Here is a 57,671-nt window from a genome sequence, read left to right on the forward strand (position 1 = left end):
GGCGGCGGCCAGAAGCGCTGAACGGCGGAGCGTAACTCGCAGGATCGGGGCGAATTCACCCCTCAATGCCAGCATCATCTTTGATTCCCTCCCGATAAGCGGCTCTATGATAAATACGGCCAGTGATGCGGAATTCGATCAAAAATTGACCTGTGTCAATGATCCGATTGCGAGGGGCCGGCCTGCCATACGCGCCGCGCCGCCACACGCGCGGGTCTCCCTTCGGAGGGTAGCGGCGCCGTCGGCATCATGTGCATGATGGATTTCGGCTCGATTCCCGGCGCTGCGGCGCAAGAGGCGTCGGACCGGCGAGCCTCCGGCCTCGCTGTCGCCCCAAACCGTCCCGCCCAAGCCCGGAGGGTCTCTTGTCGATCCGCGCCCTGCTCATCGCCAACCGCGGAGAGATCGCGATCCGCGTCGCCCGCGCCGCCGCCGACCTGGGAATCCGTACGGTCGCCGCCTGGTCCGAGGACGACGCCTCGGCCCTGCACCGTCGCCGCGCGGACAGCGACGTGGCGCTGAAGGGCGTCGGCCCGACCGCCTATCTGAACGCCGCCGCGCTCGTCGCGGCGGCCCAGGCGAGCGGATGCGATGCGATCCATCCCGGCTATGGCTTCCTGTCCGAAAGCGCGGACTTCCAGCGCGCGTGCGCGGCCGCGGGCATCGTCTTCGTCGGGCCGGACGCCGAGGCCCTCGACCTCTTCGGCGACAAGTCCCGCGCCCGCGCCTTCGCGGAGAGCCAGGGCGTGCCGGTGATCCCGGGCGCCGCCGGCGGGGCCACTCTGGACGAGATCCGGGCGTTCCAGGCCGGGCTTCCCTCTGAGCGGTGCATGATGATCAAGGCCGTTTCGGGCGGCGGCGGACGGGGCATGCGGCTGGTGGCGGCGGGCGAGGACCCGGCCGAGGCCTACGCCGCCTGCGAGACGGAGGCCCGGATCGCATTCGGCGACGCCCGCCTCTACGCCGAGGCCTATGTCGCCAGCGCCCGCCACATCGAGGTGCAGATCGCCGCCGACGGCGTCCGCGCCGTGGCGATCCACGACCGCGAGTGTTCCATCCAGCGGCGACGCCAGAAGCTGATCGAGTTCGCCCCGGCCATCGGGCTTCCCGCCACCGTCCGGGAACAGCTCCAGGCGTGGTCGGTACGGATGGCCGAGGCGGCGAAACTGCGCGGGCTGGCCACCTTCGAGTTCCTGCTCGACGCCGCCGATGGCCGCACCGCCGTCTTCATCGAGGCCAACGCCCGGCTGCAGGTCGAGCACACCGTCACCGAGGCCGTGACGGGGCTCGACCTCGTACAAGCCCAGCTCCGCCTGGCCGGCGGCGCCAGCCTGACCGAACTCGGTCTCGCCGATGGCCCGCCAGCGGTCCGGGGCCATGCGGTGCAGCTCCGGGTGAACCTGGAGCGGTTGGCGGCGGATGGCTCGGTCTCCCGCGCCGGCGCCGGGATCCGCCGCTACGAGCCGCCGGGCGGCCCCGGCGTGCGCGTGGACGACGCGGGTTTCGTCGGCTACCGGCCCAGCCCGGCCTTCGACAGCCTGATCGCCAAGGTCGTGGTCCACAGCCCGGCGGACGACATCGCCGTGACCCTGGCCAAGGCCGCGCGCGCCGCCACGGAGTTCCGGCTGGAGGGGGTGGAGAACAACCTGCCGCTCCTGCGCGCCATCCTGGAGGCGCCAGAGGTCGGGGCCGGCTCCGCCGACACCGGCTTCGTGGAGGCGCGGCTGCCCCAGCTTCTCGCCCGCGCGGCCGAACTCACGCCCGAGGACTCCGGCGTCGACGAGGGCGAACGCCAATGGGCCCACGCGCCCGAAGGCGGCCTGGGCGTCGAGGCGCCCCTGCGTGGCACGCTCGTGGCCTTCGAGGTCGCGGTGGGGGACGCCGTCCGCGCCGGCCAGACGGTGGCCGTGCTGGAATCCATGAAGATGCAGCATGTGGTGACCGCCGCGGCGTCAGGCGTGGTGCTGGAACTGCCGGTCGCCGTCGGCGCCACGGTGGACGAGCGCGAACCCCTGGCCTTCCTCGCCCCCGACGGCGCCGGCCACGCCGATGCGGTCGTGGAGACGATCGACCTGGACGCCCCGCGCCGCGATCTGGAGGAAGTGCGCGCCCGCCACGCGCTCATCTTCGACGCCGCCCGGCCCGACGCCGTCGAGCGGCGGCACAAGACCGGCGGGCGCACGGCGCGCGAGAACCTGGACGACCTGTTCGACCCGGGCACATTCCGCGAGTTCGCCGGCCTCGCCATCGCGGCCCAGCGCCGCCGGCGTACGATCGAGGACCTCCAGGCCCGCACGCCGGCCGACGGCATCGTCACCGGCGTCGGCGAGGTGAACGGCGCGGAATTCGGCCCCGAGACCGCCCGCTGCGCGGCCCTGGCCTACGACTATACCGTTCTGGCCGGCACCCAGGGGCACTTCGGCCACAAGAAGACCGATCAGATCCTGGAGTTCGCCGAGCACTGGAAGCTGCCGGTGATCTGGTACACCGAGGGCGGCGGCGGCCGGCCGGGCGACGTCGACGCCGGCGGCCTCTCGGCCTCGTCCCTGGACACCACCAGCTTCACCACCTGGGCCCGCATGTCGAGCGTGGCGCCTAGGATCGCCGTCAACTTCGGGCGCTGCTTCGCCGGCAACGCGGTCTTCTTCGGCTGCGCCGACATCACCATCGCCACCCGCAACTCCAGCATCGGCCTGGGCGGGCCGGCGATGATCGAGGGTGGCGGCCTGGGCGTCTTCGGGCCGGACGAGGTGGGGCCGGCCCGGGTCCACTGGGAGAACGGCGCCCTGGACCTGCTGGTCGAGGACGAAGCCGAGGCGACGGTCGCGGCCAAGGCCCTGCTGGGCATGTTCCAGGGCCGGACGAAGGACTGGACCTGCGCCGACCAGCGCCTCCTGCGCCACCTCGTGCCCGAGAACCGCGTGCGCGCCTATGACATCCGCCGGGTGATCGAGACCCTCGCCGACGCGGATACGTTCATCGAGCTGCGCGGCGGCTACGGCCGCGGCATGATCACCGGCTTCCTCCGGATCGAGGGCCGGCCCTTCGGACTGATCGCCAACGATCCGCATCACCTGGGCGGCGCCATCGACTCGGAAGGCGCGGAGAAAGGCGGCCGCTTCCTCCAGCTCTGCGACGGATTCGGCGTGCCGGTGGTGTCGCTCTGCGACACCCCGGGCTTCATGGTCGGCCCCGACAGCGAGAAGACCGGCGCCATCCGGCGCGGCTCGCGCCTGTTCGTCACCTCGGCCGCCCTCTCGGTTCCGCTGTTCGCGGTGGTCCTGCGCAAGGGCTACGGCCTGGGCGCCCAGGCCATGACCGGCGGCGACTTCTCGGCCGCGGCCTTCACGATCGCCTGGCCGACGGCCGAGTTCGGACCCATGGGACTCGAGGGCGCCGTCCGGCTGGGCTACCGCAAGGAACTGGAAGCCGAGGCCGATCCCACGGCGCGTCAGGCGCTGTTCGAGAAGCTAGTGGGGCGCATGTATCAGGCAGGCAAGGCGATTTCGGTGGCTCAGGTCTGCGAGATCAATGCGGTGATCGATCCGGCCGAGACACGCGACTGGCTGGTGAGGGGTCTGGCCGCGACGGGCGCGCCAAAGCGGTCCAGCCGCAACTTCATCGACGTCTGGTAGGCCTCACTCACCCCGCCCACGACGTTGGACATCGTCCGGAACCGGGGACGTCGGTGAGAACCGGGCGGCCGCGCCCCGGCCTTCAGGCCATGAAGTCCACCAGCCACTGGAGGACAAGCGCTATGCCGGCGAGACCCGCGAGGGCGCACGCGAAACAGACGGCGCTCTCCGCCAGAGTCTTGCGCGTATGGAGGACAGGTTCCCGAAAGGCCATGGCGTCTTCTCCCAGCGCCGGGCCGCTCTCGAGGGCGGCTCGTTCGCAGAACGGGGATCATGCGCCCTTCCCGGCAGCTTGGCCAGCGCTTCGAGCGGCCTCAGGCAGTCCAGCCTACAGAGGGCCCTCGAGAAGGCGGCGGACCACCGCCTCGAGGACCCGGGTGATCGCCTCGCGGTCGCCCTTGGGATTGCTGACGCCACGGATGGTCATGCCCTCGAACAGCATGTTGAGGATCTCGCCCCGGGCGCGGCGCTCGCAGTCCGAGCATCCCTCGGGGAGCGTGCGCCGCAGCAGGGCCTCGCCCAGCGCCCGCTTCTCGATATCCGCCGCCTCCACGATCCCCGCGACGGTCGTGTTGCGGGCCGCCTCGGCGACGACTTCCAGGTCCAGCGCGGCGCGCTCGCGATCGTAGTGCTCCTCCACGGCGGTCGAGCATTTGGCGACGATGGCGTCGGTCGGCCCACCGTCGCGCGTCTGGGCCTCGGTCATCCAGGCCTGCATCTCGGCGATGTCCCGGGCGACGATGGCCGAGATGATCGCCTCCTTGTTCTCGAAGTAGCGATAGATCTGACCCACGGAGAGTCCCGCCGCCTGGGCGATCTCGGCCATGCTCGCCCCATGGAATCCCGAGCGACGCGCGCAAGCCGCCGCGGCGTCCACGATGATCTGCCGGCGCGCCTCGGCGGCGGCGCGCTTCGCGCCTTCGCTCATGCAAAAATTCCTTGTGCGCTGCAAAAAAATGTCCGGCGACGGGTTGACTTCACGAGGTCATGAATCCACATATCTGGAATGAGAATGAACATTCATTCTCATCTAACAACGTCCTGTCAAGCGGAACGCGAGCGCGCGGTCCGCCGCATCCGGTGCTCGCATGCGCATTTCTCTCCTCAGCGGCCTCCTGGCCGCCGCTTTCCTGTCCGCTTGCAGCGCCCAGACGCCTTCAGGCCCCGACCCCAACGCCCCTGTCCCCGTGGGTGTCATCGCCGTACGCGCGGAACCGGTCAACCTCACCATGGAACTCAGCGGCCGGACGTCGGCGTCGCTGGTGTCCGAGGTTCGCCCTCAGGTGGACGGCGTCATCAAGGCGCGCCTGTTCCAGGAAGGCGCGATCGTGCGCGCCGGCCAGCCGCTCTATCAGATCGACCCCGCCACCTACCGCGCCAGCCTCGACAGCGCCGCCGCGGCGCTGGCGCAGGCCGAGGCGGCGGCCACCGCCGCCAGGCTCAAGGCCGAGCGGTTCGGCGAACTGGTCAAGGTCAACGCCGTCAGCCGGCAGGACAACGACGACGCCCAGGCCGCCGCCAAGTCCGCCACGGCGAATGTCCAGGCGCAGCGCGCCGCCGTGCAACAAGCCCGCATCAATGTGGACTACGCCCGCGTTCTCGCCCCGATCTCGGGCCGGATCAGCCGCTCGTCGGTGACGCCCGGCGCCCTCGTGACAGCGAACCAGGCCACGCCGCTGGCCACCATACAGAACCTCGAGACCATCTACGTGGACGTCACCCAGTCGGCCGCCGACCTGCTGAAGCTGCGCCAGCAGATGGCCGCCGGCGACCTCGCGGCTCCCGGGACGGCGCAGGTGCGGCTGATCCTCGAGGACGGCTCGACCTATCCGCATGCAGGACGCCTCGCCTTCTCGGACATCACCGTCGATCCCGGCACGGGCTCGATCGGCCTGCGCGCCGTCTTCCCGAACCCCGAGGGCGCGCTGCTCCCCGGACTCTATGTCCGGGCGCAGCTCGCGCAGGGCGTGGCGACCCAGGGGATCCTGGCGCCCCAGGCGGCGGTCAGCCGCGACCCGAAGGGCGGCGCGACCGTCTTCGTCGTGGACGCCGCGGGCAAGGCCCAGGTCCGGCCGATCACCGTCAGCCGCACCGTCGGCGACAAATGGCTGGTCACCGGCGGCCTGAAGCCCGGCGAGCGGATCATCGTCGAGGGCTTGCAGAGCGTACGCCCTGGCGCGGCCGTGAAGCCCGCCGCGGCGAACGCGGCCCCCGCCGCGACAGCGCGCTGAGGACCCCGTCATGCTGTCGCGCTTCTTCATCGACCGGCCGATCTTCGCCTGGGTGATCGCGATCGTGATCATGCTGGCGGGCGGCCTGGCGATCCGCACCCTGCCGATCGCCCAGTACCCCGACATCGCCCCGCCACAGGTGGAGGTCCTCGCGGTCTATCCGGGCGCCTCGGCCAAGACGGTCGAGGACAGCGTCACCCAGGTCATCGAACAGAAGATGAAGGGCCTGGACGGTCTGCAGTACATCACCTCGGCCAGCGACGGCTCGGGCGCGGCGACGGTCACCCTGACCTTCCGGTCCGGGACGGACATCGACATCGCGCAGGTGCAGGTCCAGAACAAGCTCCAGACCGCCGTCGCGCTCCTGCCCCAGGAGGTGCAGCAGCAGGGCCTGAGCGTGGTGAAGTCCACGCGCAACTTCCTGATGGTGGTGGGGCTCTACGCCACCGACAGCACGACGACGACCGCCGACCTTTCGGACTATCTCGCCTCCAACCTGCAGGACCAGCTCAGCCGCGTGGAGGGCGTCGGCGACGTGCAGCTGTTCGGCGCGCAGTACGCCATGCGGATCTGGCTCGACCCCGACAAGCTGGCCTCGCGCAACCTGACGCCGGCCGACGTGATCGCCGCGATCCGCGCCCAGAACGCCCAGGTCTCCGCCGGCCAGCTCGGGGCGACGCCGTCGCTCCCCGGCACGGTCCTGAACGCAACCATCAGCGCCCAGGCGCGGCTCGAGACGCCGGCACAGTTCGAGAACATCATCCTCAAGGACACCGGCGGCGGCACGCACGTCTACCTGCGCGACGTGGCGCGCGTGGAACTGGGCGCCGAGAACTACAACGCCCTGTCAAAGTACAACGGCAAGCCGGCCGCGGGCCTCGCGATCCGGCTGGCGCCCGGGGGCAACGCGCTCGAGACCGCCGACGCCGTGAAGGCGCGGATGGCGGAGCTGTCCGTGAACTTCCCGACCGGGATCGCCTACGTCATCCCGGTCGACACCACCCCCTTCGTGAAGCAGTCGATCCATGAGGTGGTGAAGACCCTGGGCGAGGCCGTCGTCCTGGTCTTCCTGGTGATGTTCCTGTTCCTCCAGAACTGGCGGGCCACGATCATCCCGACGATCGCGGTCCCGGTGGTGCTGCTCGGCACGTTCGGCGTGCTGGCCGTCTTCGGCTATTCGATCAACACGCTCACCATGTTCGGCCTCGTGCTGGCGATCGGCCTGCTGGTCGACGACGCCATCGTGGTCGTCGAGAACGTCGAACGCGTCATGCGGGAACAGGGCCTATCGCCAAAGGAGGCGGCCCGCCGCTCGATGGACGAGATCACGGGCGCGCTGATCGGCATCGCCCTGGTGCTGGCCGCCGTCTTCGTGCCCATGGCCTTCTTCGGGGGCTCGCAGGGGGTCATCTACCGGCAGTTCTCGATCACGCTGGTGTCGGCCATGGCGCTGTCGGTGGTGGTCGCGCTGGTCCTCACGCCGGCGCTCTGCGCCACCCTGCTGAAGCCGGTCGATGCGGCCCATGCGATGGAGAGGCGCGGCTTCTTCGGCTGGTTCAACCGCAACTTCGACCACGCCAGCCACCGCTACCAGGAACAGGTGGCCCGTATCCTGGGCAAGGGCGGGCGCTGGATGGCCGTCTACGGGGCCATCGTGGTGGTCCTGGCCCTGCTGTTCATGCGCCTGCCCGGCGCCTTCCTGCCCGAGGAGGACCAGGGGAACATGTTCGCCCTGGTCCAGCTCCCGCCCGGCGCCACCGAGGAACGGACCCAGGCGGTGCTCAAGAAGGTCGCCGACCACCTGCTGACCGAAGAGGCGGACGCCGTGAAGTCGGTGTTCACCGTCTCGGGCTTCAGCTTCGCGGGCGCGGGCCAGAACGCCGGCATCGCCTTCATAACCCTAAAGCCCTTCGAGGAACGCAAGGCCGCAACCCTGAAGGTCGGCGCGGTGGCTCAGCGCGCGCAGGCGGAATTCTCCAGGATCAACAACGCCATGGTCTTCGCCGTGGTCCCGCCCGCCGTGCCGGAACTGGGGAATTCCGCGGGCTTCGACTTCCAGCTCCAGGACGTCGGCGGCGTGGGTCACGAGGCGCTCATGGCCGCCCGCAACCAGCTCCTGGGCATCGCCGGCGGCGAACGTCGCCTGGTCGGCGTGCGCCCCAACGGGCAGGACGACACCGCCCAGTTCGCCATCGACGTCGATCATGCCAAGGCCGGCGCGATGGGCCTGAGCGTGGCCGACATCAACGCGACGCTCTCCACCGCCCTGGGAGGCGCCTACGTCAACGACTTCGTGGACCGCGGCCGGGTGAAGAAGGTGTTCGTCCAGGGGGACGCACAGTTCCGCATGGCGCCCGAGGACCTCGACCGATGGTACGTCCGGAACGGTGCGGGCCAGATGGCGCCCTTCTCGTCCTTCGCCTCGACGCACTGGACCGTCGGATCGCCGCGCCTCGAACGCTACAACGGCGTCCCCTCGGTCAACATCCAGGGCTCGCCCGCCCCCGGCGTCAGCTCAGGCCAGGCGATGAAGGCGATGGAGGAGCTCGCGACCAAGCTGCCCGCCGGCATCGGCTACGAATGGACCGGCCTGTCGCTTCAGGAACGCGAGGCGGGCGCCCAGGCGCCGGCGCTCTACGCCCTGTCGATCCTCGTCGTCTTCCTGCTGCTGGCCGCGCTCTATGAGAGCTGGACCATTCCTCTGGCGGTGATCCTGGTGATCCCCCTGGGCGTGCTGGGCGCGGTGCTGGCCACCAGCCTGCGCGGACTCTCGAACGACATCTATTTCCAGGTGGGCCTGCTCACCACGATGGGCCTCTCGGCCAAGAACGCCATCCTGATCGTGGAGTTCGCCAAGGACCGGTTCGAAGCGGGGGCGTCCCTGGTCGAGGCCACGCTTGAGGCCGTCCGCATCCGGCTGCGGCCGATCATCATGACCTCGCTCGCCTTCATCTTCGGCGTGCTGCCCCTGGCGATCTCCAACGGACCGGGCTCGGGCAGCCAGCACGCCATCGGCACAGGCGTCATCGGCGGCATGGTGTCGGCGGTGGTGCTGGCGATCTTCTTCGTGCCGCTGTTCTTCGTGCTGGTGCAGCGCCACCTCGGGCGCAAGACCGAACCGCGCGCCGCCGCGCCCGCCCCGCAGGAGGCGAACTGATGGCTTCCCGGTTCCGGCCCACGTCCCAGCGCCGGCGCGCATCCCTGGCGGCGATCCTCCTCGCCGCGACGGCGCTGGGCGGCTGCGCCACGATGGCGCCCCGCTACGAGCGCCCGGCCGCTCCGGTCCCGCAAGCCTGGCCGAGCCCTGCCGACACCGCCGTCTCCGGCGCCGACGCCCCGTGGCGCGAGGTCTTCCCCGACCCGCGCCTTCAGGGGGTCATCCAGCTTGCCCTGGAACAGAACCGCGACCTGCGGGCGGCGACGGCGAACATCGAGCGGGCGCGGGCCGCCTATCGCGTACAGCGCGCGGACCTGCTGCCGGGCATCGACGCCACGGGACAGCTCCAGCGCGGCCGTACGCCCGCCGGCGCGACAGGCCTGGGCCAGGCGACGGACACCGAACTCTACAGCGTGTCGGCCGGCTTCGCGGCCTATGAGCTCGACCTCTTCGGGCGGGTCCGCAGCCTCGGCGACGCCGCGCTCCAGTCGTTCTTCGCCGCCGAGGAGAACCGTCGCGCGGCGCAGGTCAGCCTGGTGGCCGAGGTGGCCGCCGCCTACCTCACCCTGGCCGCGGACCAGGACCTCGTGGGCCTCACCCGCGACACCCTGGCGAGCCGCGACGCCGCCTTCGACATCGCCCGCAAGCGGTTCGAGGCTGGAGCCGCCTCGGAGCTCGACCTGCGGCAGGCCCAGACCCTGGCCGACCAGGCGCGCAGCGACCTGGCCACCGCCGAGGCCCAGGTGGCGCGCGACCGCAACGCCCTGCGGTTGCTGCTGGGCGCCGAGCTTCCCGCCGACCTCGCGCCGCAGGGCGGACTGGCCGGCGTGGGAGTCGTGGCCGAAGCGCCGGCGGGCCTGCCGTCCGAGGTCCTGGTCCGCCGTCCCGACGTGCTCGCCGCCGAACATGCGCTCCGGGCCCGGAACGCCGACATCGGCGCCGCGCGCGCGGCCTTCTTCCCGCGCATCAGCCTGACCGGCGCCCTGGGCACGATCAGCCCCGAGCTGAACGGCCTGTTCGAAGGCGGGACCCGGACCTGGAGCTTCACGCCGCAGGTCACGCTTCCGATCTTCGCCGGCGGGGCCAACCTGGCCAACCTGCGCGGCGCCGAGGCCGGCCGCGACGCCGCGCTCGCCCAGTACGAGAAGGCGGTCCAGACCGCGTTCCGCGAGGTGGCCGACGCCTTGGCCACGCGCGCCACGATCGGCGAGCGGACGGCGGCCCAGGCGCGCCTCGTCGAGGCGGCCGAGACGGCGCAGCGGCTGAGCCAGGCCCGCTACGACAACGGCCTCGACAGCTACCTCGTGCTGCTGGACGCCCAGCGCACGCTCTACGCGGCCCGCCAGAGCCGGCTCGCCGCCGACCTCGCCCAGGCGACGAACCGCGTGGAGCTCTACCGCGCCCTGGGCGGCGGAGGCGGGCCGGCCCGCGCCCGGTAGGCCTTCAGGCCGCGTCGGGCAGGGTTTCGGGGCAGCGGCGGCGGACCAGGATCTCGGCGCCGGCGGGATCGAGCGCGGTCAGGGCCTGGCCGCCGTCGCCGAGGGCGAAGCGATGCTGCGCCGTCCGCGTCTCGCCCTCGCCGGTGAGCTCGACGGTGAAGATGGCCTCGCCAGGGGCGGACACGGCGACGGCCAGGATCGGCCCCGAGCTCTCATGGAACGTCAGGCGGTCCGCGGCGACCACGAGCCGCGTCTCCCGGCCCGGCGCGCAGTCGGTCGGGCGGGCGGCCCACACGCCACGGAACGCCTCGGGCGCTTCGGGCCGCGCGGGCGGCGCCGGCGCGGCCGGGGCCGCGACCTCGACGGGCGGCGTGGGCGTGGCCGCGGGCCGGGGCATCAGGAGCATCACCGCTCCCAGGACGACGATGGCCGCGGCGGCGGCGAGGATCAGATGCCGGCGCATCCTGCTTGAAGCCGCCGGCGCGCCCGGCGGTTCCCGCGCGCCGACGCCCCCGAAAAGGACCCACGAAAAAGGGCCCCGTTTCCGGAGCCCTCGTCGCTGGGACCTTGGGATCGGCGGCCGTTGGGGCGCGGCCGCCTCAGCCAGAACGGATCAGGCAGAATGGATCAGGCCGGCGCGCCCGACATCCCGAGCGTCGCGAAGCCCACGATCAGGGCCAGCATGGCGGTCATCAGGAGGGGCGGAGCGGCGGTGCGGATCAGGTTCATCATGGCGAGAGAGCGTTTCGATGCGTCTTGGGTTCCTGGGACCCCGTGGGGAGCGGGGGTGTCCGTGTGGACGACCGAGTGAATAGCACTGCTTCGGTTTATGAATGATCAGCGATTTCGCACTGTCGCTATGCGTTTTCCGTGCAGACCCCGCGCATCCGGGACCCCTGGCTGATCGTGGGGTGCGGAGCTTGTCCCAGCGGGAACGGTGGAAGCGCCGCGCCGGCACGCGTGGCGGGCGCGCGTGGCGGGCCGGGACCGCCTCAGTCGCCGCGGGCGGCGGCGATCCGGGCCTGGATCGCCTCGCGTTCGGCGTCGGTCTTGCCGGCCCACCAGTCACGGACCGCTTCGGCGGTCAGCGGGGTTATCCAGTCGCGATAGGCGTCCATCTGCGCCTGCGGGAAACCGTTGGCGAGTCCGCGCAGGTGACGGTCGAAAAAGCCCATGACGAAGTCGTTCTGCGCGCCGATCATCACTTCGGACGGCGTCGATCCGAACAACGCGTCGCGGGCCGGCCTTCGCACGAACAGCGAGAAATCCGACAGTCCCAGGTGCTTCGAGTCGCGGAGCTGAACCCGATACAGGTCGGCCCTGGCGCCCGCCCCGCCGAAGCTCTCATAGGAGAACTCGTTGAAGCTGTGCGCCGGACCTTCGACGTCGGCGCCGAGCTGTCGGGCGAGGCCCCTGAGGTCCGAGTGGAACATCAGGAACGGGACCGGCATGTCCCGGCCGAACGCCTGGAACGGGAAGTCGCCGCCGTCCAGGTTGACGCCCGCCGCGCAGCGCGGGTCGACGATGCAGACCGTGCCCGAGGTGGCGCCGCCGAACGACATGCCCATCTCGCCCACCCGATCCAGCCGGGCGGCGGCGGCGATCTCCCGGATCGCGGGCGGCACATCCCCGGCCTGGAGCCTGTCGTGGACGAGCATCCGGTCGGCGGCCCAGATCACCCCGCTCCTGAGCAGGCGGTCGCCCCGGCCCGCCAGCGCGGCCTCGCGAAGCCGCAGGTAGCCGTCCAGCCGGTCGTCCAGCGTGGCCCCGCCGATGGCCTGGCGTTGAAGCGCGGCGGTCGCCTTGGCGTCGGGACCTTCCTCCCGTGCAAGCCGGAACAGCTCGGGGTCGGCGGGCGCCACGTCGCCGTTCGGGAACACCGTGGTCGAGGAATCGTAGGTGTGCTGCACCGAGACGACCACGTAGCCGTGACTGGCCAGGTGCTCCATCAGCGCCGTGTTCTGGGCCAGGAACGAGGTGTAGCCGTGGCTGTAGAAGACGGTCGGCAGCCCCTTCGCGCCGGTCAGCAGCGGGGCGTCCTCGTAGCTGTGGGTCCGGACGTGCTTCACATAGGTGAAGAAGGGCGGGAAGCCGACGAGCGCACCCAGCGTGCGGGCCGTGCGCCGGGCTTCCAACTCGGTGAAATAGGACCTTGGCCGCGCGCCCCGCGCCGGCGCCGGCGCCGCCGGATACCACGCCCGCACCAACAGGCGGCGGGGCTCGTCGGGTCGCGCAGCGATCAACCCCGGACGACCGGGGTCGGTCACCTCGAAGCTGCGGACCCCCACCGGATGTGGCCCCGACGGCTTCGGCAGGGGCCAGACCGGGAAGAGCACGAGGGCCGTGACGGCTGCGGCCGCGAGCAGCACGACAAGCGGTCCCGATATCCACGGCAGGCCAGGTTTCGGAGGCGCCCGGCGAAGCCGGCTGACGAGCAGCGCCAGGAGTAGGATCGCCGCGGCGACCGCGCCCGCGCCCGCCTGCCACCGATCGTCCCAGATCCCCGCCAAGCCCAGGAGGAGGGCGGCGCCCGCCAGGACGGCCAGCCAGAGCCCGCGATGCGGCAACCGCCGGATCCACCAGGCCGCCACGAACGCCGCCAGTGCAGCGATGAGCAGGACATCCAGTACGGTCATGGGCCACTCCCCCCGACCGTATCCGACACGAGTTGCGAAAAGCCCGCAACCGTGCGTCGCGGGCATTCAGTCGCGCAGGCTTCGGAACGTGATGGAATACCGGTGAGCCTTGGCCTCGGGCAGGCTGTGTTCCCAGTCCAGGCGCGCCGATCCGGCCAGGACATAGGCGGATCGCGGCGCCAGCGGCGCCTGCATCCGCTCGAAGCCGCTGGCGACCCGACGGCGGAACCGCATCACCGCCGGCGCGAGCAGCGAGACGCCGACGATGCGGTCGAACATCGGCCGGTCGCGATGCCATCCGATCGGCGCGCCGGGCCGGTACTCGTTGATGAGGACGTGGACGATCTCGTCCGGCCGCAGGCCCGCAAGGGCGGCGGCGCGAGCGCGGACCGGCTCCAGCCAGCCCGGGATCGGCGCGGCGTCGGTGAGCCGCCCGGACGCGCCATCGTAGCGGCGGCCGTAGTTCAGCACCCGGCGGCGCGCCGAGACGCCCCGGAAAAGGAAGGGCGCGAACGGAAGCTCGGCGAACCGGACCGCGAGCGCCGCTTCCTCTGCCATCGAGATGAAGTCGGTCTGACAGGAGAATCCGTCAGGGCCTCGCGGCAGGTCGTCGAAAAGGTCCATGCCCTGCATGTGGATGCGCACCGGCCCGGCGGAAAGATCGCCCGTTCTGGTCGCGGACGACAGGTTCGACCGCTGCGCCGGAAAGCCTGCGCCAGAGGGTCACGCAGCCGTGATCGCCCCCCGGCCACGGGACGGCCGCTGCGGCGTTGACCTTCCGTGGCCCTCGGCCGCCAATCGGAACGGCGGCCTGTCCGCGAGCGAGGTAGCGTATGGACAAGGCCACACCGCCCGGTCCGGGGGCGGCGATGACGACGCCCGGCGCGACAGCCGGACCCTCGCCGGGCATGACGCTGGGCGCGCGTGACGCCATCGCCATCACCGTCGGGATCGTCGTGGGGGCCGGCATCTTCCGCACGCCGTCGCTCGTGGCGGGCGCGGCATCCAGCGAGGCGATGGTCTATCTGGCCTGGATCGCGGGCGGCCTGATCTCCATCGTCGGCGCGCTCTGCTACGCGGAACTGGCGTCGGCCTTTCCCAGCGCCGGCGGCGACTATCACTTCCTGAAGCGGGCGTTCGGCGGACGGCTGGCCTTCCTCTACGGATGGGCGCGGCTGTCGGTGATCCAGACCGGCTCGGTGGCGCTGCTGGCCTTCGTGTTCGGCGACTACGCCAGCCAGATCGTCTCGCTGGGTCCTTACTCTCCGGCGCTCTACGCCGCGGGCTGCGTGATCGCGATCACGGCCGTTCAGTGGATCGGCGTGCGCGCCGGCGCGGGGGTCCAGGTCTGGCTGACCCTGGCCGAGATCGCGGGGCTGACGGCGGTGATCGTCGCGGGCCTGCTGGTCGCGCCGGCGGCGGCGCCGCAGATCGTGACGAGCGACAGCGGCGCCTTCGGCCTGATGATGGTGTTCGTCCTCCTGACCTTCGGCGGCTGGAACGAGGCGGCCTACGTCTCGGCCGAACTCAAGGACGCCCGCCGCCGCATGGCGCCGGTGCTGCTGTTCAGCCTGGGCCTGATCACGGTCCTGTACCTGCTCGTCAACGCCGCCTATCTGCGGGCCCTCGGCCTGGCCGGAGTCGCGGGGTCGCAGGCCGTCGCCGCCGACGTGATGCAACTGGCGTTCGGCCCGCTGGGCGCAGGCCTGATCAGCGCCTTCGTGGCGGTCGCCGCCCTGACGTCGGCCAACGCCACCGTGTTCACCGGCGCGCGCACCGCCTGGGCGCTTGGGCGCGACCATCCCCGGCTGGCGATCTTCGGCCGCTGGGACGAGGCCTCGGGCTCGCCCCGAAACGGGCTGATCGTCCAGGGCGCCGCCGCCCTGGCGCTCGTGATCCTGGGCGCCTTCGCCCGCGACGGCTTCCAGCTCGCCGTCGACTATACGGCTCCCGTCTTCTGGAGCTTCTTCCTCCTGGTCGGCGTGGCCCTGTTCCGCCTGCGCCATACCGAGCCCGATGCCGAGCGGCCGTTCCGCGTGCCGCTGTATCCGGTCCTGCCGGCGCTGTTCGTGCTGACCAACGCCTACCTGCTCTATTCGAGCCTGGCCTACACCGGCCGGGGGGCCCTGCTGGGCCTTGCCATCCTGGCTCTGGGCGGGCTGCTCATGATCCCCCTGCAGAAAAAGGAGACGCCCCCGTGAAAGCGTATGCGCTCGCCGCCGCGGCCCTGACCCTCATCGCCTGCCAGGCGCCGCCCAGCACCGTGGAGGCGCAGGCCCAGACGCAGAACACCGCGCCGCTGCGGGCGCCGGACGTCATCTACGTTCCCACGCCGAACAACACCGTCGAGGCCATGCTGGCGCTAGGCGAGGTGAAAGCCGGCGACGTCCTCTATGACCTGGGTTCGGGCGACGGGCGCATTCCCATCGCGGCGGCCAGGAAGTTCGGGGTGAGGGGTGTCGGCATCGACATCAATCCCGAACGCATCGCTGAAGCCAACGAGAACGCCAAGGCCGCGGGCGTCACCCAACTCGTCCAGTTCCGCAACGAGGACCTGTTCACCGCCGACTTCAAGGAGGCGACGGTCATCACGCTCTACCTGCTCCCCAGCCTGAACGTGAAGCTGATGCCCAGGCTGCTGGAGCTGAAGCCCGGCACGCGGATCGTCAGCCACGCCTTCGACATGGGCGACTGGGAACCTGAGAAGACCGTCGATGTCGAGGACGGCGGCCGGATCTATCTGTGGCGCGTGCCGGAGAAGACGACCGACTGACGCCGTCGCGAGGCCTCTGCCCGCGCCGATAGTTGCGAACGGCTCGCATCGGTGCGCAGGATCGTTGCGAACAGTTCGCAACCAGAGGCGCGGCATGGCGGAGCAGCAGGCGAGCGAAGAAACGGAGCGTGAGGCCCCCGCGGCTGTCCGGCCCTACAGGCTGTTCGGCGTCGAGCTCGTCCGCCGGACGACGCTCTCGCCCCACATGGCCCGGCTGACGTTCGGCGGCGAGGCGGTGGGGGAGATGCGCACCTGCGCGCCCGACCAGCGCATCAAGCTGTTCTTTCCCGATCCCGCCGGCCGCGCCGCGGCGCTGGAGGACCGCGCGGACTGGTACGCCCGGTACAAGGTCCTTCCGGTCCAGGATCGGCCGCCGATGCGCACCTACACCATCCGCGCGCTGCGCCCGGCCGCGCGGGAGGTGGACATCGACTTCGTCCTGCACGGCCGCGCCGGGCCGGCCTCGCGCTGGGCGCTGGACGCGCAACCCGGAGACCGCCTGCAGATCACCGCGCCCAGCGCCGCCTATGCGGGCGATCCCGGCGGCTACGAGTGGCGCCCGCCCGCGGACGTGGAGCGCGTGCTGCTGATCGCCGACGAGACCGCCCTGCCCGCCGCCGCGGGGATCCTCGAGGAACTCGCGGCGCGGCCCGATCCGCCGGCCGCGCAGGCGTTCATCGAGGTCCCCGATCCCGAGGACGCCCTGCCGCTGCCGGACTGGCCGGGGCTGGACGTGCGCTGGCTGCCCCGGTCGGGCGCGCCGCACGGCGAGGGGATGACGCAGGCGCTGTCTCTCGCGCAGACGCCCGCGGCCGCCTCGGCCGACGGGCCGCTGGAGGCCATCGACATCGAGGCCGTGCTCCCGTGGGAGCGCGCCGCCGGCGCGGCGGACGGCTTCTACGCCTGGGTCGCCGGCGAGTCCGCGGCGGTGATGGCGATCCGCCGCGAGCTGGTCCAGGCCCGCGGCCTGGCGCGCAACGCCATCAACCTCATGGGCTACTGGCGGCTGGGGCGCGTGCTGGACTAGCGCCCTACCCCAGCCGCGCGATCGCCTCAGCCACCGCCTTCGTCTGTTCCAGCCCGACCATGTGGCCGGCCTCGGGGATCGAGACCAGCTCGGCGCCGGCGATCCCCTTCTTGAAGCCATGGGCGTAGACGGGCGGGATCAGCCGGTCGGAGTCGCCCCAGACGATCACCGTCTTCGCCCGGATGCGGTAGAGCCGCTGGCTCAGGCCCCGCTCGGGGATCGGGAACAGGATGCGGCCGGCCATGCCGAGCTGGCGCGCGTTCGTCACCAGATAGGTCTGGAGGAAGCCGGGATCGGTCACGTCACGCCCCGCGGTCAAAAGGGCCGCGCCGGCCTCGGCGTCGTGGAACAGCAGCGCCGGCATCTCGTAAGGCATCGTCGCGAAGAGGTCGGCGATGGGGTGCTCGTCGTCCCACAGGCCGGCGGGCGCGATCAGGCCCAGGCGCGAGACGTCGTTCGGCTGCACCGCCGCCATCTCGGCCGCGATCATGCCGCCCATGGAATGGCCGACGAGGATCGGGTCCTTCAGGCCGAGGGCGGCGACCACGTCCCAGGTGTGGAGCGTGAAGTCCAGCATGTCGCGGATTTCGGGCGCCTCCTCGGAGTCGCCGTAACCTGGGACGAGCGGGGCATGCACCCGATGGGATTTCGCCAGCTCGGCCAGCAGCGGGTCGTCCGCCGTGACGCCGCCCGCGCCGTGCAGGAACACGAGGTCGGGGCCGGAGCCGCCGACCAGGTAGCGGACCGGGACATGGTGCGTGGAGACGGTCTTGAGCTCGAACATCCTCGTCTCCTCACTCGGCCGGGATCGGGGCGCGGGCGGGCTCGGCCGGCAGCGAGCCGGCCTTGGCCAGCTTCGGCAACGGCTTGCACCAGAACCGGTCGTCGTCGGCATAGTCCGGGAACATGTTGCGCAGGTGCGGCATCACCTTCTCGGCGAACAGTCGGGTCGAATACATGCACTTGTCGGCGGGCATGTCGCCCACATGCATGAGACAGAAGATGTTGCCGACGTGCAGGCCCTTGATCAGGTCCTCCATCCGCTGGCGCACCGTCTCCGGAGAGCCCGCGATGACGTGGCCCTGTTCGGTCAGTTCCTCCCAGGTGAGCTGGGTGTATCCGCCCACCGGCGGCGCATACTGCGAGAGCGCCCCGGTCTGGATGGTCTTGATCGTGCGGTAGCCGGGGGCGTCGGCGAAGCCCGGATGGACGTGGAGGCAGCGGTTATAGAAGTAGCTGACGTGCTTCTCGTACAGCTTCTTGGCCTCGGCGTCGGTCTCGGCCACGCAGATCGTCTGGGCGAAGCCGGCGCGATAGGGGCTCTTGTCGGGGGCGCCCCGCTCCTCCACCCGGTCCCAGTACCCTTTCATGAGCGCCTTGGCCCGCAGGTAGCCCGAGAAGCTGAGGTAGGAATAGCTGTAGGTGTTGTCGATGCAGAAATCGTAGGTCTCGACCGAGCCGCCGCCGGGGATATGGATCGGCGGATGGGGCTGCTGGATGGGCCGGGGCCAGATGTTCACGTGGCGCAGCTTATTGTAGCGGCCGTTGAAGGCGAACGGGTCACGCTCGGTCCATGCCTTGATGATCAGGTCGTGGGCTTCCTGGTACTTCTCGCGCGTGAGGCTCGGAATCTGGCCGTAGCAGTAGTTGGTGTCCATCGAGGTGCCGACGGGGAAGCCCGCCACCAGCCGACCGCCCGAGATGCAGTCCAGCATCGCGAACTCCTCGGCCACGCGGACCGGCGGATTGTAGAGCGCGATGGAGTTGCCCAGCACGACGAGCGCCGCGTCGGTGGTACGCCGGGCGAGGCCCGCGGCGATGATGTTGGGGCTGGGCATGATGCCGTAGCCGTTCTGGTGGTGCTCGTTCACCCCGATGCCGTCGAACCCGAGGGTTCCGGCGTATTCGAGCAGGTCCATGTAGGTGTTGTAGACCTCGTGGCTCTTCGCCGGGTCGAACAGGCGCTGGTCGATGTCCACCCAGACCGAGCGGTTCTTCTCCCGGAAATCGTCCGGGAGGTAGGGCCACGGCATCAGGTTGAACCACGTGAACTTCATGGGCCGATCCTCCGTCCGCGTCCCGTCTGCTGCGGGATCGCTGAACAACGATAACCCATCTGGCCGCCGCGCCAAGCCGTCACCGCGCCGCCACGCAGACCATAGTAATTGTCGATATTATTTTCTGGAAAGATCGATTTGTTTTGTGGGCATGCGCATCCTACCTCTGGGTCCCCATCCGAGGAGGACGCCATGCAGATCGCCATGAAGACCGCGAGCTGGTCGGTGGTTCACATGACCGTCGCCATCGCCGTAGCGTATGCGCTCACGCGCAACTGGCAGGCCGCCCTGGCGGTGGGCCTCATCGAACCGATATTCCAGACCATCGCATTCGCCCTGCATGAGCGCGCCTGGAACCGCGCCCGGGCCCGCCGCACGCCGGCCGCGGTCCGGGCGCACGCCCATTGAACACGAAGGAGACGATCATGGCTGACGCCAAACAGGAGAAGGTGGCCGCAGGCCTCTCGAAGCTGCTCGCCGACACCTACGCGGTCTATCTGAAGACCCACGGCTATCACTGGAACGTCCGCGGCCCGAACTTCTCGTCGCTGCACAGCCTGTTCATGACCCACTACACCGAGATGTGGGGCGCGATCGACGTGATCGCCGAGCGCATCCGCGCGCTGGGCGCCCTGGCGCCCCAGGGCTACGCCGCGTTCGGCAAGCTGTCCGACATCAAGGACGGCGACCCGGCCAAGTCGGCCGAGGCGATGCTGAAGGAGCTGCTGGCCGACCACGAGGCGCTGATCGCCTCGGCCAAGGCCGCCCGCGAGGACGCCGACGACGTCACCGCCGCCGTCATCGACGACCGCATCGACGCCCACCAGAAGCACGCCTGGATGATCCGCGCGACGCTGGGATGAATAACCCTGGAGGGCCACGGCGAGCCGTGGCCCTCCAAAAAGGAGTCCAAGCTTGGCAGCAGCGCTCGAATATGAGTGCTATTTGATTGTATTTATAGAACTTTCATCGCGACTCACATCTAGTGGCCCCGAAGGGCGCGGCCGGGTTCTGGCCGCGCATCGGAACGAGAGGTCGCGCATGAAGGCATCGTCCCAATTCCGCAGGCAACTGGAAGGCTATGGGCTGACCACGGCCGAAATCCTATACTGGATGCCCGACCACCCCAGCCTGTTGCAGAGCTATGTCTGGCAGGACTACGACCTGTTTCCCGAGTTCCCCACGCTGCGGACGTTCCTGGACTTCTGGGCCCGTACGCTGGATGGGCCGCTGTTCCGGGTGACGGTGGGCCACAACCGCCTGATCCGGCCTGCCGAACTCAAGGCGATCGACGCCGAGTTCCGTCTCAGCTGAGCGCCGCGCTCGACAATCGCCGAATCCGCATGGAGTGATGGCGGCGTGAAGTTTCCCGTCGCCCTCGCGCCCGCCCTGGCCTCCGCAGCGCCCGTCCTCGCCGCGCTCGGCGCATTGTTGCTCGCCGGCTGCGACACCGCCCCCCAGCGGGCGGATTGTCCCGCCGCCAAGGTCTGCCTGGAGTACGGCAACAACTCCGAGCCCCAGACACTGGACCCCCACAAGGCCAACCTGGTGGACGAGGCGGCGATCATCAGCGACCTGATGATGGGCCTGACCACCGACGCGCCCGACGCCACGCCCATGCCGGGCGGCGCCACCCACTGGGAAACGACGCCCGACGGCCTGGTCTGGACGTTCCACCTGCGCGAGGCGAAGTGGTCGGACGGCGTTCCCGTGACGGCGGACGACTTCGTGTTCGGTCTCCAGCGGGCGCTCGACCCCAAGACCGCGTCGATCTACGCCTACCTGTTGTACCTCCTGAAGAACGGCCAGGCGGTGAACGAGGGCAAGGCGCCGCTCAGCGCGCTGGGCGTGCGCGCGCTCGATCCGCGCACCGTCGAGATCACCCTCGAACACCCCGCGCCCTACCTGCCCGAGATGCTCAAGCACCAGAGCTTCTATCCCGCGCCCAAGCACGTGGTGGAGAAATACGGCGACGACTGGGTGCGGCCGGGCCGCTATGTCTCCAACGGCCCGTATCGGCTGGTCGCCTGGCGCCTGGGCGACCACATCTCGGTCGAGAAGAACCCCCACTTTTGGGAAGCCGACAAGGTCTGCCTCGATCGGGTGAACTACTATCCCACGCCCGACGTCGTGACCGCCGAGCGGCGGGTCGCCCGCGGCGAACTGGACGTGAACACCCGCTTCCAGTCGAACCGCTATCCGCGGCTGCAACAGACCATGCCGGGGTACGCCCGCACCGGCGTGGCCCTGGCCGTCTCCTACCTCTCGTTCAACACGCGCGACGTGGCGGCCTTCAAGGACGTGCGCGTCCGCCGCGCGCTGTCGATGGCGGTGGACCGCGAGTTCATCACCGGGAAGCTGCTGCGCGCGGGCCAGGAACCGGCCTATTCGTTCGTGCCGCCGATCACCGCGGGCCACGTGCAGACGGACGGGCCGCGCCTGAAGTGGGCCGGGATGCCCTTCGACCAGCGGCAGGCCGAGGCGCGACGCCTGCTGGCCGAGGCCGGGTTCACGACGCGGCGTCCGCTGCGCATCACGATCACCTCGGCCAACAACACCGACACGCTTCTGCTGATGGAGGCCGTGCAGGCCGACTGGCGCGCGGTGGGCGTCGAGGTGAAGCTGGAGCAGAACGAGGCGGGCGTGGCCTTCGCCGCCTATCGCAACCGCGCCTTCCAGGTCGGCTCGATGAGCTGGTTCGCCGACTTCAACGATCCCACGACCTTCCTGGGGCTCTTCAAGTCGGACACGGGCGCCCAGAACTACGGCGACTACAAGAATCCGGCCTACGACGCCCTGCTCCTGGCCGCCGACAACGAGCCTGATCTCGAGCGGCGGGCCCGGATCCTCGCGGAGGCGGAGCAGCTCGTCCTGGACGACGAGGCCACCATCCCGATCTTCTTCGTGGTGAACCGCAACCTCGTAAGTCCCCGCGTGACCGGCTGGGTGGACAACCCGCCCAACTATCACCGCACACGCTGGCTGTGCCTCGACCGCTGAGGCTCGCCCCCACGGCCACAGGGTTTCCGCCCGGTCCTGCGTAATCCCGAAGGACGGATTGGGATGACGGATTGGGATGACAGGGGTCTGCGCGCCGACCATGGTGCGCACCGTCTGGGCCCAAGGGCTGAGCACAGGGGGCGTCGAGGTGGTGAAAGGGTCTGCGGCCGGCGCGAGCCTGGTCGTCTTCGTCTGTTTCCTGATCGCGGCCATCGAGGGCTACGACATCCAGGCCTTCGGCGTGGCCGCGCCGAAGATGGCGCCGGAGCTCGGGCTCGACCCGTCGCAGCTCGGGTGGGGCGGCAGCGCCGCCATGATCGGCCTCGTGATCGGCGCCTTCGCCGGCGGCTGGCTTGCCGACCGGTTCGGGCGCAAGCCGGTGCTCGTGGGCTCGGTCGCCCTGTTCGGCGTGTTCTCGATCGTCACCGCGACGGCCGGCTCGTACGAGGCCCTGCTGTGGGCTCGGCTGGCCACCGGCCTGGGATTCGGCGGCGCCATGCCCAACCTCATCGCCGTGGCGGTCGAGATCGCCCGGCCCGAGCGGCGCGCCGCGACGGTGGCGGCGATGTTCTGCGGCATGCCGGTCGGCGGCGCGACCGCCGCCCTGGTGGCGCGCCTCGCGGGCGACGGGCTGGACTGGCGGATGATCTTCCTGGCGGGCGGCCTGGCGCCGCTGCTCCTGATCCCGGTGATCCTCAAGTTCCTGCCCGAGACCCGCCCCGCGCCGGACCCCGCCGCCGACCGCAATCTGGCCCGCGCCCTCTTCACGGAAGGCCGGGCGGCGCCCACCGTGCTCGTCTGGCTGGCGTTCATGCTGACCCTGGTGGTCCTCTATCTGGCGCTCAACTGGCTCCCGACGCTGGTCATCGACAAGGGCCTCCCGGCGTCAGAAGGGTTCGCCGCCGCGATGGCCTTCAACGCCGCCGGGGTCATAGGCTCCCTGGCGATGGGCGCGGTCACCGACCGGTTCGGCTGGCGCTGGCCGCTCGCGGCGTCCTATCTCGCGCTGGCGGCGGCGATGGCGGGGCTGGCCTGGGCGGACTCGCCGGCCAGCATCCTTTCTCTGTCGGCCGCCGCAGGGTTCCTGGTCCTGGGCGCCCAGTTCTCGCTCTACGCCGTCGCGCCCATGCTCTACCCCGCCCACCTGCGCGCGGCCGGCGCCGGCGCGGCCGTCGGCGTCGGCCGCCTGGGGTCGATCTTCGGACCGCTCATCGCCGGCGAACTGCGGGGAGCCGGCGCCTCGCCCGGCGACGTCTTCATGTCGATGGCGCCGGTGGGCCTCGGCGCGGCCCTGATCCTGCTGCTTCTGGCCCGGGCGGCGAAGAGGAGGGCCGACTGACCGGCCCCGTCCTGCAAAGCCCGGTCTTGCAAAGCCCGGTCTTGCAAACAAGAATGCGAATGACTCGCATCTAGCGCTGCGCTATAGGCGCCCCTCGCAATCCATCGGGGACCGCATGCGCGCAACGACATCTCTCACCGCCCTGATCGGCGCCGCCGTCACCACCCCTGTCCTGGTCACGCCCGCGCTGGCCGACGAAGCCTCGCCGGCGCGCGAGGTCAGCGAGGTGGTGGTCACCGCGGCGCGGACCATCCTGCCCGCCAACGCCCTGCCGCTGACCATCGAGGTGATCGACAAGTCGGCGCTCGACCAGCAGGTGACGATCTCGGGCTCGGTGGTCGACGCGGTCGCGGCCCTCACGCCGTCGTTCTCGCCGACGCGGCAGAAGATGTCGGGCGCGGGCGAGACCCTGCGGGGCCGCTCGCCGCTGTACGCCATCAACGGCATTCCGCAGTCGACTCCGCTGCGCGACGGCTCGCGCGACGGCTTCACCATCGACCCGTTCTTCGTGGACCGCGTCGAGGTGATCTACGGCTCCAACGCCCTCCAGGGCATCGGCGGCGCCGGCGGCATCGTGAACCAGGTGACGGTCGGGGCGCCGCGCGACGAGGGCTTCTCCGGCCGCGCGCTCGTCCAGGCCCTCGCCGACAGTGGCTTCCACGGCGACGGCTATGGCCACAAGGCCGCGGGCCTCGCCAGCTGGAGGGGCGGCGCCTTCGACGCCACGTTCGGCGCAGCCTTCGAGAGCCGCGGCGCCTACTACGACGGCAAGGGCCGCCGGGTCGGCTTCGACGCCGCGCAGGGTGAGACCCAGGACAGCGACAGTTGGTCGCTCTTCGGCCGCTTCGGCTACGCCCCCCGCGAAACCGGCCGGGTCGACCTGATCCTCAGCCGCTTCCAGATCGCCGGCGACGGCGACTACGTGAGCGTGGCGGGAAACCGCACGACGGGTGTTCCCTCCACATCGGTCCGCGGGGTCCAGCCCACCAAGGCGGCCCGGAGCCGCACCGAGAGCGCGGCTCTGTCCTATGTGGACGACGACGTCTGGGGCGGCCACCTGTCGACGCAGGCGTTCTGGAACCGCACGCACGACCTGTTCGGCGGCGACGTCAACGCCACCTTCCAGGACGCCCGCCTCGCGCCCCTGGGCACGCTGCTGGACCAGTCCGAGAACCGTTCCCGCAAGCTGGGCGCCAAGTTCAGCTACGAGCGCGAGGTCCCCGGCCTGGAGGCGCTGACGGCCACCCTGGGGCTGGACCTGCTGAAGGACCGCACCGTCCAGGCCCTGGTCCTCACCGACCGCGCCTGGGTGCCGCCCACCGACTACCGCAGCATCGCGCCCTTCGTGCAGGGCAACCTCGCGCTGTTCGACAAGAAGCTGCGCCTGGCCGGCGGCCTGCGGCACGAGAAGGTCCGCATCAAGGTGGACGACTTCACGACCCTGGCGTCCTACGGCTCGCGCTTCGTCTCGGGCGGGGCGCCCGAGTTCTCCGACACCCTGTTCAACGCCGGGGCCATCGTGGAGCCGGTCGCGGGCGTCCGGGCCTATGTCAGCTACGCCGAGGGCTACACCGTTCCCGACGTCGGCCGCATCACCCGCTCGATCAACGTCAACGGGATCGACATCGACGACTACCTCGACATCAGCCCGATCGTCTCGAACAACCGGGAGGTGGGGCTGGAGTTCAATCGCGGCGGCATCAGCGCCAGCGCCGGCTACTTCTGGTCCACCAGCACCAAGGGCCAGCTCCTGGTCCTGGTCGGCACGGTCTTCGAGGTCCAGCGCCAGCGGGTCGAGATCGAAGGGCTGGAGTTGAACGTCACCGCCCGCACGCCCATCGAGGGCCTGACGGTCCAGGCCGGCTACGCCGACCTGAAGGGCCGCGCCGATTCCAACGGCGACGGCCGTGTCGACATCGACCTGGACGGCGCGAACATCAGTCCCGACCGCTTCACCGCGTCGGCCAACTATGTCCGCGGCGCCTGGACCAGCCGGCTTCAGGTGGGCCGCTACATTCCCCGCAGCTTCGACGGCTCGGACCCGCGCAACGACTTCGAGGGCTATACCCTGGTCGACGCCTCGGTGCGCTACGACGGCGGCGCATGGGGGGCGGTGACGTTGGCGGTCGCCAACCTGTTCGACGAGTTCTACATCGACTACAACACCGACACGACGCAGCCGACCAACAACGCCCGCTTCTTCTCGGGCCGCGGCCGGACCTTCACCCTCTCGTGGGACCACCGCTTCTGATGCGGCTCGTCGACCTCCTGCACCGCTGGACCGGCGGCCTGATCGGCCTCCTGCTGGCGGTGCTGGGGCTCAGCGGCGCGGTTCTCGCCCACAAGGACGCCTGGATCGGCGTTCCCGGCGCGCGCGACGCCCAGGTTCAGGACACCGCCGCCCTGGCCGCCGCCGCCCAGCGGCTGCTGGCCGAGCCGGAGACCCGCCCCCGCAGCATCGTCTTCGCCACCCGCGACTTCGGCCTCGACACCCTGAGCTATTTCGACGGCGGAGGCGGCTACGCCCGCCAGGACGGAACCGTCGTGACGCGCTGGGCCGGCAAGTGGGAGCGGCCCGAGATCTGGCTGTTCGACCTGCACCACCATCTTCTTGCCGGCGACACCGGCGAGATCGTCGCGGGGATCGCAGGCCTCGCCGGGCTGGGGTTCGTGATCACCGGCCTGATCCTGTGGTGGCCGCTGCGCCGCAACTTCGAATTCCGGGCCTGGCCGAAGCGGATGACGCGTTTCCCCATCCTGCGCCATCACCGCGACTGGGGCGCCCTGCTGTCGCCGATCCTCGCCGTCTCGCTGGTCACCGGGACCATCATGATCTTCCGGCCGGTCGCGGACCTCGTCCTGGGGCCAGGCGCCGCCGCGGAGGTGACCGCTGCGTTCAAGCCCCCGCCCCCACGCAAGGCCGCGCTGGCGGACAACCCCGACTGGGCCGGAATGATCACCACGGCGCGGCGGCTCTATCCCGACGCCGAGGTGCGGATACTCTCCCTGCCGCGCGGAGACGGCGGATATGTGAGCCTCAGGCTGCGCCAGCCCGAGGAGTGGCTGCCCAACGGGCGCACCACGCTCTGGTTCGCCGCCGACACCGGCGAACTGGCCCACGTCCGCGACGCCCTGAAGCTCGCGCCCCGGGCCCAGGCCTACAACGCCCTCTACCCGATCCATGCGGCCAAGGTCGGCGGCCTGCCCTATCGCCTGCTCATCACCTTGTGCGGTCTCGCGCTGGGCGTCTTCGGGACACTCACCTTCTGGACCTTCTGGTTCACCCGCAAGACCCCCAGGCGGCGGCTCGCGACAGCCTGACACCTTCGTGAACGCCGCAAGGGCGGCGCTTGTTTTCAAGCTCGGCCGATACGGGCCAGGATACGGGCAAGGAGTTCAGCGTATGCGTCCGATCCCAGCTCTCGCCGCCGCGGGCCTCGTCGCGGCCGGCCTCGCCTTCGTCCTCCCGGCGACCGCCCAGCCCCAGCCGCGCGTCCCGTCCATCGTCATGGACCACCTCAAGAGCCTGGAGGCGCGCTGCCGCGCCGCCGGCGGCCAGCCGGGCGGCGGGCGGTTCATCGTGGCGCAGGACTTCACCGGAGACCGCCGGCCCGACTACCTCGTCTCGGAAGGCGACTACATCTGCACCGGCCGTCCCAATCTCTTCCGTGAGAACGGCGAGGCGCAGGTCGACATCTTCGTCACCGACGCCAGCGGCCAGGCGCCGCGTGTGTTCGCCGACAAGCTCATCGGCTTCCGCGTGCTGGCGGGAACGCCGGCCAAGATCCAGATCGCGCGCCGCGGCGCCGTCTGCGGCCCCGGCGCGGCCCCCACGACGCAATGCGCGACCCAGCTCGCCTGGAACGGACATTCGTTCGGCGCGGGTGTCTCGGTGAGCGACGCCGACCGCGCCGGTCCTGCGACCGCCGCACCTGCCGGGGGCGCCGCGGGCGCGGCCCCGGCCGGCGAGACCGAGGCCGCCTTCCTGGCGCGCTGCCGGCAAGAGCTTGTCTCCCGCGACGCCGGCGCCGCCCGCTGGGCCGACGAGGAATGCCGGGAACGCTGGAAGCACATCCTGGCCTCCCGTCCCGCGGCCGACGCGCTGATGGCCGCCCTGCCAGCCCCGGGACAGCGGCCGGCCGTCGCCGAGCTCAAGGCCCGCATGACCGGGGTCCGGTGGGCGGCGCAGGCGCCGCGCGGGATGCTCGCAACGGGGCGCCTGGGCGGGCTCGAGGCGTTCGTCGAAGGCGCCGGCGCGCCCACGGGAATCGGCGTTTCATGGAACGCGACCGGCGCGGAAATCCCCTACGACGTGGTCGGCGCGTTGCGGACGCGCGGCGCCCAGGTGACCGAGATGGCGTGCGAGACACTGGGCGTGGGCGAAGGCGAACGGCGCTACGCCGGGAGCCTCCCTGGGCGCGCGCCCTTCACGATCATCGTGAACCAGCGCACGGCGCCGACCGGCGGCGCGATGAGCTTCTACAGCGCCACGCTGTCCCTGGACGGCCGTCATCCGCCGCGCGGCAGTACGGCGGGTTGCAACTTCTAGCGCCGTTGGCCTGCACCGTCGCGGGCCGCGGGAGTGAGGGGCGCGGGAGTGAGGGCCGCGGGGCCGCCAAACTTTGGCCTGCTGTCTCCCGCAAACCCCGTCTCGTCCGACAGACCGGCCGGAGACGGCGCAGCACGCCTTGGAGCCCTTGATTTCCCGCACGCCTCCCCCGCCGCCGGACGGCCCGGATGGTCGCCTCTCCGCCACCATAGGCATCGCCCGGGTGCTGTGCGTCCTGGGGATCGTCTACGTCCATGCCTGGACCGGCCTGGACGGCGCGGCGCTGGCCAGGCTGAACGACACGCCGCAGGGCCTGCTGCGCTGGGCGCTGATCGAACTCCTGGGCCGAGGCGCCGTCCCCCTCCTCAGCATCATCGCCGGGTGGCTGGTCGCGGCTTCGCTGACGCGGCGGGGCTGGGGCGCCTTCCTCACCGACAAGGCGCGCTCGATCCTCGCGCCGATGGTCCTGTGGAACGCCCTGGCCTTGATCCTCGTTTCGGGCGCGGCCTTCGCCGGCTGGATTCAGGCCCCGACGCCGGCAAGCTGGTGGTGGACGATCGACGAACTCTTCTGCCTGGCCACGCCGAACGACATCAACGTCCAGACGCCGTTCCTGCGCGACCTCTTCGTCTGCATGGTCCTGGCGATCGCCCTGGTCCGGCTGCCAAGCCCCCTGTTGCTGGCCATCGCCGGGCTTGCGCTCGCCTGGTCCCTGTCGAGCATCTCGTTCCTCCTGTTGCTGCGCCCCTCGATCCTCCTGTTCTTCATCCTGGGAATCCTGACCCGCCGGCACGGCCTCGCCATCCCCCTGGCGGCGACACCCCTGTTCCGGGTGACGATCGCCTACGTCGCCCTCGCCGGGCTCCAGATCTGGCTGGAGACGCGGGGGATCGACGCCGGGGTCGACCACCCTGCCCTCATGGCCGCCGTCGATCTGGCCACGCGTTTCACGACCGCGCTGTTCTTCTGGTCGATCGCCTGGCGCCTCGCGGCCAGCCGGGCCGCCGGCGCCCTGCTGCGCCTCGAGCCTTACGCCTTCCTGATGTTCTGCTCGCACCTGATCCTGATGTGGCTGGCGGGGCCGGCGATCGGCGCGCTGAGCGGCCCCCTGGGCTCGCCGCTGTATCCCGCCTTCCTGCTGCTTCAGCCGCTGCTCGTCCTGGCGGCGACACGGCTCCTGGGCGCCGGCCTGAAGGCCGTGGCGCCGCCGGCGGCGAAGCTGCTCAGCGGCGGCCGGCTCGCGTCCGCCGCGCGGACATAGCCCGCAGCGGTGCAGCCGCCGATCCTCGCGAAGCTCCGGGCTGCTCCGAAGCGCAGGGCCGGCCTATCGGCCAGGATGCGCCAACCGTGGTGGAATGGCGGAGAGGGAGGGATTCGAACCCTCGATACCCTTGCGAGTATGCCGCATTTCGAGTGCGGTGCTTTCAACCACTCAGCCACCTCTCCGACGGGCTGCGCGGCGCGGGGGTCACCGCGCCGGCTGAGCGAGCGGCGGAACTAACCCATCCGCCCGCGGGGGGCAAGCGGCGGATCGCCACCCATGTCCGGCCGCGGCCTGTCGCCTGGCGGCCCACCGCTCGGGAAGGAGTCCGGCGACTCGCGCATCCACCCCCGAGACTGCGCCGTAACAACGCTATCTGGCACGGCCCGTGCAGCGCGGCGGCCGAAGTGCACGCGTAATGTCTCAAACCGGAACGGGCTCCGCTGGGGCCGGCTCAATGACACGGACCTGGAAAAAATGAAGATCCGCAACCTCCTGCTCGCCGCCGTCGCCGTTTCGGCCATCGCCGGCACGGCCTCGGCCGCGGTCTCGGTGAACGTGACCAGCTACTTCGACCCCGACCTGCTGCCGACCGGCCAGGTGCTGCTGGCCGACTTCAACAATCCCGGCGCCCCGGAAACCGTGCTGCTGGCCGGCTACACCCTGACGCTCAGCGGCGCGACCGTCGGCGTGGGCGAGGGCGACGCGGGCTACTCCGGCACCCTGCCGAACGACCCGACCAACTACCTGACCGTCCCGGGCGGCGCCACGGCCACCTTCACCTCGGTCTCGGGATTCAAGGCCTTCAGCCTCTACATGGGCTCGCCCGACACCTACAACTCGATCCGCTTCATCGGCGACGGCTTCGACGAGATCGTCTCGGGCGCCAACCTGTTCGGCGGCGACTCCAGCCAGGACTGGAACTGGGGCGCCCGCGTCAACTTCAGCTTCGGCGGCGCCGTGGTGAAGCAGGTCATCCTGAGCTCGAGCGCCAACTCGTTCGAGGTCGACAACGCCGCCGTGGCCGCCGTGCCGGAGCCGGCCACATGGGCCATGATGATCATGGGCTTCGGCGCCGCCGGCGCGGTGCTGCGTCAGCGCCGCCGCGTGGTGGGCGCGACCTTCGCGTAGGAACACCGAGTGTACCCGCCGGCCGGCCTCTCTCCCCGGCCGGCGCTTCGAGGACCCCCCGCCAGAGCCCGGCGGGGGGTTTTTCGTGTTCGGAGGCTCAATCGCCGTTGCGCACCAGGTCGAAGAACTCCTGGCGCGTGCGGGGATCGTCGCGGACGTCGCCCAGCAGGGTGCTCGTGGTGAGTTTCGAGCCGGGCGTGTTCACGCCGCGCATGGTCATGCAACTGTGCTCGGAGACGATCACCACGCCCACGCCCTTGGGCTTCAGCACGTCCTGGATCGCCTCGGCGATCTCGGCGGTCAGCTTCTCCTGGATCTGCAGCCGTCGCGCGAAGCCGTGGACCACGCGGGCCAGCTTCGAGATCCCCACCACCCGGTCGTTCGGCAGGTAGCCCACGTGGGCGCGACCCAGGAACGGCAGCATGTGGTGCTCGCAGAAGCTCACCACCCGGATGTCCTTGAGAATCACCAGCTCGTCATATCCGCCCACCTCCTCGAAGGTGCGCTCGAGGTAGCCGCGAGGATCGGTCCCATAGCCGGCGAACAGCTCGCCATAGGCCTTCACCACCCGCCGCGGCGTGTCGAGCAGCCCCTCCCGGTCGGGGTCGTCGCCCGCCCATTCGATCAACGTGCGCACCGCCGCCAGCGCGTCGGCCTCGGTGGGCTTGCTCGTCTTGTCCTGGGCCATCGTCCCTCCGGCTTCAAAGTCTCAAACGATCGGTCCCCGCCAAGGTTCAGAGGCGCGTGACAGTCGGGACCGGGATCACTAGGTTCCGCGCCTTTCCGACCCCTCACATCCAGTTTAAAGGCTTGGCCATGGCCGATGACGCGACCGCCCACTCCGACGTCCTGAACGCGACCGCCCAGGGACAGCTCAAGAGCATCATCGAGCGCGTCGAGCGGCTCGAACAGGAGAAGGCCGAGATCGCCGAGCAGATCAAGGAGGTCTTCGCCGAAGCCAAGGGCAACGGCTTCGACGTCAAGGTCCTCCGCAAGGTGATCCGTATCCGCAAGCAGGACCGCGCCAAGCGGCAGGAGGAGGAAGCGATCCTCGACCTCTACCTCTCGGCGATCGGGGAGATTTGAGGAAGAAGCCCACCGCTTCGCCCCTCGTGGCGCGGAAGGCGGCGACCCGACGCGCCGCCCTCAACGCCCTGAAACGCGCCCGCCGCGCAGCCGACAGGGCCGGCGTCGAGCTCTCCGACTGGGAGGGCGAGTTCCTCACCGACGTGGGCGAGCGGGTGAAGACGTACGGCCGCGCGTTCGGCGACCCCGAGAAGGGCGCGCCGGGCCAGGCCCTCTCGTTGATGCAGGCCCGCAAGCTCAGGGAGATCACCGCCAAGGCCAAGGGCGCCGCCGCGCCGGGCCGCCCCGTGCGGCGGCGACCGCCGAAGGGCTGAACGCGCGTTAACCGGCCTTTTTCACCAAGTCTTCGGCGCCCGCGCCCTACGCTGGCGCGATGGTGGCGTGCGGAGAGGCCGTGAAGGTCCGGAACACCCTGATGACGGCGCTGGCGCTGTGCCTTCTGGCGGGTCCCGCCGCGGCGCAGAGCGGCGGCGCGCACGCCCGCTTTTCCGCGATCATGGACGAGGTGTTCGGCCCCGGCGCATGGCGGATGACCGGCGGCTACCGCACCCCCGAGCGCGAAGACCAGCTCCGCGCCCAGGGCGCCGCCACGGTCCGTCCGGGCGGGGTGTCACGCCACTCCCTGGGCACGCCGGCCGCCCCCGGCGCCTACGACCTGGTGGTGGCCGGTCTCAGTCCTCATCAGGCCGCGGAACGCCTGAGGCGCGCCGGCGCGCCCTTCGCCCGCTACCAGCCGAAGGGCGCCCACGGGACCCAGGGACCGCACCTCCACCTGGAGCCCTGGTCCTTCGATCTGCGCGCGTCCGGCCCGGCCGGTTGGCCGTCGATCCTTCAGGCCCGCCACACCCCGTCCCGATCCTATCGCGCCGATGCGACGCCCGGCCTCCCCGTCGTGACCGAAGGGCTTCGCCGCGCGGCCCGCGCTCCCGAGGCCGAGGCCGCCGCCGCGCCGATCGAGGACGCCTCCCCGTTTCCGGGACTGGCGGCGCTGCGGGTCCGCGCCCTGCGCGACGATCCCGAGGCGCAGCTTCGACTCGCGCGGGCCTATGCCGAAGGTGACGGCGCCCCGAGGAACCTGGCCGAAGCCATGACCTGGATGGAACTGGCGGCCGGCAATCCGAAGGCGACCGCCGAGGCGCAGGCCGAGGCCCGCACCGCCCTGGCCCGGATGAAACGCCGGCGCCAGGCCGACCGCGAGGCGGACCTGCTCCATGTCGCCCAGGCCGGGCCGGGCCGTGGAGGCGTCGGCTCCGATCGCCGGGGCGTCATCGTCATCCCCTGAAACAGACGGGCCGCCCATTGCCAGGGACTGCGATCACGGCCTTCTTTCGGGGATGACCCTGAGGATTCTCCTCGCCGCACCGATAGCGCTCACGATATCGGCCGCCCCCGCCGCCGCGACGGGCCAGGCCTGCCGCCTCCCGGCGCGGGTGGAACCGGCGCCGGCGCGACCCACGCCGGCCCATGAGGTCTCGCGCACGCGGGCCGATCACTACCAGCTCGCCCTGAGCTGGTCGCCGGAATGGTGCCGGGGACGGTCCGACCGGCTCCAGTGCCAGGACAACAGCTTCGGCTTCATCGTCCACGGCCTCTGGCCCAGCGCCAGCCGCGGCCCCAATCCGCGCTTCTGCGCGCCCGCGCCGCCGCTGGACGCCGCCACCGTTCGCAAGCGCCTGTGCATGACGCCCTCGCCGACGCTGATGCAGCATCAGTGGGCCGCCCACGGCGCCTGCGGCTGGCGCAGCCCTGACGCCTACTTCGACCAGACCGCCGCCCTGTGGTCCCGCCTGCGGACGCCCTCGCTCACGACCCCGACGATGACCGCCGGCCAGATCCGCCAGGCCTTCGTCGCGGCCAACCCCGGTATCCCCCGCGCCGCCCTCCAGGTGCGCGTCGCCGCCGGCAACCGCCTGAAGGAGGTGGGGATCTGCTACGATCTGAAATATCGGCCCGTCGCCTGCCCCCGCGGTATCGGAACCCCCGACGCCGTCACCGTGCGCATCACGCCCCGGCGGCCGTAGGGAGATTCGGGGAACCACGAAAAACACGAACGGACACGAAAGGAAGAGGCGCACGCGAAAGGCCGCGCAGCGGCGCCTTCCAGCTTTGACGAACCGCGGAAGACGCGGAAGGCGAAGCTGCGATTCCGCGTCCTTCCGCGTTTTCCGCGGCGGCATGACGGAGCCTCCGCTCGCGCGGAGGCTCAGGCGCGCATGGCCCTTTTCGTGCCCGCCGTGTTTTTCGTGGTTCCCGAAACCCGCCCCCCGGCTCAGGCCGCGTCGGCGTCGGCCTCGCCGCCCTTGACCAGGCCTTCCAGGCCCTGTTCGCGGACCTTGCGGTACAGGGTGGAGCGGCCGATGCCGAGACGTCGCGCCACTTCGCTCATGTGGCCGGCGTAGACCTCGATGGCGAGTTGGATGAGGTCGCGCTCGATCTCCTCCAGCGTCCGCAGGTGGCCCCGTCCGTCCAGGATCCGCACGGGCTGGTCCGCAGCCGGGGCCGCGCCGTCGGCGGAAGGCGTCGGCAGGGTGGGCGTGGACGGCGCCGACACGGCCGGAGCCTCGAGCTCGGGCGGGGGGGCCGCGACCCCCGAGATGGCGGGGAAATCGTAGGGCTGGAGATAGGGCGCGTCGGACAGGACGATCGCGCGATAGACCGCGTTCTCGAGCTGGCGCACGTTGCCCGGCCAATCGAAGGCGGTCAGGCAGGCCAGGGTCTCGGGCGCGGCGCCCACCACCGATTTGCCTTCCTCCACGTTGAAGCGGCGGACGAAGGCGTCCACCAGGGCCGGGATGTCGGCCTTGCGCTCGCGCAGCGCCGGCGCCTCGATCGGGAAGACGTTCAGGCGATAGTAGAGGTCCTCGCGGAACCGGCCCTCGGCCACGGCTTGCGAGAGGTCGCGGTTGGTGGCCGAGACGATGCGCACGTCGACCTTGATCGAACGCTTGGCGCCGATCGGGTCGATCTCGCTCTCCTGCAGCGCCCGCAGAAGCTTGACCTGGATGTCCAGCGGCAGTTCGCCCACCTCGTCCAGGAACAGGGTGCCCCCGTTGGCCTCCTGGAACTTGCCCAGGTGCTTGTCGGTGGCGCCCGTGAAGCTGCCCTTCTCGTGGCCGAACAGGATGCTCTCGACCAGGTTCTCGGGGATGGCGCCGCAGTTGACCGCCACGAAGGGCTTGCCGGCGCGGTCGGACGAGCCGTGGACGGCGCGCGCGATCACCTCCTTGCCGACGCCGCTTTCGCCGGTGATCAGGATCGGGATCGAGGACTTGGCCGCCCGCTCGCCCAGGCGCTTGACCATCAGCATGGCCGGCGAGGAACCGATCAGGTCGTCGAAGGTGGTGCGGCCGTTCGCGTGCTTCTTGAGCCGGTCCACCTCGCGCTGCAGCGAGCCCATCGAGAGCGCGTTGCGGATCGAGACGATGATGCGTTCGGGGCTGGCGGGCTTCACGAAGAAATCGCAGGCGCCGGCCTGCATGGCCTGGACGACGGTGTCGATCCCGCCCGTGGCGGTCAGCACGATCACCGGCTGATTGAAGCCGCGCGCGCGCATCTCGACCAGGGCTTCCTGGCCGGGGATGCCGGGCATGACGAGGTCGAGGAGGATGACATCCACGCCCGCGCCGGCGTTCAGGTGCTGGATCGCCTCATCCCCGCTCTGCGCGTGGGCGACCGCGAACCCCTCCCGCTCCAGGACCGCCTGGATCAGGCGGCGTTGTGTCGGGTCGTCGTCGACGACCAGGACCGTTTTGGCCATATGAAAACACCCACCGGATTGGACGCTCGCCTGTTCTCGGCGAGGCCTCGTTCTTGTCTCCCTTTGGTACAGGCCAAGGGTAAAGGCGGCGTTTCGCAACCCTGAGTCAGGCGTTAACGGGCGTGGTTTCCTTGTCCCCGCAGCCGGCGCGGAGGGGCAGGGCCGCCGATCCGGAACTGGCCTTTGAATTTCGGTCCACTTCGGCGTCTTCTGGCGCCATGAGCCCGCGCCGCATCGGTCCCGCCTCCCTGAGCCGCCTGCTGGGCGCGTGGCGCGGCGAGCGCGGGCCAGCCTATCGGCAGCTCGCCGACGGCCTGCGCCTGCTGATCCTCGACGGCCGCCTGCCGCTGGACGTGGTGCTGCCCGGCGAGCGCGAGCTGGCCGCGACCCTGGAGGTCAGCCGCACCACCGTCACCGCCGCGCTCGCCCGCCTGCGCGACGACGGCTTCCTGGACCGCCGCCAGGGCGCGGGCGCGCGCACGCGCCTGCCGGCCGGCCCGGGCGACCGGGGCTCGAACCCGCTGATGCTGGGCGCCTCGGCCGAGGGGTTGCTGGACCTGGGCGCAGCGGCCCCGCCCGCGTCCGAGATCGTGCCCCAGGCCTTCGCCGCGGCCCTCGCCGACTTCCCGGCCCACCTGTCGAACCACGGCTACCTGCCGCTGGGCCTGCCCCTGCTGCGCGCCGCGATCGCCGCGCGCTACAGCCGCCGCGGCCTGCCCACCCATCCCGATCAGGTCATGGTCACCAGCGGGGCGCAGCATGCGCTGGCCCTGATGCTGCGGCTGACCTGCGGGCCGGGCGACCGGGTGGTGATCGACCATCCCACCTATCCCCACGCCATCGACGCCATCCAGCGCAGTTCCTGCCGCCCGGTCCCCGTGGGCCTGCCCGAGCAGGGCTGGGACGTGGACGGCGTCGCCGCCGCCCTGCGCCAGGCCGGCCCGCGGCTGGCCTACTTCATCGCCGACTTCCACAACCCCACCGGCCGCTGGATGGGCCTGGAGGCGCGCGCCGCCATCGCCGCCGCCGCGGCCGCCGCGCGCACCGTCGCCGTGTTCGACGAGACCCTGGTCGACCTGTCGCTGGACGGCCCGGTCCAGCCCTACGGCTTCGACGAGCCCGAAGGCCTGGTGCGCCTGGGGTCGATGGGCAAGAGCTTCTGGGGCGGCCTGCGCCTGGGCTGGATCCGCGCCGACGCCGCCACGATCCAGGCCCTGGCCGCCCGCCGCGTCTCGCTGGACCTGGGCACGCCGATCCTGGAGCAGCTCGCCGCCGCCCGCCTGCTGGCCGACGACGAGCCGGCGCTGGCCGCGCGCCGCGCCCTGCTGGCCCAGCGGCGCGACGTCCTGCTGGCCGCTGTCCGGGAGCACCTGCCCGACTGGCGCGTGACGCGGCCCGCGGGCGGGCTGTCGCTGTGGGCGGAGCTGCCCGCCCCGGCCTCCAACGCCCTGGCCGCGACCTCGGAGCGGTTCGGCGTGCGCCTGGCCGCCGGCCCCCGCTTCGGCGTGGACGGCGCCTTCGAGCGCTTCGTGCGCCTGCCATACACCCTGCCACCGGACGACCTCGTGGAGGCCGCCCGACGCCTCGCCCAGGCCTACGCCCGCCTGCGCCCCGTCCAGGGCCAGCCCCGCCTGTCCGCCGGCGCCGTCGTCTGAACCGGCGGCGTTCCGGCCCCCGTTCCGCCGCGACAGGCTTGCGGGGGCCGCCCGTCGGGGCATAGTGCGTCCCGGAACGCCGATCACCTGAAAGAAGTCGGCTGCGGGGGAGGGCTCTATGAAGATTGTCCGTCTGGGCGTCGTGCGTTTGGGCGTCGTGCGTTTGGGTCTGGCGCTGGTCGCCGCCGCGAGCCTCGCCGCCTGCCAGAAACCGGCCGGGAACGTCGACGCCGAACGCCTGCTGGCCGCCGCCTCGAACGCGGAATGGCTGTCGTACGGCAAGGACTACTCCGAGCAGCGCTTCAGTCCGCTGGACAAGGTCAATGCGTCAAACGTGAAGGATCTCGGCCTGGCGTGGTACGCCGAGTTCGACACCGACCGCGGCCAGGAGGCGACGCCCCTGGTGATCGACGGGGTGCTCTACACCTCCACCGCCTGGTCCAAGGTCTTCGCCTTCGATGCGAAGACGGGCGAGCGGCTATGGTCGTACGACCCCCGCGTCGAGGGCGCCAAGGGCTTCGACGCCTGCTGCGACGTGGTGAACCGCGGCGTCGCGGTCTGGAAGGGCCGCGTCTACGTCGGCACGATCGACGGCCGGCTGGTGGCGCTGAACGCCAAGACCGGCGCGGTGGACTGGGAAGTCCAGACCACCGACACGTCCAGGCCCTACACCATCACCGGCGCCCCGCGGGTGGTGAAGGACAAGGTGCTGATCGGCAACGGCGGCGCCGAATACGGCGTGCGCGGCTACATCTCGGCCTACGACGCGGGCGACGGCAAGCTGGCCTGGCGCTTCTTCACCACGCCCAATCCCACCGGCGCGCCCGACGGGGCGGCCTCGGACAAGGTCATGGCGGAGAAGGCCGCGGCCACCTGGAGCGACGGCGCCTGGAAGGAGACGGGCGGCGGCGGCACCGCCTGGGATTCCATGGCCTACGACCCCGAGCTGGACATCCTGTATGTCGGGATCGGCAACGGCACGCCCTGGAACCACATGAAGCGCTCGGGCGGGAAGGGCGACAACCTCTTCCTCTCCTCGATCCTGGCGCTGAAGCCCGACACCGGCGAGTACGTCTGGCACTATCAGACCACGCCGGGCGAGAGCTGGGACTACACCGCCACCCAGCACATCGTGCTGGCCGACCTGACCCTCGACGGCCAGCCGCGCAAGGTGCTGATGCAGGCGCCCAAGAACGGCTTCTTCTACGTGCTGGACCGGGCGACGGGTAAGCTGATCTCGGCCAAGAACTACGTCCCGATCACCTGGGCCACCCACGTCGACCTGGCCACCGGCCGGCCCGTGGAGACCCCCGGCGCGCGCTACGAGAAGAACCCCGTGCTGGCGCTGCCCGGCCCGCTCGGCGGCCACAACTGGCAGCCGATGGCCTTCAGTCCCAAGACCGGCCTCGTCTACATCCCGACCCAGGCGACGCCCTTCCCCTACACCGACGAGGCGGGCTTCGCCGTGCGGCCGGGCGCCTGGAACACGGGCACCGACTTCCTGGCCAATTCCCTGCCCACCGACGAGGCCCAGGTGAAGGCCATGATGGCGGCCATCAAGGGCACGCTGGTCGCCTGGGATCCTGTGGCCCAGAAAGAGGTCTGGCGGGTGGAGCATCCGCACTTCTGGAACGCCGGCATCCTCTCGACCGGGGGCGGGCTGGTCTTCCAGGGGAACGCCCAGGGCGAGTTCACCGCCTATGACGCCGCCAAGGGCGCCCCGCTCTGGACGGCCAGGACCGGCAACGGCGTCATCGCCGCGCCCATGACCTACGAGCTGGGCGGCGAGCAGTATGTGGCGATCATGGTAGGCGCCGGCGGCGGCGGCCAGATCTCGGCGCCGGGCCTGATGCCCGCGCGGCCGCGCCTGCCGGGCCGCCTTCTGGTCTACAAGCTGGGCGGGACGGCCAAGGCGCCCGAGTTCCCGCAGCCCGCCACGCCGGCCATCGACCTGACGCAGGTCGCCTCGACCGGCGATGTGAAGAACGGCTTCGCGCTCTACCACCAGAACTGCCAGGTCTGCCACGGCCCCAACGCCTCGGGCTCCTGGCTCCCGGACCTCAAGGCCTCGCCCATGCTGCTGACCGCCGACAACTGGAAGGGCGTGGTCATCGACGGCGCCAGCGCCAGCCGCGGCATGGCCGGCTTCTCCCGCTTCTTCGACGTCAAGGGCGCCGAGGACATCCGCGCCTACGTGATCCAGGAGGCACGGACGGCGCAGACGGCGACCGCGACAGCGGCGGCGGGCCGATAGTCACGACGGAGTCGCGTGGCGCGACGTCCAGGTGACGAAGCCCACACCCGTCAGGATCAGGGCGAGCGCAGCGAAGGCCGGCCAGCCGGGCCGTTCGCCCAGCGCCGCCATGCCGAGCGCGGTGGCCAGGCAGGGAGCCAGGTAGATGGACATCGACATGAAGAGCGGCCCCCGGCGCTGGATCAGGAAGACGTAGCCCACGGTCGCGAGGCCGGTGGAGAAGACGCCCAGGACAGCCACGGCCAGCACGGCGGGCCAGGGCGGCCAGGCGGCGGGGACCGGATCGAGCAGGGGCGCCGCCGCCAGGGCGAAGACCAGCGCCCACACGCACATCATCAGGGCGCCCGCCGTCGAGGAGACCTCGGGCGCACGGCGGGTCGCGATGTTGGCCACGGCGTAGAGCGCCGCCCCGGACAGCGCGGCGACGACCGCCGCCGCCTCCACGGTCACACCCCCGACCAGCCGCGGCGCCGCCAGCGTCACGAGGCCCGCGAATCCCAGGCCGACGCCGAAGGCCTTGCGCCAGCTCAGCCGGTCGTCCGCCACGAAGAGATGCGCCAGCAAGGCGGTGAAGATGGGCGAGGCGCCGTTGCAGATCGCCACGACGGCCGAAGGCAGCTGTTGAGACGCGTAGGCGAACAGCACGAACGGGAACGCCATGCCGAAGAAGCCGATGACGGCGTAGGCGCGCCATGCGGGATGGCGCAGCGGCGGGAGGCGCTGGCGCTGGAGGACGAGCGCCACGGCCAGGGTAGCCGAGGCGATGGCGATGCGGCCCGCCGTGTTCCAGGCCGGATCGATGTGCGTCGTGGCCACCTTGAGAGCCGCGAAGCTCGAACCCCAGATGACCACCAGGACGGCCAGCACCAGCCAGTCGAACGCATTTCCCCGCATGGCCCCGTTCCCCCTGGCCGGGTTGGATCATATCGCCGCAGACGCCGCCACGGCCGCTCTCGCGGAAACGGGCGTCTTCGGCCGGGCGCACGGCAAGCCTGGAAACTTTCGCTTGCGCTCGGCGTCAAACGAGAGCTTTTGGCGCGCGGGCCACGCCCCCCCAACGGGGCGCTGCCCATCTGCAAGGATGGGAGACATCGCAATGACCACCACGCCGAAGCCGGCGCTTCGCCCGGCTCGTCCCGAATTCTCTTCCGGCCCGTGCGCCAAGCGCCCCGGATGGACCCCCGAAAACCTCAGCAACGCCGTCCTCGGCCGCTCGCACCGCTCCAAGCTGGGCAAGGCGCGCCTGAAGGACGCCATCGACCGTACGCGCGCCGTACTCCAGGTTCCCGACGATTTCCTGATCGGCATCGTCGCAGGCTCCGACACCGGCGCCGTCGAGATGGCGCTGTGGTCCATGCTGGGGCCGAAGCCGGTCCAGCTCCTGGCTTTCGAGAGCTTCGGCAAGGACTGGGTCACCGACGTGACCAAGCAGCTCAAGATCGCGGCCGAGGTCCTGGACGCCCCCTATGGCCAGCTTCCCGACCTGACCAGGGTCCGCAAGGACGCCGACCTGGTCTTCACCTGGAACGGGACCACCTCGGGCGTGCGCGTGCCGAATGCGGACTTCATCGCCGCCGACCGCGAGGGGATCACCATCTGCGACGCCACCTCGGCGGCGTTCGCCCAGGACCTCGACTGGGCCAAGCTCGATGTGGTCACCTTCTCCTGGCAGAAGGCGCTGGGCGGCGAAGCCGCGCACGGCGTCCTGATCCTCGGCCCCCGCGCCGTGGCCCGCCTGGAAAGCCACACGCCGGCCTGGCCGATGCCCAAGCTGTTCCGCATGACCAAGGGCGGCAAGGTCAACCTCGAGATCTTCGAGGGCGCCACGATCAACACGCCGTCCATGCTCTGCGTGGAAGACGCCATCGACGCCCTGAAGTGGGCCGAGGGCATCGGCGGCCTGGCCGAGATGCGCCGGCGCGCCGACGCCAACCTGGCGATCCTCGCCGACTGGGTCGCGAAGACCCCGTGGGTCGAGTTCCTGGCCGAGGACCCGGCCGCGCGCTCGAACACCTCGGTCTGCCTGAAGGTCGTGGACCCGCGCATCACGGGCCTGCCCGCCGACGCCCAGGCCGACTTCGCCAAGAAGCTGGCCTCCGCGCTGGAGAAGGAGGGCGTCGCCCTCGACATCGGCGGCTACCGCGACGCCCCTCCGGGCCTGCGCATCTGGTGCGGCGCCACGGTCGAGACGTCCGACGTCGACGCCCTGACGCCCTGGCTCGACTGGGCCTTCGCCTCGCTCGCCGCCGACCTCGCCGCAGCCTAGTTCAAGAACATCACGTCATGGCCGGGTTTGTCCCGGCCACCCATGAACACCGGCGGACGTGGAGATGGCGCGGCGGCCCCGCACCTCATCCTGAAGCCCCGGAGATCATGGATGGCCGGGACAAGCCCGGCCATGACGAGCAACAAAAGGTAATTTCCCATGCCCCGCGTGCTCATCGCTGACAGCCTCAGCCCCGCCGCCGTCGACATCTTCCGCCAGCGCGGCGTCGACACCGACATCAAGACCGGTCTTTCCAAGGACGAGCTGATCGCCGTGATCGGCGACTACGACGGCCTGGTCGTCCGCTCCGACACCAAGCCCAACAAGGACGTCATCGCTGCGGCGAAGAACCTCAAGGTCATCGGCCGCGCCGGCATCGGTGTCGACAACATCGACATCCCCGCCGCCACCGCCGCCGGCGTGGTGGTGATGAACACCCCGTTCGGCAACTCGATCACCACCGCCGAGCACGCCATCGCCATGATGTTCGCCCTGGCCCGCCAGCTTCCCGCCGCCGACGTCTCCACCCAGGCCGGCAAGTGGGAGAAGAGCCGCTTCATGGGCGTCGAGCTCTACGCCAAGACGCTGGGCCTGATCGGCGCCGGCAACATCGGCGGCATCGTCGCCGACCGGGCCCTGGGCCTGAAGATGAAGGTCGTCGCCTACGACCCCTTCCTGTCGGACGAGCGCGCCGTCGAGATGGGCGTCGAGAAGGTCGAGCTAGACGACCTGCTGGCGCGGGCCGACTTCATCACCCTGCACACCCCCCTCACCGACAAGACCCGCAACATCCTGTCGGCCGAGAACCTGGCCAAGGCGAAGAAGGGCGTGATGATCATCAACTGCGCCCGCGGCGGCCTCGTGGACGAGGAGGCGCTTCGCGCGGCGCTGGAGAGCGGCCAGGTCGGCGGCGCCGCCTTCGACGTGTTCGTGAAGGAGCCCGCCAAGGAGAACGTGCTGTTCGGCGCGCCCAATTTCGTCGCCACCCCGCACCTGGGCGCGTCCACCAACGAGGCGCAGGAGAACGTGGCCCTCCAGGTGGCCGAGCAGATCAGCGACTACCTGCTGACCGGCGCCGTCACCAATGCGCTGAACAGCCCCTCGGTCACCGCCGAGGAGGCCCCGCGCCTGAAGCCCTTCGTGGCCCTGGCCGAGAAGCTGGGCGCCCTGGCCGGCCAGATGCTGGACTACGGCATCAAGGCCGTGGACATCGCCTTCGAGGGCGAGGTCTCCAAGCTCAACACCAAGCCGATGAGCGCCGCCGCCCTGGCCGGGGTGATGCGGCCGATGCTGGCCGAGATCAACATGGTCTCGGCGCCGGCGGTGGCGAAGGAGCGCGGCGTGACCGTCTCGGAGAGCCGCCAGGACGAGTCGCCCATCTACGACAGCCTGATGCGGATCACCGTGACCACCGAGAAGGGCCGGCGTTCGTTCGCCGGCTCGGTCATGGCCGGCGCCCCGCGGATCGTGGAGGTCAAGGGCATGGAGCTGGACGCCCCGTTCCTGCCGCGGATGCTGTACGTCAACAACCTGGACAAGCCGGGCTTCATCGGCGCGCTGGGCGGCCTGCTGGGCGAGGCTGGCGTGAACATCGCCACCTTCAACCTCGGCCGGATCGACGCGAACGACGACGCCATCGCCCTGGTGGGCGTGGACCAGGAGCCGGCGCCGGCCCTGCTGGAGAAGATCCAGGCCCTGCCGCACGTGAAGGAAGCGCGCGTCCTGCGGTTCTGAGGGCCGGCGATAGCCTTGCGCCCCCTCCGTCCCCCCGGATCAAGTCCGGGGGGCCACCTCCCCCGCAAAGCGGGGGAGGAGCGATGATCCCGCTCCTCCCCCGAAGGGAACACTTCGGGGGAGGTGGATCGCGCGCAAGCGCGAGACGGAGGGGGCGCGAGGGGCCTTGACTCCGGGCGCGCCTGTTCTAGAACAAAATAGGAACTTAACAGGAGCCCTACGTTCACATGTCCCCGGCGCGCGCCCCGCGGATCGCAGCCTTGGCCGCCCGGATCGCCCGGATCGAGGGCGGCGTGCGGTCAGACGTGGGCGGCCTGGCCTTCGGCGTCCTGGAGATCGACGCCTGCCTGCCTGGAGGAGGCCTGCCGCTGGGCCGCTGGCACGAAGTGGCCGCCGACGGGATGGAGACCGAGCTTTCGGCCGCGCCCGTGCTCTTCGCCGCCCTGGCGGCGTCGCCCCTCGCGCGGCGGGGTGAGGCGGTCTGGGTGTTCCGGCGCGACGACCTGTGGGCGCCGGGTCTGTCCGGGCTGGGGTTTCCCGCGGAGCGCCTGGTGCAGGTCTGGGCGCGGGACGAGGCCGAGGTCCTGGGGGTGATGGAGGACGCCCTGGCGACGCCCGGTGTCTCGGTGGTCTTCGGCGAAGCCGGGACGGTCGACCTGACCGCCGGGCGCCGGCTGCAACTGGCTTGCGAGCGGCGCGGGACGACCGGATTCGTCCTCGACCGACGCCCCTTCGGCGGAGAGGCGAAGCGGCTGGGGCCGGGCACAGCGTCGGCCACGCGCTGGCGTGTGGCGTCGGCGCCGTCCGCCAAGCCGGCCGAAGGGGTCGGCCTGGGCGCGCCGCGCCTGGCCGTGACCCTGGAACGCTGCCGGGGCGGGCGGCCCGGCGCCTGGATTCTGGAGGCCGCCTGCGCCTACGGCGGCGGGCCGGGCTTTTACAGGGAGGCCTCGGATGACGCGCATCCTCTGCGCCTGGTCGCCCCACTGGGCGATCGCGAACTGGCGACGGCGGGCCGCCGCGCCGCCTGAAGCCGCACCACAGGGCGCCGAACTGGGCGCCGACCTGGGGCCCGAGACGCCCTTCGCCCTGGTGGAGACCGTTCGCCAGGCGCGCCGCCTGGCGGCCGTGGACCGCCGCGCCGCGGCCCTGGGCCTGCAGCCGGGCCAGAAGCTCACCGACGCCCGCGCGCGGGTTCCCGGCCTGGCGGTCGCCCCGGCCGAGCCCGAAGCCGACGCGGAAGCCCTGGAAGCGCTGGTCGACTGGTGCGTCCGCTATTCCCCGGCCGTCGCCGCCGATCCCCCGGACGGCCTGTTCCTGGATGTGACCGGCGTCGCCCACCTGTGGGGCGGCGAGGCCGGCCTGATGGCCGATCTGCGGGCCCGGCTGTTCGCGAACGGCCTGCCCTTCCGCCTCGCGCTGGCCGACACCGCAGGGGCGGCCTGGGCCCTGGCCCGCCACGGTCGCGACGGCGTCATCGCCGCCCCGGAAGCCCAGGCGGCGCTGCTGGCGCCGCTGCCGCCCGCCGCCCTGCGGCTCGAACCCGAGGCCACGGCCCAGATCGAACGCCTGGGCCTGCGCCGGCTGGGGCAGCTCATGGATATCCCCCGCGCGCCGCTGGGCCGGCGTTTCGGGGCCCATACCCTCATGCGGCTGGACCAGGCGCTGGGCCGCGCGCCCGAGGCCCTGGCCTTCCGTCGCCCACCCACGCCGTGGATGGCCCGGCTGGCCTTCTTCGAGCCGGTCTCGGCGCCGGAAGATATGGCCCGGGTGACCGATGACGTGGTCGCCGAACTGTGCCGGCGGCTGGAGGCGGAGGGACGCGGCGCGCGACGTTTCGCGCTCGCCTTCCACCGGGTCGATGGTCGGACGCTGCCTCTTGAGGCCGGCTTGTCGCTGGCCGGGCGCGACTCAGCGCGGATCGCCCGGCTGTTCCATCCCCGGCTGGAGACCGTCGATCCCGGCTTCGGCGTCGAGGCCGTCACCCTCTGCGCCTATGAGGTGGAGGCCTTGCAACCTCGCCAGGCCCGGATCCACGCCGGCGAGGCGCCTTCCGCCGAGGATGGGCTGGCCTCGTTCGTGGACCGCCTGGCCAACCGCCTGGGCGCCGACCGGGTATGGCGCGCCGCCCCGGTGGAAAGCCACATTCCCGAGAAGGCGGTCACGCGGATCGCAGCGATCGGAGCCGAGACCGCGGCGACGCCCTGGGACGCCCGGACGCCGAGGCCCGTACGACTGTTCCGCCGGCCCGAGCCGCTGGAGCACGTCTACGCCCTTCTCCCCGACGACCCGCCGCGCCGCTTCCGCTGGCGGGGACGCGTCCATGACGTGCGCCGCGCCGAAGGTCCGGAACGGATCGGCGAGGACTGGTGGCTGCGCGACATCGGCGACGTCTCACCCACCCGCATACGCGACTACTACCGGGTGGAGGACCAGGACGGGGCCCGTTTCTGGCTGTTCCGCGCCGGTCTCTACGCCGACGCCGACGCCCCGCCGAAATGGTGGATGCACGGAGTGTTCGGATGAGCGCGCCCGAAACCGAAAGGAGAGTCCATGAAACCCAGAATAAGCCTGATCACCCTCGGCGCGCGGGACCTTCCCCGCATGATCGCCTTCTACCGCGACGGCCTGGGCTTCCCGACCCACAACTACACGCCCGGCGACGACATGGTGATGTTCCGGATGGAAGGGACCTGGCTCGGCCTCTTCCCCCACGCGGAGCTGGCCAAGGACGCCGGGGTCTCCCCGGAAGGGTCCGGCTTCACGGGCGTGGCGCTGGCCCGCAACGAGCCCTCGAAGGCCGAGGTCGACCGCACCTTCGCCGAGGCCCTGGCCGCCGGGGCGCGGGCGGTGAAGCCGCCGCAGGACGTCTTCTGGGGCGGCTATTCCGGCTACTTCGCCGACCCCGAGGGCAACCTCTGGGAAGTCGCCTGGAACCCTTTCACCGACCTGACGTGAGCGGACGGCCTTCCCTCACCAAAGGAGGCGGCGCGCCAGCGTCGCTGAAAGCAGGCCACGAACCCACACGAAAACCACGAACGGGCGGGCCATCCCCGGGCCTCCGCGCGAGCGGAGGCCCGGTATCCTTTGTCCACGGATGCACACGGAGACACACGGATGGCGCGGCGGCCATCATCCGTGTCGATCCGTGTGCATCCGTGGACCTTCAGATCGGAAGGCCGCCGCTTCGCGGCCTCGCCGGACCAGGCGCCGGCGCGCTCCGCTGTTCGTCCGTGGTTTTCGTGTGGGTTCGTGGCCAAGACATGAGGCGCTGGCGGCGGGCAGCGCGCCTCGAGGTCGCGCCATGACCCGCTATGTCGAGCTGCAGGCGGCGACGAACTTCTCGTTCCTGCGCGGCGCGTCGCATCCGTGGGAGCTGGTCACCCGGGCGGCGGAGCTGGGGATGGGCGCCGTCGGGATCTGCGACCGCAACAGCCTGGCGGGCGTCGCGCGGGCGTGGCGGGCGCAGGAGAAGCTGACGGCCCAGGGGGTGGCGATCCGGGCGCTGACCGGCTGCCGCCTCGACTTCGTGGACGGGACGCCCAGCCTGCTGGTCTATCCCTCCGACCGCGAGGCCTATGGCCGCCTCACCCGCCTGCTCACCGCCGGCCAGCGTCGGGCGGAGAAGGGCGGTTGCGAGCTGCATTGGGAGGACTTCCTGGGCCACGCCGAAGGCCAGCTCGTGATCGCGATCCCGCCCGAAGACCTGGATCAGGCCTTCGAGGGCGACTTGCGCCGGCTTGCAGGGGAACTGCCCGACGTCTGGCTGGCGGCCTCGCGGCGCTATGGCGCGCGCGACCTGCACCGTATCGACCGGCTGGCGGCCCTGGCCGAACGCGGCGGCCTGCCGCTGGTCGCCACGAACGACGTCCTCTACCACGTCCCCGGCCGGCGGCCGCTGCAGGACGTGCTCGCCTGCATCCGCGAGGGCTGCATGATCCACGAGGCGGGGCTGCGGCTGCTCGCCAACGCCGAGCGGCACCTGAAGGCCCCCGCCGAGATGGCCCGCCTGTTCGCCGAATTCCCCGGCGCGGTGGAGCGCAGCGCCGAGATCGCCGACCGCGTGGCGTTCGACCTTTCCCAGCTCCGCTACGAATACCCGGACGAACCGGTCCCTCCGGGGAAGACGGCGATCCAGCACCTGCGCGACCTGACCTGGGCCGGGGCCGAGTGGCGCTATCCCGGCGGCCCGCCGCCCCACGTCGTCGGCATCCTCGAGCACGAGCTCGACCTGATCGAGCGGCTCGACTACCCGAACTACTTCCTGACGGTGCACGACATCGTCCGGCACGCCCGCGAGAAGCTGGACATCCTGTGCCAGGGGCGCGGCTCGGCCGCCAACTCTTGCGTCTGCTACTGCCTGGGCGTCACGGCGATCGATCCGGCGCAGCCGGGCCAGGAACTGCTCTTCTCCCGCTTCCTCTCCGAGAACCGCGGCGAGCCGCCCGACATCGACGTCGATTTCGAGCACGAGCGGCGCGAGGAGGTGATGCAGTACGTCTACGAGCGCTACGGACGCCACCGCGCCGCCATCGTCGCCACGGTGATCCACTACCGCCCGCGCATGGCGATCCGCCAGGTGGGCAAGGCGCTGGGCCTGACCGAGGACATCACCGCCGCCCTGGCCAACACCGTCTGGGGCAGCTACGGCGACGAGCTGCCGGACGAGCACATCCGCCAGGCCGGCCTGGACCCCCACGCCCCCGAGATCCGGCGCGCCACGGCCCTGGCCCAGGAGTTGCTGAAGTTCCCCCGCCACCTGTCGCAACATGTGGGCGGCTATGTGCTGACGAAGCGCCGGCTGGACGAGACGGTCCCCATCGGCAACGCGGCCATGGAGGATCGCACCTTCATCGAGTGGGACAAGGACGACATCGACGCCCTGGGCCTGATGAAGGTGGACGTCCTGGCGCTGGGGATGCTGACGGCGCTGAAGAAGGCCTTCGACCTCCTGCCGCCCCTGAAGGACGGCACGCGGGTGACCGACATCGCCCACATCCCCCAGGGCGAAAAGGCCGTCTACGAGATGCTGTCCCGCGCCGACTCCATCGGCGTGTTCCAGGTGGAGAGCCGGGCGCAGATGTCGATGCTGCCGCGGCTGAAGCCCGAGAGGTTCTACGACCTGGTGATCGAGGTGGCGATCGTCCGCCCCGGCCCGATCCAGGGGAACATGGTGCACCCCTATCTGAAGCGCCGGGAGAATCCTGATCTCGTCGACTACCCCCGGCCCGGGCCGGGATATCCGAAGGACGAGCTGGAGAACATCCTGAAGAAGACCCTGGGCGTGCCGCTCTTCCAGGAGCAGGCGATGAAGATCGCCATCACGGGCGCCGAGTTCTCGGACGACGACGCCGACGGCCTGCGCCGCTCGATGGCCACCTTCCGCAACCTGGGGAACGTCGCCGATTACGAGGAGAAGTTCGTCGGCGGCATGACGCGCCGCGGCTACGACCGCGACTTCGCGGAGCGGTGCTTCAAGCAGATCGAGGGCTTCGGCTCGTACGGCTTCCCGGAGAGCCACGCGATCAGCTTCGCGCTCTTGGTCTACGCCTCGGCCTGGGTGAAGTGCTTCCACCCCGACGCCTTCCTGACCTCGCTCCTGAACAGCCAGCCGATGGGCTTCTACCAGCCGGCGCAGCTTGTCCGCGACGCGCGCGAGCACGGGGTGGAGGTGCGCCCGCCCGACGTGATGTTCAGCGACTGGGAGACCACCCTGGAAGAGAAGGACGACCCGCGCGAGCGGCTGCGGCCGGTCCGCCTGGGGCTGCACCAGGTGAAGGGGCTGAAGAAGGAGGCCGACGGGGCGGCGCTGGCCAGGGTGCGAGCAGCGGGGGCGCGGGCGGCGGGGGTGCGGACGGTGAGGGACTTCGCCCGGCTGGGCGGATTCAGCCGACGGTCGATGGAGCTGCTGGCCGAAGCCGACGCCTTCCGCAGCCTGGGCCAGACCCGACGCGAAGCCCTCTGGGCGGTGAAGGGGCTCACGGGGGAATGGAACGCGGAGACGGCGGCCCCGCTCCTCCTGCGCCAGACCGTGAAGGAGGCCCAGGTCCCGCTGCCCTTCATGACGGCGGCCCAGGGCGTGGCCGAGGACTACCGCACCACCAGCCTGTCGCTCCGGGCCCACCCCATCGACTTCTTCCGCGACGACCTGGCGGCGATGGGCGCGCGCCCGTGCATCGACCTGAAGGACGCCCGCGACCGGGCGCGCCTGTCAGTGGGCGGCCTGGTCCTGGTGCGGCAGCGGCCGGGCACCGCCAAGGGCGTGGTCTTCATGACCCTGGAGGACGAGACGGGCGTGGCCAACATCGTCGTCTGGCGCGACGCCTTCGAGGCCGCCCGCCGGGTGGTGATGGGGGCCGGCTTCGTGGTCGTCCACGGCCAGGTCCAGACGGAGGGCAAGGTCGTCCACCTGGTGGCCGATCGCTTCACCGACCTCTCCCACCGCCTGGGCGAGCTGCGCGACGACGGCGAAACGATCGCCGCCCGCTCGAAGGTGACCGGCCGCCTGATCCGCAGCCGGGATTTCCATTGAGGAGAACGACCAGACTACGCTTCGGAATGGCCTACCTCCAGGACATCCCACGGCCTGAAGGCCGTCAGCTCTCGGGCAGACGCCGAAGCCTTGAGGATTCAACCGCGGAGATCGCAGAGATACGCAGAGAGGCCAGACGGCGTCGGACTCCTCTGCGTATCTCTGCGATCTCCGCGGTTCATGAATTGCGGCGGCGGCGGTTGCGGCGCGGGTGAAATGGCCCGCTAATCGCGACAGATCGCGGGAGGCGGACGATGGGGTCTGGCGGGATGTGGCGGGCGGTGGCGCTGGCAGGCGCGCTCTGGTGGACCGGCGCAGGTTGCGCGATGGCCCAAGACGCCGTCCAGGGGCCGGTGGCGCTGAAGACCCGGCAGGGCGTTCTGATCGGGGAGGCGACCGAACGGGCGGTGATCTTCCGCAACATCCCCTACGCCGCCCCGCCGACGGGACCACTGCGCTGGGCGCCGCCCCGGCCCGCCGCGCCCTGGAGCGGCGAGCGCGACGCGACCCGGCCCGGGCCCTCCTGCCCTCAGCCGATGAACGCCGACGGGACGCCCAACCTGGGCGGCGCGAACGGGCCGGTGGCGGAGGACTGCCTCCAGCTCAACGTCTTCGCGCCCCGGCTGGCGAAGCGGGCGCCCGTCATGGTCTGGCTCCACGGCGGCGGTCACCGCACGGGGGCCGGCTGGGTCTACGACGGCCAGAATTTCGCCCGCGACGGCGTGGTTCTCGTCGCGATCAACTATCGGCTGGGGGCCCTGGGCTACTTCGCCCACCCGGCGCTGACGAAGGAGGCCGGACCGGTCCCTACGGGCAATTTCGGGCTCATGGACCAGATCGCGGCGCTGAAGTGGGTGAAAGCCAACATCGCTGCGTTCGGGGGGGACCCGGGCAATGTCACGGTCTTCGGCGAATCGGCCGGCGGGATGAGCACCCTGGCGATCCTGGCGACGCCCGGGGCGAAGGGGCTCTTCCACAAGGCCGTGGTCCAATCGGGCCTGGGCTGGTTTCCCCCGTCGTCCCTGGCGGCGCGCGAGGCGGCCGGCGTCGCGGCGGCCGGGACTCTGGGCCTGGACGAAGCCGTCACGACGGCGGCCCTGCGCGCCCTGCCTGTCGAGGCGCTGGCGACGCTGGACGGCGACTATCAGCCTTTCGTCGACGGCCGGCTCCTCAAGCGCACGCCGTCCCAGGCGCTGGCGCGCGGCGGGTTCGCCGACGTGCCCCTGATCATCGGCTGGAACTCGGGCGAGGACTCGCTGATGGGCCCGCGCGTGTCCCCGCAGCAGGTCGCCCGGATCCCGCCGGCGGCGCGGGCGATCTATGCCGAAGAGGCCGCGGCCGGCGACGAGACGCTGGCCCGCGCGATCTTCACCGACCGCATGTTCGGCGCCCCGGCCCGCTGGGTGGCGGCGAACGCGGCGGCGGGAAAGCCGGCGTGGCTCTATCATTTCTCATACGTCGCCACGCGCATGCGCCCGAACGTGACGACGGCCGCGCACGCCGCGGAGATCCCCTATGTCTTCGAATACTGGGGCCGGCGCACGCCGATGAGTGTGGTGAGCGCCGAGGATCGGGCGATGGCCGACCGCATGCACGCGTGCTGGGTGAGCTTCGCACGGACCTCCGCGCCCGCGTGTGGGACCCAGGCCTGGCCGGCGTACGACGTCCGTACCGACGCCCTGATGGAGTTCGGGCTGGAGAGCGGCGTGCGCCGCAACTTCCGCAAGAGCCGGCTCGACGCCCAGGCGGCGGCGGTGATCCCCACACTGGACCTGAAGTGAACATGGCAGACGCCCGATTGGCAGCGGGGGCCGCATCGCGGTAAGCGGAGGCATGGCCGTCCCCGTCGTCATCGCCCCATCGATCCTCGCGTCCGACTTCGCGCGGCTGGGCGAGGAAGTGCGGGCCATCGAGGCGGCCGGCGCCGACTGGGTGCATGTGGACGTGATGGACGGCCACTTCGTGCCCAACATCACCATCGGCCCCGACGTGGTGAAGGCGCTGCGCCCGCATTCGAAGCTGCCGTTCGACGTCCATCTGATGATCGCGCCGGCCGATCCCTACATCGAGGCGTTCATCGCCGCGGGGGCCGACTACGTCAGCGTGCACCCCGAGGCCGGGCCGCACCTGAACCGGACGCTGAAGCTGATCCGCAAGCTGGGGGCCAAGGCGGGCGTGGTGTTCAACCCCTCCACCGACCCCTCGGTGATCCAGTGGATGATGGACGAGATCGACCTGATCCTGGTCATGTCGATCAACCCGGGCTTCGGGGGGCAGACCTTCATGCATTCGCAGCTTCGCAAGATCGAGGCGCTGCGGAAGATGATCGACGCCGAAGGGCGCGACATCCCGCTCGAGGTGGACGGCGGCGTCACGCCCGAGACGGCTCCGCTGTGCATCGCCGCCGGGGCCACGGCGCTGGTGGCCGGGACCGCCGTCTTCCGCGGCGGGGCGGAGATGTACGCCGCCAATATCGCCGCGCTTCGCGGCTGACCGGGCGGCGATGGCGGGGAGACCATCGCCGCGCCTTCCCGGGGGCGAGTTCGCCCGGGCGGTCGCGGTCGGCGCGGGGCGGATGCTGGCCGAGGAATGGCGCGCGTCCGGCCCCTGGCGGTGGATGATCTCCGGGCCGCGCCCCGACGGCTTCGCGATCCAGCCGCGCGACTTCCGCCCTGCCGATCCCGACATCGGCCGCGCCGTGCTGGCGGGCGTGTTCGTGCTGGAAGGCGCGACCCTCGCCGTCGGCGCGCGGGGCGACCCCTGGGACCGGCCCAGCCCCAGCCGGGCGTTCGCCCAGGCCCTGCACGGGTTCGAGTGGCTGCCCCACCTGATGGCCTCGGGCCCCGAAGGCGCCGCCGAAGCGCTGCGCCTCGTCCTGGACTGGCGACGGCTGTTCGGGCGCTGGAACAGCTTCGCGTGGAGCCCGGAGGTGATGGCCCGGCGGGTCCACAACCTGGCCTGTTTCGCGCCGAGGCTGTCGGCGCGGGCGTCCGAAGCCGAGACGGCGCTGATCGCCGCAGATCTGGCGCGGCAGGCGCGCGACCTGCTGTTTCCCGGCTCCTCGAAGACGGCCACCCGACGCTATGCCGCCGCCGCCGTCGCCGGCGCCACGCTGCGTGGAAAGGCGGGCCGGCGGCTGCTGAGCAACGCCCTCGACAAGCTGTCGCCCGCCCTGGACGCCGCCGTGTCTTCCGACGGCGAACACGCGTCGCGCAGGGCCGACGTCTCGCTGGAGCTGCTGTTCGACCTTCAGACCCTGGACGAGGCGCTGATCCAGCGGGGCCAAGCGGCGCCGGACGCGATTCAGCGGGCCATCGACCGCCTGGCCGGCGCGGTGCGGTTCTTCACACTCGCGGACGGAACCCTGGCGACCTTCCACGGTGGGCGTCGGCGCAGACCGGCCTATGTGGCCGCCGCCCGCGCCCAGGACGAGGCCGGCGACCGGCCGACCCCCGGCGAGTTGGGCGGCTACCAGCGGCTCGACGCCCGCAAGGTGCAGATCGTCCTGGACGCCGGGCCACCGCCGGGCGGCCCCTGGGGCGACACAGCCTGCGCCCAGCCCCTCGGCTTCGAGCTGCTGGTGAACGGTCGCCGCCTGTTCGGCGGTTTCGGGCGCGATATCGAGGGCGGGGCCACGGTGACGGTCGACCAGGCGGGGTTCGCGCGCCGGCTGACCGGCTGGCCCGCGCGGGTGCTGGGCGAGCGGCTGGCGGACGCCGACGTCGCCGTGGACGTCCAACGGCACAGCGCGCCCGACGCGCTGTGGCTCGACGCGGCCCATCATGGCTGGGTCCGCCGCCACGGCCTGCTGCACCAGCGGCGCCTCTATCTGGACCTGCGGCTGGGCGAGGTGCGCGGCGAGGACCGGCTCACCCCGACAGCGCGCGCCCAGGGCCCCGACGGGCGCCATTTCGTTCCCTACGCCCTGCGTTTTCCCCTGGCCGAGGGCGTCCACGCCCTGGTCTCCCAGGACCGGCGCAGCGTCCTGCTCAGGCTGGACGGCGAGAGCGGCGGCTGGGTGCTGCGCAACGACGCCCTGGACGTCGCGCTCGAACCTCACCCGCGGCCCGGCCGTCCCGGCGTGCAAATGGTGCTGCGCGGCCAGCGGCGCGCCGACTCGGGGGCACGCGTCCGCTGGAAGCTCGCCCCCGCCGCGGGTTGAGGCGCCGCGATTGACGGGCGCCGCGGGGAGGCCTAAGTGCGCGCCATCCCGCGTGACTGGCGAATGAGGTGGGCGACCACCGGGGAGCGCGGCGACCATATCCTGCCGCTCGCCTGGGCATCTCTCTTGAACCTTGAGGAGAATGCCGTGCCCGCCGCCCCCGACTTTCCGCCCGCCCCCGAAAAGGTCACCGTCCGCCGGGCCCTGATCTCGGTCTCGGACAAGACCGGCCTGATCGAGGCGGCGACGCAGCTCGCCGCGCTGGGCGTGGAGCTGGTGTCGACCGGCGGAACGCGGAAGGCGATCGCCGACGCCGGCCTGCCCGTGAAGGACATCTCGGACCTCACCGGCTTTCCCGAGATGATGGACGGACGGGTGAAGACCCTGCATCCGATCGTCCACGGCGGCCTCCTGGGGGTTCGCGACGCCCCCGAGCACAAGGCGGCGATGGAGGCGCACGGCATCGGCGCGATCGACCTCGTCTACGTCAATCTCTACCCCTTCGAGGCCACGGTGGCGGCCGGCGGCGACTATGAGACCTGCGTCGAGAACATCGACATCGGCGGGCCGGCGATGATCCGCTCGGCCGCCAAGAACCACGGCTATGTCGCGATCTGCACCGAGGCGGCCGACATGGCCGAGGTGCTGACCGAACTGGAGGACGACGGCGCGACGACGCTGGCCCTGCGCAAGCGGCTGGCGGCCAGGGCCTATGCCCGCACGGCGGCGTATGATGCGGCCATCTCGGCCTGGTTCGCCCAGGCGCTGGACGATGGCGCGCCCGCGCGGAAGGCCATCGCCGGCGAACGGGTCCAGACGATGCGCTACGGCGAGAACCCGCACCAGGCGGCGACCTTCTACCGCTTCCCGAACCCGCGGATCGGCGTCGCCACGGCCCGGCAGCTACAGGGCAAGGAGCTGAGCTACAACAACATCAACGACACCGACGCGGCGTTCGAACTGATCGCCGAGTTCGACCCGACCCAGGGACCCGCCTGCGCCATCATCAAGCACGCCAACCCGTGCGGCGTGGCCACGGGCGGCTCGCTGCTGGAGGCGTACGAGCGGGCGCTGGCCTGCGACCCGACCAGCGCGTTCGGCGGCATCGTGGCCCTCAACAGCCGCCTGGACGCGGCGACCGCGGCCAAGGCGCTGGAGATCTTCACCGAGGTGGTCATCGCGCCCGACGCCGACGACGAGGCCGTGGCCCTGTTCCGCAAGAAGAAGAACGTGCGCCTGCTGGTGACCGGCGGCCTGCCCGACCCCCAGGCGCCCGGCGAGACGTTCCGGTCGGTGGCCGGCGGCTTCCTCGTGCAGGGTCGCGACACCGCCAGGCTGACGCCCGCCGACCTGAAGGTGGTGACGAAACGCGCGCCGACCGAGACCGAGATCCGCGACATGCTGTTCGCCTTCACGATCGCCAAGCATGTGAAGTCGAACGCCATCGTCTATGCCCGCGAGGGCCAGACCCTGGGCGTGGGCGCGGGACAGATGAACCGCAAGGATTCCGCGCGCATCGCCGCGCTGCGGGCCGCCGATTTCGGCCTGGACCTCAAGGGGTCGGCCTGCGCCTCGGAAGCGTTCTTCCCATTCCCCGACGGATTGATCCAGGCGGCCGACGCCGGGTGTACGGCGGTGATCCAGCCGGGTGGCTCCATCGGCGACGACAAGGTGATCGCCGCCGCGGACGAGCGCGGCCTGACGATGGTCTTCACCGGCGTACGGGTGTTCCGGCACTGAGCGCCGGCCGGGAGAGGCCGCGAAGCGGGGCCTTTGGGATTCGACCGTGAACGGACGCGAAGACGCGCGCCGCAGGCGCGGGAAGGCGACCGCCAAGACGCCAAGGTCGCCAAGAGGGCCGCGGGCGGGCTCAGGACGCCTTGGCGATCTCGGCGTCCTGGCGGTTTTCTGAGGGCGCTGGCGCGCCCCAGGCTCGAACCTTCAGACCTTGGCGCCGAGGCCCAGGCGGCGCGGCGTCGTGGGCGCAGGCTCCGCCTTGTATTCGGCGAGGGCCTCGTCCAGGCGCGTCAGCTCGGCGGTCAGCGCCTCGCGCCGGGCTTCCAGCTTGCGGACGGCGCAGTCGCGGCCTCGGCCCTCGTCGTCCTCGATCATCAGGACCTCCTCGATGTCGGGGAGGGAGACGCCGGCCTTGCGCAGGCGGGCGATCCACTCCAGCCGGCGACGGGCGGCGGGATCGTAGTAGCGGGCGTTCAGCCGGTCCCGGCGGGCCTCGACCAGGCCCTTCTCCTCATAGAATCGCAGGGCGCGGGCGGTCAGGCCGTAGAGGCGCATGGCGCCGGCCATGCCGAGGCGGGGAAGGTGGTGGATGTTCTCGACGGTCATGGGCGTTGTCCGTTCGGGTGTCCGATCAAGCGTTCCTCAGGCGCCCGTCCGGGCGAGCTCCACAGGACAGCGAATTTGCGCTGACGTTATGGAGGGCTCACGTTCGGTGAGGCGCAGATCGCAGGGAGCCTTGTTTTCCTTCGTATCTCAACTGAACTCGTGCGAAGAATTGGCTCCGTCCGCCCGCCAGTTTGTAAAATTGTAAAATGCGCTACAAACTGTTCGTCGGTCCGAAGGTGCGCCAGCTCCGCGCGCGGCGGGGCTGGCGGCTGGAGGCTTGCGCCCAGAAACTGGGGATTTCGGTCAGCTATCTTTCCCAGATCGAGGCCAACCAGCGGCCGGTCACCGACCGCGTCCTCGTGGGCCTGATCGAGACCTTCGACGTGCCGGCCGAGACCTTCGAGGCCGACGAGGGCCAGCGGCTGGTCGCTGACCTGCGCGAGGCCGTGGCCGACACCGGGACGGGCGAGGAGCCCATCCCGCTCAGCGAACTCCGCCAGATCGCCCAACAGGCCCCGGCGCTCGCCCGCCGGTTCCTGGACCTGCACCGCGCGAACCACCGCCTCTCGGAACGCCTGAAGCTGACCGAGGAGGCCGTCTCCCTGGACGAGGCCACGGCCGCCAGCTCGCTCCTGCCGTACGAGGAGGTCCGCGACTTCTTCCACTTCAAGGACAACTACATCGACGCCCTGGATCGCGCCGCCGAGGATCTGGCCCAGGAGATCGGCCTGGACGCCTCGGGCCCGGCCGACATGCTGATGGAGATGTACCTGCGCGAGCGCCTGGGCGTGCGCGTGCGCTACGGTCCCCTGGGCGACGTCATGCGACGCTACGACCCCGCCAGCCACGAGCTTTGGCTGAACGCCAGCCAGCCGCCGGCCACGCGGGCGTTCCAGATGGCCTACCAGGTGGCCGTGGCCAACCTGTCTTCGGTGATCGAGGGGGAACTGGCGGAGGCGCGGTTCCGCAGCGCCGAGGCCGTCGACGTGTGCCGGGTCGGGCTCGGCAACTACGCCGCCGGGGCGCTGATCACCCCCTACCGCCGCTTCGCCGCCGAGGCGCGGGCGCTTCGTCACGACGTCGAACAGCTCGCCGCCCATTTCGGGGCCAGCCTGGAGCAGGTGTGCCACCGGCTCTCCACCCTCCAGCGGCCCGGCCACCGGGGCGTGCCGTTCTACTTCGTGCGGCTGGACTACGCGGGCAACATCACCAAGCGCCACAGCGCCACCCGCTTCCGCTTCGCCCGGTTCGGCGGCGCCTGTCCGCTCTGGAACGTGCACGATGCGGTGGCCTCGCCCGACCGCTTCCTGGTGCAGGTGGCCGCCATGCCGGACGAGGTCCGGTACCTCTGCGTGGCGCGGGCGGTGGTGAAGCGCTCCGAGAACTACCTCACGCCCGACCGCCGCTATGTCCTGGGCTTCGGCTGCGAGATCGAGCACGCGCACGAGCTGGTCTATTCCGAGGGCCTGGACCTCAAGGGACCGGCCGCGCCCATCGGCACGAGCTGCCGGATCTGCGAGCGCAACGACTGCGCCCAGCGGGCCTTCCCGCCGGTGGACCGCCGCCTGAGCGTCCCCGCCCACGAACGCCGCACGGTCCCGTTCCGCCTGGGAAGCTGAGCCCTGTATCAGGGCCGCGAACCCAGGGGGC

The 57,671-nt window shown here is 71.1% G+C and carries 46 protein-coding genes, 1 tRNA gene and 1 riboswitch (1 of these 48 cut by a window edge); of the genes, 34 read left to right on the top strand and 13 right to left on the bottom strand.

What is annotated here, in order from left to right:
• Nucleotides 1-78: the 5' end (the start) of a TonB-dependent receptor gene (locus tag WG212_RS00795; RefSeq protein WP_337185152.1), read on the bottom strand. 2,178 nt of this gene lie to the left of the window's left edge; the window shows 78 of its 2,256 coding nt (coding positions 1-78); its start codon is at nt 76-78; its stop codon lies beyond the left edge, outside the window.
• A 287-nt stretch (nt 79-365) separates the two neighbouring features.
• Between WG212_RS00795 and WG212_RS00800 the strand changes: the two genes are divergently transcribed.
• Nucleotides 366-3,635 (top strand): carboxyl transferase domain-containing protein, encoded by a 3,270-nt coding sequence (locus WG212_RS00800; RefSeq protein WP_337185153.1) that lies wholly within the window; start codon nt 366-368, stop codon nt 3,633-3,635.
• Between the two features lie 82 nt (nt 3,636-3,717).
• Here WG212_RS00800 and WG212_RS00805 read toward each other — a convergent pair whose 3' ends face one another.
• Both WG212_RS00805 and WG212_RS00810 read right to left on the bottom strand, forming a co-directional pair.
• Nucleotides 3,718-3,849: a hypothetical protein gene (locus WG212_RS00805; RefSeq protein ID WP_337185154.1), complete on the bottom strand. Its 132-nt coding sequence runs from the start codon at nt 3,847-3,849 to the stop codon at nt 3,718-3,720.
• 114 nt (nt 3,850-3,963) lie between these two features.
• Nucleotides 3,964-4,563 carry a TetR/AcrR family transcriptional regulator gene (locus tag WG212_RS00810; protein WP_337185155.1) on the bottom strand — a complete coding sequence of 200 codons (600 nt, stop codon included), beginning with the start codon at nt 4,561-4,563 and terminating at the stop codon, nt 3,964-3,966.
• 160 nt (nt 4,564-4,723) lie between these two features.
• Between WG212_RS00810 and WG212_RS00815 the strand changes: the two genes are divergently transcribed.
• Genes WG212_RS00815 through WG212_RS00825 form a run of 3 tightly spaced genes read left to right on the top strand, consistent with a single transcriptional unit; the run spans nt 4,724 to nt 10,462 of the window.
• Nucleotides 4,724-5,866: an efflux RND transporter periplasmic adaptor subunit gene (locus WG212_RS00815; protein ID WP_337185156.1), complete on the top strand. Its 1,143-nt coding sequence runs from the start codon at nt 4,724-4,726 to the stop codon at nt 5,864-5,866.
• Between the two features lie 10 nt (nt 5,867-5,876).
• Nucleotides 5,877-9,023, top strand: a complete 3,147-nt coding sequence (locus WG212_RS00820; RefSeq protein ID WP_337185157.1) for an efflux RND transporter permease subunit — start codon at nt 5,877-5,879, stop codon at nt 9,021-9,023.
• The gene (locus tag WG212_RS00825; RefSeq protein WP_337185158.1) at nt 9,023-10,462 is read left to right on the top strand and encodes an efflux transporter outer membrane subunit; all 1,440 of its coding nucleotides are present in this window, start codon (nt 9,023-9,025) and stop codon (nt 10,460-10,462) included. The genes WG212_RS00820 and WG212_RS00825 overlap by 1 nt, the downstream gene beginning before the upstream one ends.
• 4 nt (nt 10,463-10,466) lie before the next feature.
• Here WG212_RS00825 and WG212_RS00830 read toward each other — a convergent pair whose 3' ends face one another.
• From WG212_RS00830 to WG212_RS00840, 3 genes are all read right to left on the bottom strand, one after another.
• On the bottom strand, nt 10,467-10,925 hold the full coding sequence (locus tag WG212_RS00830; RefSeq protein ID WP_337185159.1) for a hypothetical protein: 459 nt from the start codon (nt 10,923-10,925) through the stop codon (nt 10,467-10,469).
• Nucleotides 10,926-11,454: 529 nt separating this feature from the next.
• The gene (locus WG212_RS00835; protein WP_337185160.1) at nt 11,455-13,098 is read right to left on the bottom strand and encodes a hypothetical protein; all 1,644 of its coding nucleotides are present in this window, start codon (nt 13,096-13,098) and stop codon (nt 11,455-11,457) included.
• A 66-nt stretch (nt 13,099-13,164) separates the two neighbouring features.
• Nucleotides 13,165-13,743, bottom strand: a complete 579-nt coding sequence (locus tag WG212_RS00840; RefSeq protein ID WP_337185161.1) for an alpha-ketoglutarate-dependent dioxygenase AlkB — start codon at nt 13,741-13,743, stop codon at nt 13,165-13,167.
• Nucleotides 13,744-13,931: 188 nt separating this feature from the next.
• Between WG212_RS00840 and WG212_RS00845 the strand changes: the two genes are divergently transcribed.
• The 3 genes from WG212_RS00845 (at nt 13,932) to WG212_RS00855 (ending at nt 16,898) form a co-directional block, all read left to right on the top strand.
• Nucleotides 13,932-15,299: an amino acid permease gene (locus WG212_RS00845; protein ID WP_337185162.1), complete on the top strand. Its 1,368-nt coding sequence runs from the start codon at nt 13,932-13,934 to the stop codon at nt 15,297-15,299.
• Nucleotides 15,296-15,871 carry a class I SAM-dependent methyltransferase gene (locus WG212_RS00850; RefSeq protein ID WP_337185163.1) on the top strand — a complete coding sequence of 192 codons (576 nt, stop codon included), beginning with the start codon at nt 15,296-15,298 and terminating at the stop codon, nt 15,869-15,871. Before WG212_RS00845 ends, WG212_RS00850 begins: the two co-directional genes overlap by 4 nt.
• Nucleotides 15,872-15,965: 94 nt before the next feature.
• A complete protein-coding gene (locus tag WG212_RS00855; RefSeq protein WP_337185164.1) occupies nt 15,966-16,898 on the top strand; it encodes a siderophore-interacting protein in 933 nt (310 codons plus the stop codon).
• A 4-nt stretch (nt 16,899-16,902) separates the two neighbouring features.
• Here WG212_RS00855 and WG212_RS00860 read toward each other — a convergent pair whose 3' ends face one another.
• Complete coding sequence (locus WG212_RS00860; protein ID WP_337185165.1) at nt 16,903-17,682, bottom strand: alpha/beta fold hydrolase; 780 nt, start codon at nt 17,680-17,682, stop codon at nt 16,903-16,905.
• Nucleotides 17,683-17,692: 10 nt separating this feature from the next.
• The gene (locus WG212_RS00865; RefSeq protein ID WP_337185166.1) at nt 17,693-18,955 is read right to left on the bottom strand and encodes an LLM class flavin-dependent oxidoreductase; all 1,263 of its coding nucleotides are present in this window, start codon (nt 18,953-18,955) and stop codon (nt 17,693-17,695) included.
• Between the two features lie 192 nt (nt 18,956-19,147).
• On the opposite strand from WG212_RS00865, the gene WG212_RS00870 reads away from it, so the two are divergent.
• From WG212_RS00870 to WG212_RS00910, 9 genes are all read left to right on the top strand, one after another.
• The gene (locus WG212_RS00870; RefSeq protein ID WP_337185167.1) at nt 19,148-19,363 is read left to right on the top strand and encodes a DUF2061 domain-containing protein; all 216 of its coding nucleotides are present in this window, start codon (nt 19,148-19,150) and stop codon (nt 19,361-19,363) included.
• Between the two features lie 17 nt (nt 19,364-19,380).
• Nucleotides 19,381-19,818, top strand: coding sequence for a Dps family protein (locus WG212_RS00875; RefSeq protein ID WP_337185168.1), 438 nt, complete (start codon nt 19,381-19,383; stop codon nt 19,816-19,818).
• Between the two features lie 178 nt (nt 19,819-19,996).
• Nucleotides 19,997-20,269: an usg protein gene (locus WG212_RS00880; protein WP_337185169.1), complete on the top strand. Its 273-nt coding sequence runs from the start codon at nt 19,997-19,999 to the stop codon at nt 20,267-20,269.
• Nucleotides 20,270-20,314: 45 nt separating this feature from the next.
• Entirely contained in the window at nt 20,315-21,955 is a 1,641-nt protein-coding gene (locus WG212_RS00885; protein ID WP_337185170.1) for a peptide ABC transporter substrate-binding protein, read from the top strand.
• Between the two features lie 76 nt (nt 21,956-22,031).
• The gene (gene mhpT / locus WG212_RS00890) at nt 22,032-23,294 is read left to right on the top strand and encodes a 3-(3-hydroxy-phenyl)propionate transporter MhpT (RefSeq protein WP_337185171.1); all 1,263 of its coding nucleotides are present in this window, start codon (nt 22,032-22,034) and stop codon (nt 23,292-23,294) included.
• Between the two features lie 115 nt (nt 23,295-23,409).
• Nucleotides 23,410-25,545, top strand: coding sequence for a TonB-dependent receptor (locus tag WG212_RS00895; RefSeq protein WP_337185172.1), 2,136 nt, complete (start codon nt 23,410-23,412; stop codon nt 25,543-25,545).
• The gene (locus WG212_RS00900; protein WP_337185173.1) at nt 25,545-26,615 is read left to right on the top strand and encodes a PepSY-associated TM helix domain-containing protein; all 1,071 of its coding nucleotides are present in this window, start codon (nt 25,545-25,547) and stop codon (nt 26,613-26,615) included. The genes WG212_RS00895 and WG212_RS00900 overlap by 1 nt, the downstream gene beginning before the upstream one ends.
• 82 nt (nt 26,616-26,697) lie before the next feature.
• Nucleotides 26,698-27,843, top strand: a complete 1,146-nt coding sequence (locus WG212_RS00905; RefSeq protein ID WP_337185174.1) for a hypothetical protein — start codon at nt 26,698-26,700, stop codon at nt 27,841-27,843.
• A 139-nt stretch (nt 27,844-27,982) separates the two neighbouring features.
• On the top strand, nt 27,983-29,104 hold the full coding sequence (locus WG212_RS00910; RefSeq protein ID WP_337185175.1) for an acyltransferase: 1,122 nt from the start codon (nt 27,983-27,985) through the stop codon (nt 29,102-29,104).
• Nucleotides 29,105-29,199: 95 nt separating this feature from the next.
• Here WG212_RS00910 and WG212_RS00915 read toward each other — a convergent pair.
• Nucleotides 29,200-29,289, bottom strand: a tRNA-Ser gene (locus WG212_RS00915).
• A gap of 292 nt (nt 29,290-29,581) precedes the next feature.
• On the opposite strand from WG212_RS00915, the gene WG212_RS00920 reads away from it, so the two are divergent.
• Complete coding sequence (locus WG212_RS00920) at nt 29,582-30,235, top strand: PEPxxWA-CTERM sorting domain-containing protein (RefSeq protein ID WP_337185176.1); 654 nt, start codon at nt 29,582-29,584, stop codon at nt 30,233-30,235.
• A 97-nt stretch (nt 30,236-30,332) separates the two neighbouring features.
• On the opposite strand, the gene folE is transcribed toward WG212_RS00920, so the two are convergent.
• The gene (folE, locus tag WG212_RS00925; RefSeq protein ID WP_337185177.1) at nt 30,333-30,923 is read right to left on the bottom strand and encodes a GTP cyclohydrolase I FolE; all 591 of its coding nucleotides are present in this window, start codon (nt 30,921-30,923) and stop codon (nt 30,333-30,335) included.
• A 128-nt stretch (nt 30,924-31,051) separates the two neighbouring features.
• Here folE and WG212_RS00930 point away from each other — a divergent pair, with 128 nt between their 5' ends.
• The 4 genes from WG212_RS00930 to WG212_RS00945 all read left to right on the top strand — a co-directional run bounded on the left by WG212_RS00930 (nt 31,052) and on the right by WG212_RS00945 (nt 33,342).
• Nucleotides 31,052-31,321, top strand: coding sequence for a DUF2312 domain-containing protein (locus tag WG212_RS00930; RefSeq protein WP_293375698.1), 270 nt, complete (start codon nt 31,052-31,054; stop codon nt 31,319-31,321).
• Between the two features lie 26 nt (nt 31,322-31,347).
• Nucleotides 31,348-31,635 carry a hypothetical protein gene (locus WG212_RS00935; RefSeq protein ID WP_337185243.1) on the top strand — a complete coding sequence of 96 codons (288 nt, stop codon included), beginning with the start codon at nt 31,348-31,350 and terminating at the stop codon, nt 31,633-31,635.
• Nucleotides 31,636-31,715: 80 nt separating this feature from the next.
• Entirely contained in the window at nt 31,716-32,603 is an 888-nt protein-coding gene (locus WG212_RS00940) for a hypothetical protein (protein ID WP_337185178.1), read from the top strand.
• 52 nt (nt 32,604-32,655) lie between these two features.
• Nucleotides 32,656-33,342 carry a ribonuclease T gene (locus WG212_RS00945; RefSeq protein ID WP_337185179.1) on the top strand — a complete coding sequence of 229 codons (687 nt, stop codon included), beginning with the start codon at nt 32,656-32,658 and terminating at the stop codon, nt 33,340-33,342.
• Between the two features lie 248 nt (nt 33,343-33,590).
• Here the strand turns inward: WG212_RS00945 and WG212_RS00950 are convergent, their stop codons facing one another.
• Nucleotides 33,591-35,078 carry a sigma-54 dependent transcriptional regulator gene (locus WG212_RS00950; protein WP_337185180.1) on the bottom strand — a complete coding sequence of 496 codons (1,488 nt, stop codon included), beginning with the start codon at nt 35,076-35,078 and terminating at the stop codon, nt 33,591-33,593.
• A 218-nt stretch (nt 35,079-35,296) separates the two neighbouring features.
• Here WG212_RS00950 and WG212_RS00955 point away from each other — a divergent pair, with 218 nt between their 5' ends.
• Together WG212_RS00955 and WG212_RS00960 are read left to right on the top strand one after the other, a co-directional pair.
• The gene (locus WG212_RS00955) at nt 35,297-36,733 is read left to right on the top strand and encodes a PLP-dependent aminotransferase family protein (protein WP_337185181.1); all 1,437 of its coding nucleotides are present in this window, start codon (nt 35,297-35,299) and stop codon (nt 36,731-36,733) included.
• Nucleotides 36,734-36,851: 118 nt separating this feature from the next.
• Nucleotides 36,852-38,987, top strand: a complete 2,136-nt coding sequence (locus WG212_RS00960; RefSeq protein WP_337185182.1) for a PQQ-dependent dehydrogenase, methanol/ethanol family — start codon at nt 36,852-36,854, stop codon at nt 38,985-38,987.
• Here the strand turns inward: WG212_RS00960 and WG212_RS00965 are convergent, their stop codons facing one another.
• Complete coding sequence (locus tag WG212_RS00965; RefSeq protein WP_337185183.1) at nt 38,988-39,881, bottom strand: DMT family transporter; 894 nt, start codon at nt 39,879-39,881, stop codon at nt 38,988-38,990.
• A 202-nt stretch (nt 39,882-40,083) separates the two neighbouring features.
• Between WG212_RS00965 and WG212_RS00970 the strand changes: the two genes are divergently transcribed.
• The 10 genes from WG212_RS00970 to purH all read left to right on the top strand — a co-directional run bounded on the left by WG212_RS00970 (nt 40,084) and on the right by purH (nt 55,418).
• Nucleotides 40,084-41,253: a phosphoserine transaminase gene (locus tag WG212_RS00970; protein ID WP_337185184.1), complete on the top strand. Its 1,170-nt coding sequence runs from the start codon at nt 40,084-40,086 to the stop codon at nt 41,251-41,253.
• A 159-nt stretch (nt 41,254-41,412) separates the two neighbouring features.
• Nucleotides 41,413-42,987 carry a phosphoglycerate dehydrogenase gene (serA, locus tag WG212_RS00975; RefSeq protein WP_337185185.1) on the top strand — a complete coding sequence of 525 codons (1,575 nt, stop codon included), beginning with the start codon at nt 41,413-41,415 and terminating at the stop codon, nt 42,985-42,987.
• A gap of 227 nt (nt 42,988-43,214) precedes the next feature.
• Nucleotides 43,215-44,015 (top strand): protein imuA, encoded by an 801-nt coding sequence (locus WG212_RS00980; protein ID WP_337185186.1) that lies wholly within the window; start codon nt 43,215-43,217, stop codon nt 44,013-44,015.
• Nucleotides 43,939-45,510: a DNA polymerase Y family protein gene (locus WG212_RS00985; RefSeq protein WP_337185187.1), complete on the top strand. Its 1,572-nt coding sequence runs from the start codon at nt 43,939-43,941 to the stop codon at nt 45,508-45,510. The genes WG212_RS00980 and WG212_RS00985 overlap by 77 nt, the downstream gene beginning before the upstream one ends.
• Nucleotides 45,511-45,537: 27 nt before the next feature.
• Complete coding sequence (locus WG212_RS00990) at nt 45,538-45,942, top strand: VOC family protein (protein WP_337185188.1); 405 nt, start codon at nt 45,538-45,540, stop codon at nt 45,940-45,942.
• A 346-nt stretch (nt 45,943-46,288) separates the two neighbouring features.
• On the top strand, nt 46,289-49,516 hold the full coding sequence (locus WG212_RS00995; RefSeq protein WP_337185189.1) for an error-prone DNA polymerase: 3,228 nt from the start codon (nt 46,289-46,291) through the stop codon (nt 49,514-49,516).
• A gap of 254 nt (nt 49,517-49,770) precedes the next feature.
• On the top strand, nt 49,771-51,297 hold the full coding sequence (locus WG212_RS01000; RefSeq protein WP_337185190.1) for a carboxylesterase family protein: 1,527 nt from the start codon (nt 49,771-49,773) through the stop codon (nt 51,295-51,297).
• A gap of 52 nt (nt 51,298-51,349) precedes the next feature.
• Nucleotides 51,350-52,009 (top strand): ribulose-phosphate 3-epimerase, encoded by a 660-nt coding sequence (rpe, locus tag WG212_RS01005; protein WP_337185191.1) that lies wholly within the window; start codon nt 51,350-51,352, stop codon nt 52,007-52,009.
• A 10-nt stretch (nt 52,010-52,019) separates the two neighbouring features.
• A complete protein-coding gene (locus WG212_RS01010; protein ID WP_337185192.1) occupies nt 52,020-53,678 on the top strand; it encodes a heparinase II/III family protein in 1,659 nt (552 codons plus the stop codon).
• Nucleotides 53,679-53,720: 42 nt separating this feature from the next.
• Nucleotides 53,721-53,804, top strand: a riboswitch (ZMP/ZTP riboswitch).
• Between the two features lie 21 nt (nt 53,805-53,825).
• Complete coding sequence (purH, locus tag WG212_RS01015; RefSeq protein ID WP_337185193.1) at nt 53,826-55,418, top strand: bifunctional phosphoribosylaminoimidazolecarboxamide formyltransferase/IMP cyclohydrolase; 1,593 nt, start codon at nt 53,826-53,828, stop codon at nt 55,416-55,418.
• A gap of 201 nt (nt 55,419-55,619) precedes the next feature.
• Here purH and WG212_RS01020 read toward each other — a convergent pair whose 3' ends face one another.
• Nucleotides 55,620-56,021 (bottom strand): MerR family transcriptional regulator, encoded by a 402-nt coding sequence (locus WG212_RS01020; protein WP_337185194.1) that lies wholly within the window; start codon nt 56,019-56,021, stop codon nt 55,620-55,622.
• Between the two features lie 206 nt (nt 56,022-56,227).
• Here WG212_RS01020 and WG212_RS01025 point away from each other — a divergent pair, with 206 nt between their 5' ends.
• Nucleotides 56,228-57,640, top strand: a complete 1,413-nt coding sequence (locus WG212_RS01025) for a short-chain fatty acyl-CoA regulator family protein (protein ID WP_337185195.1) — start codon at nt 56,228-56,230, stop codon at nt 57,638-57,640.
• Nucleotides 57,641-57,671 lie beyond the last annotated feature (31 nt).

Source organism: Phenylobacterium sp., assembly GCF_037189685.1.
Taxonomy (GTDB): domain Bacteria; phylum Pseudomonadota; class Alphaproteobacteria; order Caulobacterales; family Caulobacteraceae; genus Phenylobacterium.

Bases quoted from the DNA above. Each gene is read 5' to 3' on its own strand.
- WG212_RS00810 (WP_337185155.1), bottom strand. From the start codon at position 4,563: ATGAGCGAAGGCGCGAAGCGCGCCGCCGCCGAGGCGCGCCGGCAGATC.
- WG212_RS00960 (WP_337185182.1), top strand. From the start codon at position 36,852: ATGAAGATTGTCCGTCTGGGCGTCGTGCGTTTGGGCGTCGTGCGTTTG.
- WG212_RS00805 (WP_337185154.1), bottom strand. From the start codon at position 3,849: ATGGCCTTTCGGGAACCTGTCCTCCATACGCGCAAGACTCTGGCGGAG.
- WG212_RS00980 (WP_337185186.1), top strand. From the start codon at position 43,215: ATGTCCCCGGCGCGCGCCCCGCGGATCGCAGCCTTGGCCGCCCGGATC.
- WG212_RS00815 (WP_337185156.1), top strand. From the start codon at position 4,724: ATGCGCATTTCTCTCCTCAGCGGCCTCCTGGCCGCCGCTTTCCTGTCC.
- WG212_RS00855 (WP_337185164.1), top strand. From the start codon at position 15,966: ATGGCGGAGCAGCAGGCGAGCGAAGAAACGGAGCGTGAGGCCCCCGCG.
- WG212_RS00955 (WP_337185181.1), top strand. From the start codon at position 35,297: ATGAGCCCGCGCCGCATCGGTCCCGCCTCCCTGAGCCGCCTGCTGGGC.
- WG212_RS00920 (WP_337185176.1), top strand. From the start codon at position 29,582: ATGAAGATCCGCAACCTCCTGCTCGCCGCCGTCGCCGTTTCGGCCATC.
- WG212_RS00990 (WP_337185188.1), top strand. From the start codon at position 45,538: ATGAAACCCAGAATAAGCCTGATCACCCTCGGCGCGCGGGACCTTCCC.
- WG212_RS00835 (WP_337185160.1), bottom strand. From the start codon at position 13,098: ATGACCGTACTGGATGTCCTGCTCATCGCTGCACTGGCGGCGTTCGTG.
- WG212_RS01025 (WP_337185195.1), top strand. From the start codon at position 56,228: ATGCGCTACAAACTGTTCGTCGGTCCGAAGGTGCGCCAGCTCCGCGCG.
- folE (WP_337185177.1), bottom strand. From the start codon at position 30,923: ATGGCCCAGGACAAGACGAGCAAGCCCACCGAGGCCGACGCGCTGGCG.
- WG212_RS00900 (WP_337185173.1), top strand. From the start codon at position 25,545: ATGCGGCTCGTCGACCTCCTGCACCGCTGGACCGGCGGCCTGATCGGC.
- WG212_RS00995 (WP_337185189.1), top strand. From the start codon at position 46,289: ATGACCCGCTATGTCGAGCTGCAGGCGGCGACGAACTTCTCGTTCCTG.
- WG212_RS00895 (WP_337185172.1), top strand. From the start codon at position 23,410: ATGCGCGCAACGACATCTCTCACCGCCCTGATCGGCGCCGCCGTCACC.
- WG212_RS00860 (WP_337185165.1), bottom strand. From the start codon at position 17,682: ATGTTCGAGCTCAAGACCGTCTCCACGCACCATGTCCCGGTCCGCTAC.
- WG212_RS00875 (WP_337185168.1), top strand. From the start codon at position 19,381: ATGGCTGACGCCAAACAGGAGAAGGTGGCCGCAGGCCTCTCGAAGCTG.
- WG212_RS00820 (WP_337185157.1), top strand. From the start codon at position 5,877: ATGCTGTCGCGCTTCTTCATCGACCGGCCGATCTTCGCCTGGGTGATC.
- serA (WP_337185185.1), top strand. From the start codon at position 41,413: ATGCCCCGCGTGCTCATCGCTGACAGCCTCAGCCCCGCCGCCGTCGAC.
- WG212_RS00970 (WP_337185184.1), top strand. From the start codon at position 40,084: ATGACCACCACGCCGAAGCCGGCGCTTCGCCCGGCTCGTCCCGAATTC.
- WG212_RS00880 (WP_337185169.1), top strand. From the start codon at position 19,997: ATGAAGGCATCGTCCCAATTCCGCAGGCAACTGGAAGGCTATGGGCTG.
- WG212_RS01010 (WP_337185192.1), top strand. From the start codon at position 52,020: ATGGCGGGGAGACCATCGCCGCGCCTTCCCGGGGGCGAGTTCGCCCGG.
- WG212_RS01020 (WP_337185194.1), bottom strand. From the start codon at position 56,021: ATGACCGTCGAGAACATCCACCACCTTCCCCGCCTCGGCATGGCCGGC.
- WG212_RS00865 (WP_337185166.1), bottom strand. From the start codon at position 18,955: ATGAAGTTCACGTGGTTCAACCTGATGCCGTGGCCCTACCTCCCGGAC.
- WG212_RS01000 (WP_337185190.1), top strand. From the start codon at position 49,771: ATGGGGTCTGGCGGGATGTGGCGGGCGGTGGCGCTGGCAGGCGCGCTC.
- WG212_RS00905 (WP_337185174.1), top strand. From the start codon at position 26,698: ATGCGTCCGATCCCAGCTCTCGCCGCCGCGGGCCTCGTCGCGGCCGGC.
- WG212_RS00985 (WP_337185187.1), top strand. From the start codon at position 43,939: ATGACGCGCATCCTCTGCGCCTGGTCGCCCCACTGGGCGATCGCGAAC.
- WG212_RS00950 (WP_337185180.1), bottom strand. From the start codon at position 35,078: ATGGCCAAAACGGTCCTGGTCGTCGACGACGACCCGACACAACGCCGC.
- rpe (WP_337185191.1), top strand. From the start codon at position 51,350: ATGGCCGTCCCCGTCGTCATCGCCCCATCGATCCTCGCGTCCGACTTC.
- WG212_RS00930 (WP_293375698.1), top strand. From the start codon at position 31,052: ATGGCCGATGACGCGACCGCCCACTCCGACGTCCTGAACGCGACCGCC.
- mhpT (WP_337185171.1), top strand. From the start codon at position 22,032: ATGACAGGGGTCTGCGCGCCGACCATGGTGCGCACCGTCTGGGCCCAA.
- WG212_RS00845 (WP_337185162.1), top strand. From the start codon at position 13,932: ATGGACAAGGCCACACCGCCCGGTCCGGGGGCGGCGATGACGACGCCC.
- WG212_RS00825 (WP_337185158.1), top strand. From the start codon at position 9,023: ATGGCTTCCCGGTTCCGGCCCACGTCCCAGCGCCGGCGCGCATCCCTG.
- WG212_RS00965 (WP_337185183.1), bottom strand. From the start codon at position 39,881: ATGCGGGGAAATGCGTTCGACTGGCTGGTGCTGGCCGTCCTGGTGGTC.
- WG212_RS00945 (WP_337185179.1), top strand. From the start codon at position 32,656: ATGACCCTGAGGATTCTCCTCGCCGCACCGATAGCGCTCACGATATCG.
- WG212_RS00870 (WP_337185167.1), top strand. From the start codon at position 19,148: ATGCAGATCGCCATGAAGACCGCGAGCTGGTCGGTGGTTCACATGACC.
- WG212_RS00830 (WP_337185159.1), bottom strand. From the start codon at position 10,925: ATGCGCCGGCATCTGATCCTCGCCGCCGCCGCGGCCATCGTCGTCCTG.